The organism is Bradyrhizobium sp. CCBAU 65884, from assembly GCF_028128835.1.
Classification (GTDB): Bacteria; Pseudomonadota; Alphaproteobacteria; order Rhizobiales; family Xanthobacteraceae; genus Bradyrhizobium; species Bradyrhizobium ottawaense.
Window position 1 is genome coordinate 1 of record NZ_LBJU01000130.1, and the last position, 56,588, is coordinate 56,588.

Sequence of the window (56,588 nt, forward strand, 5' to 3'; positions counted from 1 at the left end):
AGATCTCCGATTCTGGAACCCCCAGGGCGAACCCGAGTCAATCCGCCGCACCAGATATGTGCATGCCCTAGTGCGAACGCAGGGACCCATAACCACAGGGAGAAATCGTCGCGCAAAGCTCGCAACTCCGGGTCTTCGTCAAACCACTCCCTGTGGGTATGGGTCCCGGATCGTCGCTCCGCTTCCGACAACGCTGCGCGTTGTCAGGAGCTGCGCTTGTCCGGGACGACAGCGGAGTTTTCCGGAGCGACAGCGGAGCTTGTGGAGGCGGCAACAAAAAAGCCCCGGCTCGCGCCGGGGCTTCGATGTCTGGCGAACCGAAAGGTTCGCTTACTTGCTGTCGCGGTTCTTGAGCGCGGTGCCGAGGATGTCGCCGAGCGTTGCTCCCGAATCGGAGGAGCCGTACTGCGCGATGGCTTCCTTTTCTTCTGCGACTTCGAGCGCCTTGATCGACACCTGGACCTTGCGGGCCTTCTTGTCGAACTGGATCACGCGGGCATCGACCTTCTCACCGACGGCAAAGCGTTCGGCGCGCTGGTCGTTGCGGTCACGGGCGAGCTCGGAGCGCTTGATGAAGGTCGAGAAGTCGGTACCGGTGATCTTCACCTCGATGCCGCTTTCCTTCACTTCGAGCACTTCGCAGGTCACGACCGCGCCCTTCTTGACATCGCCCGGCTCGGCGAAGGGGTCGCCTTCGAGCTGCTTGATGCCGAGCGAGATGCGCTCCTTCTCGACGTCCACATCGAGCACCACGGCCTTCACCATGTCGCCCTTCTTGTAGTTGTCGATCACCTGCTCGCCCGGAAGCTTCCAGTCGAGGTCGGAGAGATGGACCATGCCGTCGACGTCGCCCTCGAGACCCAGGAACAGACCGAACTCGGTCTTGTTCTTGACCTCGCCCTCGACCGTCGAACCGGTCGGGTGACCTTCCACGAAGACCTCCCAGGGGTTGCGCATGGTCTGCTTGAGGCCGAGCGAGATGCGGCGCTTGACGGAATCGACTTCCAGCACCTGCACTTCGACTTCCTGCGAGGTCGAAACGATCTTGCCGGGGTGCATGTTCTTCTTGGTCCACGACATCTCGGAGACGTGGATCAGGCCTTCGATGCCCGGCTCGAGCTCGACGAACGCACCGTAGTCGGTGATGTTGGTGACGCGGCCGGTGAAGCGGGCACCCAGCGGGTACTTGGCTTCGATGCCCTGCCACGGATCGTCCAGGAGCTGCTTCATGCCCAGCGAGATGCGGTGCGTCTCGTGGTTGATCTTGATGATCTTGACCTTCACGGTCTGGCCGATCGAGAGCACCTCGGTCGGGTGGTTGACGCGGCGCCACGCGATGTCGGTGACGTGCAGCAGGCCGTCGATGCCGCCGAGATCAACGAACGCACCGTAATCGGTGATGTTCTTAACCACGCCGTCGATGACCTGACCCTCTTCGAGGTTCTGCACCAGCTCCTGACGCTGCTCGGCGCGGGTCTCTTCGAGAACCGTGCGGCGGGACACGACGATGTTGCCGCGACGGCGATCCATCTTGAGGATCTGGAACGGCTGCGAATTGTTCATCAGCGGCGCAACGTCGCGGATCGGACGGATGTCGACCTGCGAGCGCGGCAGGAAGGCCACGGCACCGTCGAGGTCGACGGTGAAGCCACCCTTGACCTGATTGAAGATGACGCCGTTGACCTTCTCGTTGTTCTGGAACGCCTTCTCGAGCTTGCCCCAGCTCTCTTCGCGGCGCGCCTTGTCGCGCGACAGCACGGCTTCGCCGAGCGCGTTCTCGATGCGATCGAGGAACACTTCAACCTCGTCGCCGACCTTCAGTTCGCTGTCACGGCCGGGGCCGGAAAACTCGCGCAGGGCGACGCGGCCCTCGGTCTTCAGGCCGACGTCGATGACGGCCATGTCCTTTTCAATTGCAACAACCTTGCCCTTGACGACGGAGCTCTCCTGCAGGTTGCCACCTGCGAAGGACTCGTCGAGCATCGCGGCGAAATCGTCGCGCGACGGGCTATAGGTATCAGCAGAAGTCGAAGCCATTTGTTCTCCAGTTGCGGATGTCGTGCCGGCCGTTGGGTTCATGGGCGCATCGCACGCGCAGTGTCGGAAGGTCCGCAAGACCTTCGAGCGACCGCTCGCTGCTCCGGCCTGATAGGCGGAACAGCGGAAGCGGGCCGGCTGAGGCCCGCGCGTTCGATACGTGGAAATCTTGTGTCCGGAGCCTGGATCGCGTCGGCCCCAAACAGGGGACCGAGGTATCGACCTCAAAGAGCGGGAGCGGGCACTTCCTCCAATGACGGCGGCGGCTTAACCCCGCGACCGGCCCGCTCGGACGGCCTCGATAATGTCGATGGCGGCCCGGACGCCGCCTTCTATATCCAGTTGGGAGTTATCTAGCAAGTAAGCATCGGCGGCCGGTTTCAGGGGCGCAATAGGCCGGTTCTTGTCGCGTTCGTCGCGCTGGATGATGTCGGCGAGCACGGCGGCCTCGTCGGCCTCCTCGCCCCTCGCCTTGGCCTCCATGGTCCGGCGGCGCGCTCGGACTTTTGGATCGGCGACGACGAAAATCTTCACGTCCGCATGCGGGCAGATCACGGTTCCAATGTCCCGGCCGTCCAGCACCGCTCCGGGCGGATCGGCGGCGAATTGCCGCTGAAAATTGACCAGGGCCTCGCGCACCCTGGGGATCGCCGAGACGATGGAGGCGCCCTCGCCGGCCTTCTGGGTCTTCAGGGCCGGATTGCCGAACTTTTCGGGATCGAGTTCCAGCGCCGCAGCGACCGCAGCCTCCTCGTCCCGGAGATCGTGACCGGACTGCATCAGGGCATAGGCCACCGCACGGTAGATCACGCCGGTATCGAGGTGACGGTAGCCGTAATGGTGCGCGAGACGCTTGCCGAGCGTCCCTTTGCCCGAGGCCGCGGGTCCGTCGATGGCGATGATCATGAAAACTCGGCCCCTAGCGAACGCATCATCGGAATGAAGTCCGGGAAACTGGTGGCGATGAAAGCGGTGTCGTCCACGGTCACCGGCTGGTCCGAGGCGCAGCCCATCACCAATGCGGACATCGCGATGCGATGGTCCATGTGGGTCGCGACAGTGCCGCCGCCGGGGACGTGACCGCGACCCTCGACGATCAGATCGTCGCCGGAGACCTCGACCTTCACGCCGTTGACGCGGAGCATGGCAGCGGTGGCCTCCAGGCGATCCGATTCCTTGACGCGCAGCTCCTGCAGGCCGCGCATGATCGTGGTGCCCTCGGCGAAAGAGGCTGCCACCGCGAGCACGAGATATTCATCGATCATCGAGGGCGCGCGCTCCGGCGGCACCACGACGCCGCGCAGCTTCGAGGCCCGCACGCGCAGTTTCGCCATCGGCTCGCCGGCGTCGCCGCGGACTTCGCTCTCCTCGATCGATGCGCCCATTTCGCGCAGCGTGGTGAACAGGCCGGTGCGCAGCGGATTGGTCATGACATCCGACAGGACGACATCGGAGCCCTCGACGATCAGCGCCGCGACCACCGGGAAAGCCGCCGAAGAGGGATCGGCCGGCACCACGACATTGGCACCGTGCAGCTCGGGCTGGCCCTTGAGCGTGATACGGCGGCCGTGCACGCCCTCCTGTGCCGAGGTGATGTCGGCACCAAAATGCTTCAGCATCAATTCGGTGTGGTCGCGGCTGGCCTCGGTCTCGATGACGGTCGTGATGCCAGGCGCGGCAAGGCCCGCCAGCAGCACTGCCGATTTGATCTGGGCCGAGGCGACCGGGGTCTTGTAGGTGATCGGCAGCGGATCGCGGGCACCCTGGAGTGTCAGGGGCAGGCGGCCGCCCTCACTGCCGGAGATGACCTTGGCGCCCATCTTTTCCAGGGGATCGAGGATTCGGCGCATGGGGCGGCTGCGCAACGAGGCGTCCCCGTCGAAAACCGCCGAGATCGGGCAGCCGGCGACGGCGCCCATCACCAGCCGGCAGCCGGTGCCGGAGTTCCCGAAATCCAGCGCTTCCTTGGGCTGGGCGAAGCCCGCGACGCCGACGCCCTGCACTTTCCAGGCAAAATCGCCGGTCCGCTCCACGGTGGCGCCCAGCGCCTGCATCGATTTGGCGGTGTTGAGGACGTCTTCGCCCTCCAGCAGACCTGAAATCCTGGTCTCGCCGACCGCGAGCGCGCCCAGGATGAGGGCACGGTGGGAGATCGACTTGTCCCCGGGCACCCGTACTTTCCCGGTCAGCGGCCCGCTGGCGCGAGCCTGGAGCGGCCTCGTTTGGTCGGAATGGGTCACGATTGTGTCCTTGGATGCGCCCTCGAGGGCGCTGGGCGCAGGTACCACATGGTCAGCGCCTCGTCACGGGCATGTCGTTCTCCCGTAATGCGCTATTGACAGCGGGCCGCCAACTAGCCAAGTGAAACACCGCTTTTCAGACATTCCCAGGATTCCTGCCGTGGCCAAGTCCGAACTCGGAACCAAACGTATTTGCCCAACCACGGGCAAGAAGTTCTATGACCTCAACAAGAATCCGGTGATCTCGCCCTATACCGGTGAAGTCGTGCCGATCGCCCCGGTCGCGCCCGCGCGCATGCCCCGCGGCGCCGAGGCACGGCACGCAGCGACGGCCGACGCCACGCCGGAGCCGGCAGAGGTCGAGGAGGTCTCGCTCGAGGAGGCCGACGCCGAGGAGAACACCGGCAAGGTCAAGGCCGCCGTGCCCGAATCCGAGGACGATATCGAGGTCGATGAGACCCTCGATGACGACGATGACGATGATTCGACCTTCATTGCCGACGAAGAAGAGGGCGATGAGGACGTGACCGACATCATTGGTGATGTCGGAGGTGATGAAGAGACTTGAGATCAGCCCTGATCTGTGAAAAAGGGTGCACCGCGCGAGTCACCAGGGCTCGCCGGTACGGGTGATCCACCAGGATCCCCACAAGGACTAAGGGGCCATAGCTCAGCTGGGAGAGCGCTTGCATGGCATGCAAGAGGTCGGCGGTTCGATCCCGCCTGGCTCCACCACGCTTCGCCCTTCGGGCTACGCGTGGCGCAGCCGCGCGGAGCTTGAAGGGTGAAGCGTGGTGTCCGGCGTAGCCCAAAGGGCGAAGACGGACTGGTGAGACCCCCACCTAACGGCTACCCGGGCGATAGCGTCGATGTGGTACGTCTACATCCTCCGCAGCATTGAATTTCCCGAGCAGGAATACGTTGGCGCTACCGAGGATTTGAAGCGACGGATTCCGGAGCACAATGCCGGCAGATCCAGCCATACCGCCAAGTTCAAACCCTGGAAGCTGATCTGGTACTGCGCCTTCCCCGACAAGCATAAAGCGCTCGCGTTCGAGGCGTATCTGAAGTCTCACTCCGGTCGCGCTTTCACGAAGAAGCGGCTGTCGTAAGGGATACACCCCCTACTCCCCGATCACCGCGTTCAGCCGATCCCGCAGCGCGACGATCTCGTCCTTCATCGACACCAGTTCCGACACCGAGCAGTCCGAGGCCGCCAGGATCGACTGCGGCACGCTGCGGGCCTTTTCCTTCAGTGCATGCCCCTGCGCCGTCAGCGCGATCAGGACCTGACGCTCGTCCTCGCTCGAGCGGGTGCGCCGCACGAGATGGGCGGCCTCGAGCCGCTTGAGCAGCGGCGTCAGCGTGCCCGAATCCAGGAACAGCCGCTCGCCGATGTCCTTGACCGGCACGTCGTCGCGCTCCCACAGCACCAGCATCACCAGATATTGCGGATAGGTCAGGCCGAGCCGGTCCAGCAGCGGCTTGTAGACGCGGTTGAAGGCGTGCGCGGCCGAGTAGACCGCGAAGCAGATCTGGTTGTCGAGGCGTTGCGGATCGAGGGTCGATAGCTTCCGGGGCATGGAGAATCTCACGGGATTTCCTCCCATTCTGGGGCCGGCGGGCGGCACATTCAATTGCGAACAATTAAATGTGAGCCCTGCTAATTTCAATTGCGCACAATCTAATTGTTTGCGATACAGAGCGCACCCCAACCGGAAGACACGAGGAGACGACAATGTCCGTGAACGTCCTCTACAAGACCAGCGCCAAGGCCACCGGCGGCCGTGATGGCCATGCTGCAACCCTCGACGGCGCGCTCGACGTCAAGCTCACCACGCCGAAGGAGCTCGGGGGCGGCGGCGGCGCCGGCAACAATCCCGAGCAGCTGTTCGCGGCCGGCTATGCGGCCTGCTTCATCGGCGCGATGAAGTTCGTCTCGTCGCAGGGTGGGCCGAAGGTTCCGGCCGATGCCTCCGTGACCTCGACCGTCGGCATCGGCCCGCGCTCCGAGGGCGGCTTCGGTCTCGACATCGATCTTGCCGTCTCACTGCCGGGCCTCGCCCGCGCGGAAGCCGAGGCGCTGGTCGAGAAGGCGCACCAGGTGTGCCCGTACTCCAATGCCACGCGCGGCAATGTCGATGTTCGCCTGACGGTCGTCTGATCGAAAGTGCTGATTGGCTGGCCCGGGATCCCCCTCGGGCCGGCCGCTTCCGCTGATCTGCCAATCCTGATTTGCCATGCCGCGGCATGCGGCCGGCAGTGCATACGCCCCTACGCAACAGGCCATTGCTGGCTTGTGCGAACCTCGCTAGGCCTGTGGCCAAATATCGACACAGGGGAAGCGAAGGCATGAGTTCTGAAGCCGCCAGTTCTGAAGCCGCATTGGGCGCAATGAGCGGATTGCGCGTCATCGATCTCACGCGCGTGCTCGGCGGTCCCTACTGCACCCAGATCCTCGCCGACCACGGCGCCGACGTGATCAAGGTCGAGCCGCCCGCGGGCGACGAGGTGCGCGAATGGGGCCCTCCCTTCCACGAGGAGGACGCGGCCTATTTCGTCGGAATCAACCGCAACAAGCGCTCGATCGGCCTCGACCTCGCCTCCGAGGGCGGCCGCATCGTGCTGCTCAAGATGCTGGAGACCGCCGACGTCCTGATCGAGAATTTCAAGCCGGGCACGCTGGAGAAATGGGGCATCGGCAACGACGTGCTCAGCAAGAAATTCCCGCGCCTCGTGCATTGCCGGATCTGCGGCTTCGGCGCCGACGGCCCGCGCGGCGGCAATCCCGGCTATGACGCCATCATCCAGGCCATGACCGGCATGATTGCCGCGACCGGCTCGCCCGAGAGCGGACCGATGCGGATCGGCGTGCCCTTGGTCGACATCACCACCGGACTTTATGCGGCGATCGGCATCCTGATGGCGCTGTCGGAGCGGCAGCGTTCCGGCAAGGGCCAATTCCTGGAGACGACGCTGTACGAGACCGGCCTTGCCATCATGCATCCGCACACCGCGAATTATTTCATGCATGGCAAGCCGCCGAGCCTCACCGGCAACGAGCATCCCAACCTCGTGCCTTACGCGATCTTCCCGACCAAGACCGACGACATCTTCATCGGTGTCGGCAATGACGGCACCTTCCGCAAGCTCGCCAAGGAGATCGGCAAGCCCGAGCTCGGCACCGATCCGCGCTTTGCCCGCAACAAGGACCGCATCGCCAATCGCGAGGCGCTGCGCGCCGAGCTTGCTGCCGTGTTCAGCCAGCACGAGGCCGAGCCGCTGTGCAATCGCCTGCTCGCCGCGGGCCTGCCCGCCGGGCCCGTGCAGAAGATCGACCAGGCGTTGACCAACCCGCACACGATCGCGCGCGGCGATATTATCGAGAAGGACTGGTACAAGGGCGTCGCCTCGCCGATCCGGCTCGACCGCAGCAAGCCGAGCCTGCGCCGGCTGCCGCCGAAATTCAGCCAGCACTCCCAGGAGGTGCTGGGCGAGTTTGGCTACTCCAAGGCCGAGATCGACGCGATGGTCGAGAAGGGCACCGTCTGCGGCCCCGAGCGCAAGCGGTAGAGGCTACCACCTCCGTCCAATGAATGATGCCGCAGTGCGGCGCGGGCACGATAGTGCACCGCGAACCAATGCGGCTGCCCGCTCCGTCTTCGCCTATTTGCCGTCTTCCCTTTTCCAGCGCTTGCCGCTTTCGTTTCGGCCGCTTACACAGTCATGTGAACGTCATATGGCGCTGCTAGCGCAAGCGCTTCTTTTGACGGCCAAGGGAGGTTTACTTGATGGCTCTTCGACACTTTGGGGTGGCTGCCGCATTTGCACTCACGGTTGGCATGACGGCGTCGCCGGCGCTGGCCGTGACGGAAATCCAGTGGTGGCACGCGATGACCGGCGCCAACAACGACGTCATCGTCAAGCTAGCCAACGACTTCAACGCGTCGCAGAGCGACTTCAAGGTCGTTCCGACCTACAAGGGCAATTACGCCGACACCATGAACGCGGGCATCGCGGCGTTTCGTGCCGGCAACGCGCCGCACATCATGCAGGTGTTCGAGGTCGGCACCGCCACCATGATGGCTGCGACCGGCGCGGTGAAGCCCGTCTACAAGCTGATGGCCGAGGCCGGCGAGAAGTTCGATCCCAAGATCTACCTGCCCGCCATCACCGGCTACTACTCGACCTCGAAGGGCGAGATGCTGTCGTTCCCCTTCAACTCGTCGTCCACCGTGATGTGGGTCAATCTCGACGAGCTGAAGAAGGCCAATGTCGCGATCCCGAAGACCTGGCCCGAGACGTTCGAGGCCGCCAAGAAGCTGAAGGCTGCCGGTCATGACACCTGCGGCTTCTCCGGCTCCTGGGTCACCTGGGTCAATCTCGAGCAGCTCTCCGCCTGGCACAACGTCCCGCTCGCCAGCAAGGCCAACGGCCTCGACGGCTTCGACACCAAGCTCGAGTTCAACGGGCCGCTCCAGGTCAAGCATCTCGAAAACCTGGTCGAGCTCCAGAAGACCAAGGTCTACGACTATGCCGGCCGTACCAACACCGGCGAAGGCCGCTTCACCTCGGGCGAATGCCCGATCTACCTGACCTCGTCGGCCTTCTTCGGCAACGTCAAGGCCCAGGCCAAGTTCAACTTCACCGCGGTGCCGATGCCGTATTATCCGGAGGCAAAGGGCGCGCCGCAAAACTCGATCATCGGCGGCGCTTCGCTCTGGGTCATGGGCGGCAAGCCGGCCGACGAATACAAGGGCGTCGCAAAATTCCTGACCTTCCTCTCCGACACCGATCGCCAGGTCTACATCCACAAGGCCTCGGGCTATCTGCCGATCACCAAGGCGGCCTATGAGAAAGCCAAGGCCGAGGGCTTCTACAAGGACCAGCCCTATCTCGAGACCCCGCTGCTGGAGCTGACCAACAAGGAGCCGACCGAGAACTCGCGCGGTCTGCGCCTCGGCAACATGGTTCAGCTGCGTGACGTCTGGTCGGAAGAGATCGAGCAGGCGCTGGCCGGCAAGAAGACCGCCAAGCAGGCGCTGGATGCCGCCGTCGAGCGCGGCAACACGATGCTGCGGCAGTTCGAAAAGACCGCCGTCAAGTGAGGCGATGAGCGGCAGGCCGGTCCGCCGGCCTGCCGCTTCGGCGGACACCATGCAGAAGCAAGCCATTTTCCAATCCAGGCTATTGCCTTACGCGCTGGTTGCGCCGCAGCTCGCGATCGTCCTGCTATTCTTCTACTGGCCGGCCCTGCAGGCGGTGATCCAGTCCTTCCTGCTCCAGGACGCCTTCGGTCTGTCGACGAGCTTCGTCTGGTTCGACAACTATCTCGACCTGTTCAGGGAGCCCGCCTATTTCGAGGCGATCCTCCGCACCTTCTTCTTCTCGTTCGCCATCGCGGTCTCGTCGTTGTCCTTTGCGCTGCTGCTCGCCGTCATGGCGGACAAGCCCCTGCGCGGCTCGATGCTGTACCGCACGCTCTTGATCTGGCCCTATGCGGTGGCGCCGCCGGTCGTCGGCGTGCTCTGGATCTTCATGCTGCATCCCTCGCTGGGCATCATCGCGCGCTATTTGCGCGCGATCGGGGTCGACTGGAATCCGCTGCTCGACGGTGACCAGGCGGCAACCCTGATCATCCTCGCCGCCGCCTGGAAGCAGATCTCCTATAATTTCCTGTTCTTCCTCGCCGGCCTGCAGAGCATCCCGCGAAGCGTGCTCGAAGCCGCCGCGATCGACGGCGCACGCCCGATGCGCCGGTTCTGGACCGTGACCTTCCCGCTGCTGTCGCCGACCATCTTCTTCCTGCTGGTCGTCAACGTCGTCTACGCCTTCTTCGACACGTTCGGCATCATCGACACCATGACCCGCGGCGGTCCCGGCAAGTCGACCGAGACGCTGGTCTACAAGGTCTATTCCGACGGCCTGCTCGGCGGCAATCTCGGCAGCTCCGCCGCGCAATCGGTGATCCTGATGGTGATGGTCATCGTGCTGACGGGAATCCAGTTCCGCTTCGTCGAACGCAAGGTGACCTACTGATGGTCGAGGAAGAGGGCTTTCGGCGCTACGTCGCGCACATCATTCTCTGGATCGGAATCGCGATCGTCGCCTTCCCGGTCTACATCGCGTTCGTCGCCTCGACCCAGGACAATGCGCTGATCGCGAACGGGCAGATGTCGCTGCTGCCGGGCGGTCATTTCTTCGAGACCTATTATCAAACCATCTTCGTCGGCACGAGCGGCTCGACCCGCGAGCCTGTCGGCAACATGATGCTGAACTCGCTGGTGATGGCGCTGCTGATCGCGGTCGGCAAGATTGCCATCTCGATCATCTCGGCCTATGCGATCGTGTATTTCCGCTTTCCGTTCCGGATGCCGATCTTCTGGATCATCTTCATCACCCTGATGCTGCCGGTCGAGGTCCGCATCTATCCGACCTACAAGATCGTCGCCGATCTGCACATGCTCGACAGCTATGCGGGCCTCGCGCTGCCGCTGATCGCCTCGGCCACCGCAACGCTGCTGTTCCGACAGTTCTTCATGACGGTGCCGGACGAATTGCTCGAGGCCTCGCGCATCGACGGCGCGGGCCCCTTGCGCTTCTTCTGGGACACGCTGCTGCCGCTGTCGCGCACCAACATGGCGGCGCTGTTCGTGATCCTGTTCATCCTCGGCTGGAATCAATATCTCTGGCCGCTGCTCATCACCACCCGCGACGACATGCAGACCATCCAGGTCGGCATCCGCAAGATGATCACCACCACCGACGCGCTGACCGAATGGCCGATCGTGATGGCGACCGCCATGCTGGCCATGCTGCCGCCGGTGTTCGTCGTCGTCGTCATGCAGAAACTGTTCGTGCGCGGCCTCGTCGAGACGGAAAAGTAAGAAGTGAGTTTTCATGGCTAACGTCACCCTGCGCAACGTCCGCAAGACCTATCTCGGCGGCTTCGAGGCCATCAAGGGCGTCAACGTCGATGTCGGCGACGGACAGTTCTGCGTGCTGGTCGGCCCCTCCGGCTGCGGCAAGTCGACATTGCTGCGCATGGTCGCGGGCCTCGAGACCGTCACCGGCGGCGAGATCGATATCGGCGGACGTGTGGTCAACCAGGTCGAGCCCGCCGATCGCGACATCGCGATGGTGTTCCAGAACTACGCGCTCTATCCGCATATGAGCGTCTACAACAACATGGCCTACGGCCTGCGCAACCGTGGCATGAAGGAAGCCGAGATCAAGTCCCGCGTCGACGAAGCCGCACGCGTGCTCGAGCTCACGCCGATGCTGGAGCGCAAGCCGCGTCAGCTCTCCGGCGGCCAGCGTCAGCGCGTCGCCATGGGCCGCGCCATCGTGCGCCAGCCGAAGGTGTTTCTGTTCGACGAGCCGCTGTCGAACCTCGATGCGAAACTCCGCATCGCGATGCGCGTCGAGATCCGCAAATTGCAGCGCCGGCTCAACACGACGTCGATCTACGTCACCCACGACCAGCTCGAAGCCATGACGCTCGCCGACGTCCTTGTTGTGATGAACGGCGGCCAGGTCGAGCAGGTCGGCAATCCGCTTGCGATCTACGAGAAGCCGGCAACCACCTTCGTCGCCTCCTTCATCGGCGCGCCGCCGATGAATTTGATGTCGACGCGCCCGGAGGAGATCAGGTCGCAGCTTGCGGGCAGCGCGGCGGCCGACGCCGGCATTCTCGGCATCCGCCCGGAAGACTTCGTCATCACCGACCAGACCCCGGGCGGCGGCGTCGCTTTGCCGCTGACGGTGGAGGCGATCGAGCGCGTCGGCGCCGAAACCTTCGTCTACGGCTCGCGCGAGCAGGAAGAGCAGCGTGTCGCCGCCACGCCGGGCGAGCTGCCGCCCGGCGAGATCATCGTCCGCATTCCCGGAACCGAGGCTCCCGCCATCGGCGCGAAAATCCGCGTCGCGGCGCTGCGGGCGAAGCTGCATTTGTTCAGCGGCGACGGGCGGACGCGGCTGGAGGCCTGATCGGTTCCGAAAGGCCGGACAACACAAAACGCGAAAACAACCCCATGCACAGTACAAGGGGGTCTGTTTTTGTTGAGATAAATGGCCCGCCTGATGTCGTCATGCGCGGGCTTGTCCCGGGCATGACGACAGGAAATGGCCAATCCACAGCTTCCCGGCTACCTGCTTGAACCAACACGGGAACATGCCCATATTGCTGATCAAGGGGCGCCTCTCAGGGCCCTGATGCACCAAAGTCGCTTCTGCGAGGACTTTGTAAACTATGTCTCGTGTTCCCACGTTATCCAGTCCGTTCCTTCTGGGCTTCGACGAGATTGAGCGCGTGCTCGATCGCGTCGTCAAAGGCGCCGACGGCTATCCTCCCTACAATATCGAGAGGTGTGGCGGCGCGGACGGCCAGCCCGAGCGCTTACGTATCACGCTGGCGGTCGCCGGATTTACGCGCGACCAACTCGATGTAACCATTGAGGAAAACCAGCTCGTGATCCGCGGGCGGCAGCAGGACGACAAGACCCGGCAATACATCCATCGCGGCATCGCCGCGCGCCACTTCCAGCGCACCTTCGTGCTGGCGGAGGGGATGCTGGTGCTGGGTGCGGATCTGAAGAACGGGTTGTTGTCGATCGATCTGGCCCGGCCCGAACCGGAGAGGATCGTTAAGACAATCGCTATCAATGAGCACGAATAATGGAACGAGTAGCGGACTCGACCGCTTAGTGTTCCAGAGGAGTCGAGACCATGAGTGAAGGTCACGTTGCGTTCGAATACGAAGCCAAGAATGTCTCGCCCGAGACGCTGGCAACCCTTGGCGAAGGCCATATCGCCTATGTGAAGCAGATCCGCTCCGAGGACGTGCCGGGCCTGTTTCCCGAGGCGCCGAAAATCGCGCCGGGCTTAAAGCTCTTCGCGCTCCACGCCGCCGACGGCACGCCGATCATGTTGACCGACAGCCGGGAAGCTGCGATCGCCAACGCTTGGAGCAACGAGCTGCAAGCCGTCAGCGTGCACTGAGCGCACGTCGCACGAATAGAGTTTCCAGCGGGCATGCCTTCTTGCGAAGGCGTGCCCGTTTCCATTTTGACGCGATGACGGTGCTCGAGGCCGCAGCGGGCTCAACTCTCGAATCCCGAACACGCGCTTCAACGCACCGCCGGAATCAGCGCCGGCAGGATGTCCGGCTTCCAGGTTTGACGCGCGCTGTCGAAGGCCGCGAAATCATGGTCGAACTGCCAATAGGCCCATGCCCAGCCAAGCCGATCCGCACTTCGCGCCACGAACGACAGATATCGCGTCCGGGCCTCGGCCGGAGCGCGCTCGTACACGCCGAACTCGCCGAGATAGATCGGGCGCTTTTCCTTTTCGGACCAGCTACGAATCTTTTCGAAGTCGGCGAGAGCCTTCCGTTCGTCCTCCGGACTGCCCCAATCGAGTGGCCCGAGCCGCGAAAACGTTGGGGACCACGGCGCACCCTGATGCGTGAAACGTATCGGCGCGTAATAGTGGAACGTGACGATGAGGTTTCTGTCACCTGATGGCAGGGCCAGCTCCTCGACCGGCATGTCATCGACGTTGAGAACGGCAGCAATGACCGTCCGCCCGGGGTTGCTGGTGCGGATGATGCCGAGACACTCGTTCAGAAGGGCGTTCCAACTGGCCGACGTCATCTGCCCGCCGGGCTCATTGAGGACCTCGAAGACAAGCTTCGGATATTTTCCGGCATAGCGCTCGGCGATTTGCGTCCAGAATGCCTTCAGCTTCTCGGCGCATGCGGACACGTCGCGCTGGCAGGTATCCGTATCGTGCTCGTCGAGAATGGGGATGAGCTTCCGGGCGAGCACCTCCTCGATCACGGCATCAAGCCGCCTCAAGACGATTTCATCCAGCAGATTCCATTCGCCCATGAACTTGAAGCCGAAGAAATTGATCCGAACGTGCGAGAACCCGGCCTTTCGGATGGCCGTGAGGTTGTCCAGACGAAATGGCGCGTTCCGGCCTCCCTCCCAGATGCCGTCGTAGCCGAGGATGTTGATGCCGCGCCCCAACTCTCCTGGGGCGCGCGCGATGCCCTGTTTGGCTGCGTCAGCCCGAGAGCAGATCGCGAGCATGGCTATCGCCAAGGTGAGGCCGAAGGTCACCGACCAGCGGGCGCAGATGGCATTCATGCTGCTTTCTCCATCATGGCAGCAGGGATTGCTGCGGCACCGGCCTGCACACCGCGAAGAAGAACGCGACGAGAAGCACCGACGTGAACATCGTCGAGCGGAGGAACATCGTCTCCGTGAAGTTCGATTGAAAGCTCAGGACGACAAATCCGATGATGAGAGCGCAATGGGAGCGATCGATCGACCGGGTGGCGATCAAGTACAGGACCTTTTCCGAAAACAGATAGACGCTCGCGACGAACAGCAAATATCCCAGAAACCCCGTTTCGATCAGCACCGCGATGTAACCGCTATGATAATTGTCGAGCACCCAGCCATGGTTCTGGTTGAAATAGTCGTAAATCGAAGGGCGCGTCCAGAATCCGTTGATGCCAAAGCCCAGCAGGGGCGCGTCGTTGAAATGGCTGATGGCGTACTGCCAAATGAAGGTCCGCTCGGTCAAGTCGATGGTCGATTCACCGCCGAGATGAAAGGAATCGTACCCCGTCAGATAGAAATACAGGAACAGCAGGGCGGCCAGGATGCACATGATGAATGGCAGCACCGCATAGATTCTCATGCAGCGGATCGACCACATCGAGGTCACCAGCAGTCCACAAGCGGCGACGGCGACGGCGCCGGCACCACGGGATTCCGAGGCGATGACGCACGTCGATGCCAGGAGAAACGTTGCGAGAAAAGCGATCCATCCCTGCCCCGTCATCTTCTGATAGCAGGCAAAGAACATCAGATATGCACTGATGAAGCCGAGCGTCTGCTTCGATTCGTAGATTCCTTGCCACTGGCCGTTGTGCATCCAGCTCTGGTCGACGCCGATCTCGGGCACGAAGATGGCACACAAGGCCGAGGCGGCGACCAGAATGAAGAACCCGAGTGCCGTCGATCCGACGATCTCGTCCACGTCGATACGGATAATGAGGCAGTACGCGCCGAAAGTCGTTATCACGAGAGCCGCACTCTTCATGATCGCTGCAGCGGCGAGGCTGGTCCAGAGAACCGACATGGCGGCAAGGGCGTAGAATGCCACCAGCGCGATGAGGTCAGGATTGGGCTGCACGCGCAGGCAAGGACGCACGAAGGCACTGGCGTAGATCAGGATGACCCACATCAGGAGCGCGACAGCCTGTTGCAGATAGCTCCACTCTGCAGGCAGCAGCGCAGGGTGGAAGACGCCCATCGAGGCGACCACGTTGACGGTGATCGAGCCGCGGATCACGGTTCTGGCAAGCTTCTCGACGCCAGGGCTGGGCGCCTTCCAGATTGCGCTTTCGTGTCCCTCGGAATCTGACGCGGTGCGCAGGCTGGTCATGAGCTGACCACCCCGGCCTGCCCGGCGCAGGCTTCACCACCCATATCGCACGACGCCCTTTCCGGCATAGCTGCGCGTGACGCTCGAGAACTCGCCCTCGAATGTCGCTGCCGCGGACCAGCCGTTCAGCCAAGTCTTCTCCGCCGACGCGGTGACGAGCGCGGCATCGGCGGCTTGCGCTGCGCCGTTGACCACGAAGCTCGGACCGGGCAGCGCCTGGAAGGTCGCGCCGATCGAACGGTCGGGATTGAAATTGTGTGCCCAGGCGAGGCGAACGCGCAGCGTGGCGATGCCGTCGGCCATGGCGAAGGACTTGTCGCTGCGCAGGCCGAATTCGCTGCGGCCGGCGGTGGCGGCGTCCGAAGCGTAGCTGAGAGCGAACGTGTCATTGCCGGTGACCGCCCGCTCGGTATAGGCCGGCAGGTCGAACCTCGTGAACTGGGCCGCCGCATAGGGCGAGATGCCGACACCGCCGATCCACGGCGCCACGAAGCGATAGCCGCCTTCGATCCGAGCGGAATAGGCGTTGGCCTTGAAACGGGCCTGGAGATGATCCGCACCGGCGATGGTGACGGTGCGATCGGTGGTGACGTCCTGCCAGCCATAGGCCAGAGCGGCCGTGACATAGGCGGCGCCGGCATTGTGCCGCACGAAGGCGCCGGCCTGGAACAGGTCGGAGCGGCCGGTGCCGCCATTCGTGACCGAGAAGCTGGTGCCGCCGCCGGCGATCGCAAAGCCGGCCACGGTATTCGGCGAGAGCCAATAGTCCGCACCCGCGACCGCGCCGGCGATGCGGCTGGTGGCGCTGCCGGAGCCGAACGCCGCGTTGCCGTCGGTGGTCTGCGAGCCACCGAAGCCCGCAGCCCAAACGCTCCAGCGGGACTCGAAGGTCAGCGCAGGCGGCGCCTTGCCAGAGATCGCGGCGTAGGCGTCGCGCCGGTCGCGGTTAAGCTTGCGGCCGCCGGCATAAGCCAGCACGTCACCATCGTCGGCTGTGTATCCCGTCGCGCCAGCCGCCGGCGGAGGATTGCTGCGCCCGGCCAGGAAGGGATCGGTCAGCGTGCCTATGAACTGGTTCATGGCGTTGAAGGTCGTCTGCTGCGCGCCGGTCGCAGTCTCGCCCGAGGCTTGCGTCAGGGCGCCCATCAAGGGCGTGCCGGCCAACGCAAACAGCGGGTTGAAGCCCCCCGGCAGCGCCGCGCCTGATATCAGCGGAGCGTCCATCCCCGCCGCCACGTTCCGCACATTGACGCTGGCATTGGCGGGCAGCGTATACGACAGCAGCCCGGGATCGAGCGTCAGCAGCACGTCGTTGCCGGCGTAGCTCAGCCGCGCATTGCGCGCGAAGCTGTTTGCGGTCAGGAAATCCACACCCGTGAAACTGCCGTTCAAATTGCCCGCGCTCGCGATCGTGTAGGTCGTCGTCGTCGCAAGGCGCGCGGTCGGATCCACGACCACCTTGCCGCCGAGGCTCGCCGTGCCCGTGACGTCGAGCCGGTCGGCGGCGTGACCGGCGACGTCCACGACGAACCGGCCGCTCGCGCCCTGGACGAAATCGCCGGTCAGCGTCGTGGTGCCGACCGTGCCGACGCCAAGCGGCGCCAACGTGCCGGCGTTGCTCAGCAGATTGCCGGCGCCAAGGTCCACCGTCGCACCGCTGTCAAACACGCTGCCGGCGAGATTGTTGAAGGCATTGCTGCCGCCGCCGAGCGCGACATTGCCGATGACGATGCCGGAATTGTTCACGGTGTCGTTGCCGGTGGTTGCCAGCACGGCATTGAGCCCGCCGGCGACCTTCGCCGTCGCGCCGATGGTGACGGTGTTGGTTGCGCCGCCGTCCAGCCGGATGCCCGTCAGCGCGCCGGACAAGACGCCTCCGCTGACCGTGACCTGGAGATTACCGCCCCCGCTCGCGTTGATGGCGTTGCCTGAGGCCGACGAGACAGTGCCGATGCTGGTCACCGTGACATCGCCGGGTGCATAGGCGTGAATGCCATCGGCAAATGCGCTGACAGTCCCGCGGCTGATGAGGGAGGCGAAGCCGCCGTGCGATTGAACGCGAATTCCTTCGCCTGCGGTCGAGACAATGTCGCCGGTGCTGTCCACCGTCGCGAAGTATCCGGGCACGTTCGACATGAGCGCGAAGATGCCATAGTCGGTCGCGCTGATGTTTCCCCGGCTGGTGACCCCGACTGCAGCTTGCCCGACGATGTACATGCCGGAGCCGTGGCTCGCGGCGATGTTGCCGACGCTGTTTACCCCGACACCCATTCCGGTCGCGGCGATGCCCGTATCGCGGCCAGTGAGGTCGCCGCGGCTGGTGATGCTGATGCTGTCCCCCGCCGCTATGAACAGTGCGTTGCGTCCAGCCGAGATGTTGCCGTTATTCACGACCGTCGCGGAGGCGCTCGAGTTGTCGATGAAGATTCCGTCGAGTGTCACGGCCATGTCGCCGCGTTGCGAGACAGCGATGTCGCCGAAGACGGAATATGCAGCGATCCCACTGCACCTGTGATGTTTCCCGTGCTGCTGACGGTAACCCCGAAGTCGGCGGCGGCCAGAATTCCGCTGGCAGCGGCGTTGATGTTTCCGAGTGTCGTGACACTTACCGTGGCAGCGCGTGTTTCGGCGAATACCCCGTAGGTCGTCCTGGACGTGATGTCACCCGTGTGCGCGACAACGATGTTGCCGTTGCTTCCTCCAGGCCCTTGGTATCGCGCGTGAATGCCGTCGCTATACGCGTCGATCGTGCCGCTACTGGTGATCCTTATGTCGGTGGTACCGAAGAAACCGCCGGTCGTGGTGACGTAGATGCCGGCGCCGCCGGCCGAGCTGATGTTGCCTGCGTGATTGATCGTCACGTCGCCGTCGGTCGAGGCGGAGACTGCGTCGGTGATGCCTGTCACCCTGATCGTCCGCAGCGAGAGATCACTGTTGATCGTAATGCTGCCACTGCCGCGACTGTAGGAAATGGCGGCGACGCCCGAGGCCGGCGCGATGTCGGTCGTCAGGGCATTGAGGTTGAGCGTGCCGACCGCGGCCTGGTCGAAATCGGCGGCGCCGATGCCGGCCGATTGATCGCCGCTGCAGGTGGCGGTGCCACCGACCGTCGTGCAGCCGCTTGGCCCGGCCAGCGCCGGCCCGGGCTGCGTCAGCCACAATGCACCGCTTGCCACCGTACCGAGCAGCGCCAGGCGCAAGCCGCTGCTCGCATCGGGCCGTTCTCCCGCCGCCGCGCCACGACGCAACGGCGCGCTTCCATTCCGTATCACGTCTGCTCAGTCCCATTGGTCTCGAGCGACTCTTAGCGGACCTTGACGCCGCCCGATGTGCCGTGCGTCTCAAACGGGAAGATTTTGATACCGTCTACCTTGGCTATCCAACGGTGCGCATGCCACGACGCTGCCAACGCCGTGCGATCTGGAAGGCCAACACAGAGCAGGGGAAAGCGACGTCAGGCCGCCGTTGCCGGCGGCAGCGCCAGCACGGAATAGATCGCCTGGGCATCGCGCGAAGCGCGCAGCTTCTTGGCGATGTCCTGGTCGCGCAGCAGGCGGGCGATGCGGGCGAGCGCCTTGAGATGATCGGCGCCGGCGCCTTCGGGGGCGAGCAGCAGGAAGACGAGATCGACCGGCTGGCCGTCCATCGCCTCGAAATCGATCGGGCGGTCGAGGCGTGCGAACAGGCCAAAAATCTTTTCGAGCTTGGGCAGCTTGCCGTGCGGAATGGCAACGCCATAGCCGACCGCCGTGGTGCCGAGCTTCTCCCGCTGCAGCAGCACTTCGAACACGGAGCGTTCGTTCTGCCCGGTCAGCTCGGCGGCCCTGGCCGCGAGCTCCTGCAGGGCCTGCTTCTTGCTGTTGACCTTCAATGCCGGGAGAATCGCCTCGGGTGCGACCAGATCGGTAATCGGCATGGAGGGTTTCCGAGGTGAATTAAACCGTCAGGTTCCGAATTGGCCGGCTTGGAGAGAAACCACGCCGGGCCGGCGTCAAGAAGGTCAAGCAGGAGGAGGACTTAGCCCAAATCCCGTTAAGTCCTGATGTGGGGCGCTTCTACTCCAACGCAATCCCGGTGCCAACTCCCGCGTGCGGCTTTGCCCCGGTCATTGTTAAGGCCTGCGGATGGTACGGGGCCGGTTTTTTGCCTATCCCCCGGCCCTGCTGTTCCCCTTGCCATCCGCGCCGGCATCCGTTTTGGCTCCGGGCGGGTCGATCCAGCCCACATTGCCGTCGGCCCGGCGGTAAATGATGTTCACCCGGCCGCTGGAGCCATGCTGAAAGACCAGGCAGGGAGCCCCGCTCAGGTCGAGTTCCATGACGGCCTCACTGACCGACAGCGGCTTCAGCGAGGTGGTGGCCTCGGCGATGATGACGGGGCTGTAGCCGGTGACCTCGTCCTCGCCCTCCGGGGCCTCGAGCACGTAGCTGGTGGCATCGAGCGCAGCCATCGCTTCGGAGGCGACATGGGCCTTGCGGGCGGAGCGGTCCTTGAGCCGGTTCTTGTAGCGGCGCAGCCGCTTCTCGATCATCAGCAGCGCCTGGTCGGCGCTGGCATAGGCATCCGGCGCGTTCGAATCGGCCTCCAGCGTGATTCCGGAATCCAGGTGCAGGGCGCAATCGGTGCGGAAGCCGAAGCCGTCCTTGCTGAGCGTGATGTGGCCGGAATAATTGCCGTCGAAATATTTGCGCAGCACCTCGTCGGTGCGGTCGGAAACGCGGCCGCGCAGGGCCTCGCCGACGCTGATGCTCTTTCCCGAGATTCTGAGAGTCATGTGATGCCTCGCTTGGTTCACGTGCTCGCGGTGCGATGCCACGTCATCGCACCTCTGGAATATTGCCTGCGCATGATCTCGCCGCAAACGCCTTTGACGCTTGTCGGGAAGCAAAACCGCTGGACACTTTTCCGGATCATGCGCGTGCTTGGATCCGTCTCGACGGGAGGTCGAGAGTAGCGCGATTTCGCGCCAGCGCAATCAGGCCGGTTCGGTGTTGCGGGAACGATCGGACAAGGCGGTAGAGAGGACGTTACCAAGAGCGCTCTGCTTGTCGCGGCGACGTTGCACCGAGGAAGGAATGCGCATGGCTTCGCGGTACTTCGCGACCGTGCGGCGGGCAATATCAATGCCCGAGGCGCGCAAGCGTTCCACGATGGTGTCGTCCGACAGGATCGCCGCGGGCTCCTCCGAATCGATCAGCTGCTTGATGTGGTGGCGCACGGCTTCGGCGGAGTGCGCCTCGCCGCCGTCGGCCGAGGCGATCGAGGCGGTGAAGAAATATTTCAGCTCAAATGTGCCGCGATTTGTCGCCATGTACTTGTTGGCGGTGACGCGCGACACCGTGGATTCATGCATCTGGATGGCGTCGGCGACGGCCTTTAGATTCAGCGGCCGCAAATGCGCGACGCCATGGGTGAAGAAGCCGTCCTGCTGGCGCACGATCTCGGTTGCAACTTTCAGGATGGTGCGGGCGCGCTGGTCGAGCGCGCGCACCAGCCAGGTCGCGTTCTGGAGCGCGTCGGTGAAATAGGACTTGTCGCCGTCCTTGCCGATCTTCTTCGACAGCTCGGAATAGTAGGTCTGGTTGACCAGCACGCGCGGCAAGGTGTCGCTGTTGAGCTCGACATGCCAGCCGCCGTCGGGACCCGGGCGGACATAGACGTCGGGCACCATGGTCTGCAGACGCGCCGAGCCGAACTTCATGCCGGGCTTGGGATTGAGGCGGCGGATCTCGCCGATCATGTCGGCGATGTCCTCGTCGTCGACGCCGCAGATCTTGCGCAGGGCCACGATGTCGCGCTTGGCCAGGAGATCGAGATGCTCGACCAGGGCCTGCATCGCGGGGTCGTAGCGGTCGAGTTCGCGGAGCTGGATCGCCAGGCATTCGCTCAAATTGCGCGCACAGACCCCGGGCGGATCGAATTTTTGCAGCACGGCAAGGACGCCCTCGACGTCGGCTTGCGTCGCGCCAAGGCGCTCGGCGGCCTGGCCGAGATCGCCCGGCAGATAGCCGGCCTCGTCGACGAGGTCGATCAAATACTGGCCGATCATGCGCTGGGCAGGTGCGGTGAAGGCCACCGAGAGCTGCTCGGCCAGATGGTCGCCGAGTGTGGTTTCCGCGGCGACGAAGGCTTCGAGATTGTAGTCCTCGTCGCCGGAGGCACCGCCGCCCCATTCCGTATAGGTGGTCGGCGCTGCATCCTGGGCGTTGCGCGCTGCGGCCTCGGCCGGCTCCTCGGAGAAGACGTTGTCCAGGCCCGTATCCAGGGTCTGCTCGATCTCGGCGCGGGTGCCGAGATCCTTGCTCATCCATTCTTCCTGGCCGGGCTCGAAGGCCTCGCCGCTGCCGCCAAAGCCATCGTCGCCCTGACCATCACCCTGGCCGCCGGACTCCTCGCCATCGCTGTACTGGCCGGCCTCGGCCGGGCCCTCGCCCGCGGGGGCCTCGTCATTGGCCCGTTCCAGCAGGGGATTACGCTCGAGCTCCTCTTCCACGAAGGTCGTGAGATCAAGATTGGACAATTGCAGCAGCTTGATCGCCTGCATCAACTGCGGCGTCATGACCAGCGACTGCGATTGCCGGAACTCTAATCTCTGCGTGAGCGCCATGAAGCAAGAACCGTTCCCAAAAATTGGTCCGATTTTTGCTTATCCTAGTCCGGGCCCGATGTACACGTCTTGACGAAACCCAAAAACGGGCTAGAGGCGGAATTCCTCGCCAAGGTAAAGGCGGCGCACGTCCGGATCGGCGACGATCTCATCCGGGCTCCCCTCGGTCAAGATTTCGCCGGCATAGACGATGTAGGCGCGATCGGTGAGGCCGAGCGTCTCACGGACATTGTGGTCGGTGATGAGCACGCCGATGCCGCGATTGGTGAGATGGCGGACGAGGTCCTGGATGTCGCCGACCGCGATCGGGTCGATGCCGGCGAAGGGCTCGTCGAGCAGCATGTAGTTCGGACGCGTCGCCAGCGCGCGCGCGATCTCGACGCGGCGCCGCTCGCCGCCGGACAGCGCGATCGACGGTGATTTGCGCAGCCGCGTGATGTTGAACTCGTCGAGCAGCGAATCGAGCTGCTGCTCGCGCTTCTTGCGCGAGGGCTCCACCACTTCGAGCACGGCGCGGATGTTCTGCTCGACGGTGAGGCCGCGGAAGATCGAGGCTTCCTGCGGCAGATAGCCGATGCCAAGTCGCGCGCGCTGATACATCGGGAGCTTGGTGACGTCGTGGCCGTCGAGCTCGATGGCGCCGCGATCGGCCTTGATCAGGCCGGTGATCATGTAGAACACGGTGGTCTTGCCTGCGCCGTTCGGACCGAGCAGGCCGACCGCTTCGCCGCGGCGCACATAGATGCTGACACCGCGCACCACCTGGCGGCTGCCGAAGGCCTTTTCCACGCTATGCACAGCCAGGAAGCCCGGCCGCTTCAGGAGCTGCGGCCCACCGCCGTTCGGCTTGGCGGCGGCCCTGACGGGGTGAACTGCCGGCTGGCGCGGCGCCTCGGCTTGATAGTCGCCTTGATAGTCGTCCGGGAACTGATCGGGCGCATGGATCGCCTGGTCGCGGGCCATCGGCGCGTCCCGGATCGGGCTGGTCACAAGCCCGCCGACCCCGTCACCGAGCGCGGTGATGTCCTGACGCGCAAATCCTGGCCGGCCGCGCTTGGCGGGGCGCCGACGGAACATGCTGAAGAGATCGACCATCCCCGCCTTTTAGCCTTTCGCGACGATCCTGCGCGAATTCGCGCGATCTGCCGCACCGGTCGTTCGACTAGCCGGTGCAGCATGAGTGAAGGGATGTCTCATGCCCAGTGAAACACGCCCGAAAAGCGGCGGACCCCGCTTCGAAAGCCCTGCGCGCTAGATACAGTCTCGCCGGCCAAGCTTCAACCTCGGTTCGGCCGCATCCGAACCAAGCTGTTGAATTCATTTCGGTTTAGTTGCGCCGGGCAATTGCAAAGGCGGCGCCCCGCCGGGCTTGCCCGAACCGCAATCATTGCCGCCGCCCTGGGGCAGCAGGGCCTGAACCCGGCCGTTGTCGGATTCCACCCGCGACACGCCCGTCGTCATGTCGACCATCAAACGGTCGCCGCGCAGCACGTTCTTGCACTGCGTCAGGACGACCTGGCCGCCGCCGCCCAGCATGGTGATGAGATTGGTCCTGGTGTCGAACACGGCGGTCTCGCCGGTCACCACCTGGTCCTTCTGGGTGACCACGACATTGCCGCGCGCCTCCAGCCGTTTGATCGAGGAACTGCCGCCGGGGCCCGGCTGCGCCGACTGCATCGGCGCGCCCTTGGCCGCCTTGGCCGCTGGCTGCGGCGTGGCGGGCTTGTCGCCGCCCGACTCGTAGAACACCACCAGGGTTTTCGAGGTCATGGTGGTGTCGCCCTGGACGACCTTCACATTGCCGGCGAAGGTCGCCTCCTTCTTCTTGTCGCGCATCTCGAGCGAGGCGGCCTCGATCTGAATCGGCTGATCACGGTTCTGCGAAAAACCCTGCATCGCGTTCGGCACGCCCTGCATCGTGCTCTGCGCAAAAGCGGTGCCGGTTGCAGCAAGCACGACAATGGCGGCGAGCGCAGCTGCACTGAAGATGGCGCTGCGCTTGTTGTCGTTGCGCGGAAAAGACCTGATCATGAAATCACTTTGAATTGGCAGATTTGTTCTTTGACTTGGCCGGCGGCGCCGCCGGCGCGGGCTCGGCCGGCGCAGGCTGAGCGGCGGCGGGGTCATCCAGCTTGTCCAGATGCATCACCACATTGCCCTCGAAGCGGATGACGTCGCCGCCTTCCGTAATGCGTAAGCGGTCCGCGGTCAGCGTGCCGTTGGTCAGCTTGACGTCGACGCGCTCGTCCGAGGAGACCGTGCCCTTGCCCATGTCCACGAAGGCCGAGTTCAACCGGGCCTCGTAGCCGGTTGAGGTGCGCAGGAAGATGTCCTTGTGCAGATCGAGCTGCTGCTGCTTGTTGTCGAAGCGGCCGGTGCGGGCATCGAGGAACAGGGTGGATTGATCCTCCATCAGCACTTTCGCGCGCAGGTCGGAGAGATCGACATGATCGGGATCGGTGATGTCCTGTGTCGCAGTCTTGGCCCAGAGCTCGTAGGGCCGCTGGTCCGGCGTGTAGCCCGCCAGATGCGGCGATTCCATCGTGATCTTGGTGCCCGACACCACCAGGTTTCCGGAATCGAGCGGCAGCTTCGGCATCAGCATGCGGAACGGATTGAAGACCGAGACGCCGACGATCGCGGCCATCGACAGCAGCACTGCAGCCGGCACCGCGAGGCGCAGAATCCGCACCAGACGGCTGTGGCGCGCCGCGCTGGCAAACTTCGCCGCAAGCGCGGCGTCGTAGGTGGGATTGTGGGCCGAATTCACCTGAGCTCCTGAGGTGCCGCTCGCCAGGCCGGGTTGCAGGCCGCTCCATTGTACCCGTGACCGCCGCAATATGCAGCCTTGTACATATCAGGCTTGGACAGGCCGCATGAAAGTGTCCGAAACGGGGCGCAGCCCGAAGTCTAACCGGCGGGCGAGGGCTCAGGAATGCGCGAAAATGTCCTCCTCCGCCCAGCCCTGGAGGTCGAGCAGGGCGCGGGTCGGCAGGAAGTCGAAACAGGCTTTGGCCAGCGCGGTGCGGCCCTCCCGCACCAGCATGGCGTCGAGCCGTTCGCGCAAGGCATGCAGGTGCAGCACGTCCGAGGCGGCATAGGCGAGCTGCGGCTCGGTCAGGCTGTCGGAACCCCAGTCGCTGGATTGCTGCTGCTTGGAGAGATCGACATTGAGCACCTCGCGCACGAGGTCTTTCAAGCCGTGGCGATCGGTGTAGGTGCGGGTCAGGCGCGAGGCAATCTTGGTGCAATAAATCGGGCCGGTCATGACGCCGAAGGTCTGGTACAGCACCGCGACGTCGAACCGCGCGAAGTGGAAGATCTTGGTGATGGCGGGATTGGCCAGCAGCGCCTTGAGGTTCGGCGCGTCGGTGTGTCCCTTGGGGATCTGCACCACGTCGGCGCTGCCGTCGCCGGGCGAGAGCTGCACCACGCAGAGCCGGTCGCGGTGCGGGTTCAGCCCCATGGTCTCGGTGTCGATCGCCACCGCTCCGGTGTAGCGGGACAGGTCGGGCAGGTCGCCGCGATGCAGGCGTACGGTCATGGCGTTTCAAAACCTCGGGTCTAATCGGTGCGTCGGCAAATAGCGAGTTCGGATTGCCCGCGATGTAGCCATTGCCGGCGGGCCGCGCAAGCACGGGCTTCGCTCAGATCGCCGCCAGCATGATGCAGATCATCGCCGCGACCGCAATGCGGCTGGGGCCGTCGCGGAAGGCGTACAGAATCGGGTCATCGGGCATCTCGCGGCGATGCGCCATCATCAGGGCGCGGCCGAACCAGTACAGCAGCAGCGGATTGAGCAGCCACAGCATCCAGGGACGGCTGTACAGCGGCGTCACCGCGGACGAGGAGACGTAGAGCGAGAACACGGTCACCGCGTTCATCGCGCTCGCCGCCGCCATCGCGGCGATGATTTGCAGATCGGTGACGCGATAGTCGCGATTGGAAGGATCGGAAAGGCCGGCGCTCTCGCGCATGCTGAGCTCGCTGAAGCGCTTGATCAGCGCCAGCGACGTGAACACGAAGAGCGAGAAGATCAGCAGCCATTCCGATAGCACCACGCCGACGCCGACCGCGCCGGCGACGATGCGAAGCGTGTAGAGACCGGCGAGCGTGACGATGTCGACCAGCATCTTGCGCTTGAGCGCGAGCGAATAGGCGATGGTGGTGACAAGATAGGCGCCGAGCACGCCGAGAAACAGAGGCGAGATGCAGAGGCCGGCCACGACCGCGAACAGCCACAACGCAGGGATCGCTGATAGCGCGGACGAGATCGGCAGATCTCCGGCCGCCAGCGCGCGATGGCGCTTGGTCGGATGCTGCCGGTCCGCTGCGAGATCGAGGAGATCATTCATCAGATAGGCGCCAGACGCACAGGCCGAGAACGCCAGGAACGCCAGCAGCGCGGAGCCAAAGCTGGCAAAATTCAGCTGATGCGCGGTGATGACAGGTACGAACACCAGCGTGTTCTTGGCGTATTGATAGACGCGCAGCGCCTTGGCCCAGGTCCTGAGGCTGGTCTTGAGGCTGGCGTTGCGGCTGCCGCGGTTTTCGATGCGCTCGATGGCGCCGCGGTCGAACGGCAGGCTTTCGCCTGCAGCCAGATCAGCCGGCGCAACGACACCGTCAAAGCCGAGATGCGCGGCAATGCCGGCGGCGTGGTGGGCGAAGCGGCCGGCCACCAGATAGATCTTCGCGCCCCGCGCCCGCGCAGCGAGCGCCCGGTTCAACACGTCGGAATCATAGGGCAGATGGGCGTAGTCGATCTCGGCGCGCGCCAGGATATCCGTGAGTGCCGCCATGCCCGGTCGTCCGCCCGCGCCGAAGCGGGCGAGCATGCGGCCGGGGCTGGAGAACAGCGCCTCCATCAGCAGCTCGGACCGCAGCAGGCCGCCTTCGAGATCGATGACGAGCGTCCGCGTGGCCGCCGCCGTGACCAACGGCTCGGGCACGCCAGGATCATACTGCCGGGCAGGCTGCTCCATCCGAAAACGCTCTGACTTGCCGCAAACTGACCGGCATCCGGCCGGGAGCAGGGAAATGGACGGTCAGGACACTAGGGGAGCATTCGCTAAGGGCGGCTTAATCGGGGCTGCCAGGAGCAGCGAGAACAGGGTGGGGCGCGGCCGCCAATCCGGCGACAAACGAAGACTTATCAATGAGATAGTGCTCAGAAACGCTCACGGCGTCTTCTTCTGTGCAGGCACAGCCGGCTTCACGGGCGTCACCTGGGCTTGCGGCTGGGGGGATGCGGCTTCCGGCGTAGAGATCGCGATGGCGATCAGACGCCATTGCCCGGCCACGGTCTGAAACGTGAGATCGAACTGGATCTGGTGCGGCCGGGTCGGGATGTAACCTGCCAAGCGCAGCATTCCGCGCTGATCGAGCGCGGGCGCGTCGCTGAATTGCGGCGCCAGCAATGCCGCACCGTAGAGATCGAAGTTGCGGCGCCGCAGATCGAGAAAATTCAGCGCGAGATCGGCGGCGGTGTTGCGCGCCTGGAAATCGGGCGCAGCAAGGTCGCGCAGCACCGTGTAATTGCCCGTGCGGTTGGCATCGTTGAGCGTGAGCAGCGTCGAGCGGATCAGATAGAGAGCCTGCTCCAGTGTGACGGGCAGCGACGGCAGCGCGGCAGCCGCAGCCTGCGCAGGCGTCTTCTGCTGCGCCATCGCCCCGTCGCTTCCGCAGCACAGCAGCAGCGCCAGTGCCATCACGGCTCGCGCGATCAATTGCATCGAATTGCCAAAGCCTGGCATCACCAGCCGACGCGCATTCCGACGCGGCCGCCCAATCCGCCGCCGTTGGTGCCGTAGGTCAGGCCGCCGCTGGCCTGCACATGCTCGCTGACGCGCAGCGCCGCACTCATGGAGAGCGCATTGGTGTTCTGAAACGTACCCCAGTTCATGCTCATCGCGATCTTCTCGGACGGCATCAGCCAGGGCGAGCCTGACATCGCAAAGGCCATCGCGACGCCGTTGATCGCCTTGCCGGTCCTGCCGTCGAGGTCGTTGAGGCGGGCATTGATGCCTGCGAGCTGGCTGTTGATGCTTGCGATATCCGCGGGGCTCGCAAACCCGAGTGCACTGAGCGAGGTGGAGGCGAGATTGCCGGCCGCGTCCGTGGTGACGAGTTGCACGGGTCCGGACTGCGCGGCCGCGCTCGCAGCCGAGGTGACGCCTGTCATCGTGTAGGTATTGCTCGCGGTGCCGTAGACCTGCTGGTTGGCGCGGGTCGCGGTGGCGCCGTTGCCGATCGCGGTGGAGTTGGCGAAGGTTGCGGAGGCGCCATTGCCGAAGGCCGAGGAATTTGCGCCGGTTGCGTAGGAGCCGTTGCCCACCGCGGTGTTCGCAACACCGTTTCCGCTCGCGTTGGCGCCGTTTCCGACCGCAATGTTGAAGCTGCCGGTGCCGCTGGCATTGGATTGCGTGCCGTTCGCGATATTGCTCGAATTGGCGCCGTTGGCATTCGCCAGATAGCCGGCCGCCGCGTTGGAGCTGTTGGCGCCAAATGCGAGGGCGGCGTTGCCGGTGGCGACGTTATTGCTTCCAGACCCGCTCGCATTGGTGTTCAGGCCGGTCGCGATATTGAAGCTGTTGTCGCCGGTCGCGTTGGAGTTGACGCCGGTCGCGATGTTGGCGCTGCCGTTGCCGAAGGCGTTGGCGTTGCTCCCCGTCGCGGTGTTGGCGCTGGCGTCACCGTAGGCCTTGGCGACAAACCCGTTCGCAACATTTCTGCTGTTGTTGCCGGAGGCATTGGAACTGCGCCCTGTCGCGACGTTCCTGCTGTTGTCTCCGTTGGCCAGGGCGGTCAGCCCGGATGCAAGATTGCCGCTGTTGTTGCCACTGGCATTGGCTCCGGCGCCGGCCGCGATATTGGTGCTGTTGTCACCGCTGGCTTGCGCGTTGTTTCCGGACGCCATGTTTTTGCTGCCATCACCGCTGGCGATGGCTCCCGCTCCGGTCGCGCTGTTGAAGCTGTTGTTGCCGCTGGCGTTGGCATTGTTTCCGGTCGCAATATTGGAGCTGCTGTGGCCGCTGGCGTTGGCGCCGGTCCCGGTCGCGGAGTTGTTGCTGCCGTTGCCGTCAGCGGAAGCGGACGGCCCGCAGGCAAAATTGCTCGCTGAGCCGGCCGCCGTGGCGCCTTGCTCAGACGCGGCACCATCCACGCACACGAACTGGGCCCGGGCTTCCGGCCCGCCGGCGCAGGCCGCGATCACGGCAATGAGCGCCGTTGCAAGAAAAGCGGTGACTGGCGCCCGCAATGAAATGGTCATGTTCGTTCCCCACCCCGTCTTCCAAACCCGCAACCGGCAAGAAGAGGAAGAATGAAGACCGCCGTCACTTCCAGCCCCAATTCACTTCCAGCCCCAAGCCGCCGCCACGCCAACGCGATCGACGTTTGGCGGCTCTCAAAGCATGCGGCCCGTGGCTTTGGGAAGACGCGCGATGCACGAAAGCCTGCGCGGCCTATCGTCCTCCCATGTTCATGGGGGCCGCCCGGTGTCCCGGCTTCTCAATCCGCGCACTCGTTTCGCGAAGAGGCGGACGGTTTGCCGAATGCCCGGCTGTTGCATGGAACCCACAACGGCGCACGAACTGCCCGTTTCGGCAGAGCCTCTGGCGCGCGCGCCGTGGAAATCGTGCGGGCCCACCCCATCTGCCAGTTTCGCTCCCCGCGACCCACGAATCGAGATCCATGACCGAACAGATGCTCGCCGCGCCGATCGACGATCCATCAGGACGCCAGCGCGGCTTCTCGCGCTATCAGGCGCTCCTCATTGCGCTGCTCGCGTTCACGCAGTTCACGATCATCCTCGACTTCATCATCATGTCGCCGCTCGGCGCCATCCTGATGCCCGCGCTCGACATCACGGCCGGGCAATTCGGCGTCGCGGTGTCGGCCTACGCGTTCAGCGCGGGCATTTCGGGCGTGCTGGCCGCCGGCTTTGCCGATCGTTTCGACCGCAAGCGCCTGCTGCTGTTCTTCTATGTCGGCTTCACGCTCGGCACCATGCTCTGCGCCGCCGCGCAGAATTATCACGTGCTGCTGCTCGGCCGGATCGTGACCGGATTGTTCGGGGGCGTGATCGGCTCGGTGGTGCTCGCCATCATCACCGATCTATTCCCGCTGCACCTGCGCGGCCGCGTGATGGGCTTCGTCCAGACGGCGTTCGCCGCGAGCCAGGTGCTGGGTATTCCGGCCGGGCTGTTTCTCGCCAATCACTGGAGCTGGCACGTCTGCTTCATTGCGATCGTGATCGTGTCGATCGCGGCGATCGCCATCATCGCCTTCGCCATGGAGCCGGTCGACGCGCATCTGAAATCGAAGCAGGACAAGAACCCGTTCCACCATCTGATCGCGACGATCGGACAGCCGCGCTATACGCTGGCCTTCGCCGTCACGACGCTGCTGGCGACCGGCGGCTATATGCTGATGCCGTTCTCCAGCGCCTTCACCGTGCACAATCTCGGCATCGACATCACGCACCTGCCGACGATCTATCTCGTCTCCGGCCTGTTCAGCATCGTCACGGGGCCACTGGTCGGCAGGGCAAGCGATGCGTTCGGCAAATATCCGACCTTCGTCTTCGGCAGCGTGGTGTCCGTCATCATGGTGCTGATCTACACCCATCTCGGCCACGTCGCGCTTACGACCGCGATCCTCGTCAACGTGCTGATGTTCGTCGGCATCTTCTCGCGCATGATCCCGTCGCAGGCCCTGATGTCGGCAATCCCCGATCCCGACCAGCGCGGCTCCTTCAGCGCGGTCAGCGCCTCGCTGCAGCAGCTCTCCGGCGGGCTCGGCTCGGTGCTCGCCGGCGCGATCATCGCGCAGGCGCCGGATGGCTCGCTGATCCATTTCGACCGGATCGGCTACGTCGTCGTCGCATCGGCGATCGTCTCGCTGGTAGCGATGTACTTTGTGCAGAGGGCGGTGGCGGAGCGGGCGGGGAAAAGGGTGGTATGAGGGACAGCAAAGGCGACTGAGCCGGCAGACCGTGCATCGCATGCGTGACGATCAGGACGCCGCCCACGGCGCTCTTGCGCGTTGGGACGCGATAGCCAGTGCGTGCCTTAACCGGTCCCGCCGTCATTAGTCGTCAGCGTAGCTCCTGTTCCACATTAAGGTGAACCGACACTGGGCCTTCGATGACCAAAGTTGCATGTATCACGTTTTGGTCGAAAATCTCGTTAGTCAGGTCAAGGCGCATTCAAAGGCATTGATTGGAGAGGGCGTAGCCGAAGCCGCATACCCCCCTCGTTTCCCCCTTCCCACTCGCCGTCCGGCCCTTCCGCCACACCGGCCGGTCGATGCGCGAACGGAGATCTCCAATGAAGCTTAAACTTGCCGCCGCGATGCTCGCCGCTAGCCTCCCGCTCGCATCGATGGCTTTCGCCCAGGGCACCGCGCCAGCCGACCTTGCAGTGATCGATGCCTGCCTGAAGACCGCGGAGAAAACCGGCGGTTTCGGCAGCGCGTGCGTCGGGCTCGTCGCCGACCCCTGCATCAAAGCGGCAGAGGGCGCGAATGACGATGTCGCCAAATGGAAAGCCTGCGCGGCGCGCGAACTCGCCGTTTGGACGCAAAAAACCAGTGAGGCGCTCAAGAAGGTTCAGGCTGGCGGGTTCGCCGACGTGATCAAGGCGGCCAACGACTCGCAGAAAACTTTCGCCGCGTCGCGTGATCGCCTCTGCGCGGCCTTCGACCAGGTCGACCCCGGCATGTACCGGGGCGGCGCGAGCTACTGCCGCCTGCGTGAGACCGCGAACCGCTCGCTGAGCCTGATCAAGCTCGGCGCCGCGGTCAACGAGCACTGAGACCTCTCAGGCCCTTGGGGTCATCAGCTTTGCCGACCTTTTCCCACCTAGCGACGACGGCTTCGGCCGCGAGCGCAGTGGACGTCGTTCGTAGCTCACCTGGCACCCGGGCAACGGCTGTCGGCGCGTAGCGCTTGCCTAAGCGACTGACAAAGCCAGCCGCCTCAAGCTCGCCGGCGATCTGAGTCGACCCGACGATCGATCTAGGCCATTCGGTACGCCATGAGCGCTGTGCCTCGGTTTTGTGTACCGGTCAGCGGCTCAAATTCCCTGCAAATGAGCGATTTCAACCACTTGGGTTGGGGGTGGTGCCCAGGAAAGGATTGGCCTCCATCGCTCACAAGCCCAGCAAAAACAAACGCTTAGTCAACCCATCAGGATGCCCTGTGTATCACTTTGGTGTATTATCGTCTAGCGCTCGGCCGCACACGACGTGGCAACTTATTTGGCGGCGACAGAATTCCAAGCCGATTAACGGTGGACGAAGTAGCCCCAAGAATAACCAGTGAGGGGTTGGAGGAGGGATACAGATTCCTCTGCCCTTCAAAGAACGACGAGTGGCTGCAAAGTGACTAGAGTTCCAAAAACGTCCGCGGAGTACCCCACTTTCCGTCCGCCGCGTACCGCGACCGGCGTTCTTCAGGTGCCGCTCCTCGTGCAATACCGCTACTCAAGTGTGCTGCTACGAGGTAAGTCCGCTCAAAGGGGTCGTTGCCAACTAAATCGAGGTTCGAACTTGAGAACGTCCAAACCACTTCCGCCGCTGCATCCGCCTATTGCCGAAGAAGATGAGGGTTTCTACGCGCCGACATCACCGCCACCTGCCGGACAAATTTCGCTTAGTAGCGTGCTCCGCGACCTCCGATTTCGAAAGTATGGCGCCGACTTAGATAATAAGGATCTCGATCAAGCCGACGAGCCGTTACGTCAACTGCTTCTCAGAGGCGATTCTGTTGCGTCGATCTGGACTGGGAACGAACTCAAATCGGTGCCCGCCGAGAGCTGGGACGACGCCTCGTTTGTGTTTCGCGCCTGCTCCGGCTGGCCTGGTGCCGACGGAGGATTTATCGTCCTCGAGGAGGCGATCGTTAATAAACTGTCGCTGAACGACACTGGTAACGGCAGCGCGTCGACACAATCGGCCCAATCGCTCAAGTCCGGGAGTGAATTGACGCCTGGCGCGGCCAAACTCGACTTCCCCATATCTTTGTACCTTGAAGTCATGCTCGCTTGGTCAAAAGCGGCCGCAGGCCATCACAAAGAGTGGACCAAGAAGGAAATCGACTCTTGGCTTCGAGAGCGATGGCCATGTGCCGACGTCCGCCCTAGCGATAACGCATACGCTCAAATGGCGGGGTTATGTCGCAATGAGGAGTACCGCGGAGGTGGCGTCAAGAAAAACGCCGACGTGAAGCGCCGCAAAAGAGCAACAACTCCAAAGGCTTGAAAAGGTGCGCTGCCTTCGCACCGCGAGGATATTGCCTTTCTACGTTTTTCGCTTCGGTCTTTTCGATCACGTTCTCCGCGATTTATCGCCGGAGAATCCACGTGTCGTCGCCTCAGCAGTTTACCGAACCGACCTTAGATATCGCTCTTAGTAACCTGCCCCGCGTATCTGCGGGGCACTCGTCGCCGTCCAGCATCCTGACTGGAGTTCGCCGCGAGTCCTTCCTCAGGGACTTACTCGCCCCTATCCTTTCCAATGGTTACCGCTGTATTCCCATTCTGCCGGGACAGAAACGTACGTCTCTGCGGGGCTGGTCGAAATTCTGTTCGGAGCAACCCACGATCAAACAGGCCGCCGCCTGGATCGAACGCCATCCGGATTACGGCATTGGGATCGCGTGCGGCTGGTCCTGCGTTGGCATCGACATCGACGAATCCGATCCGAGCAAAGCATCGGAAGTCGAAGATCTCGTCTGCGCACGGTTGGGCGTGACGCCGCTCAAGCGCATTGGCCTCGCCCCCCGCGCAATCCTCGTCTTTCGCGTCGGCGCCGGCGCCATCATCCCCTCTAGACATGTGGGCAAGGTCGACATCATTGGTGATGGTACGTACTTCGTCGGCTACGGCATTCATCCAGGTACCGGCCATCCGTACGCTTGGCCCGTGGATTCGCCTCTTACCACCAAGATCTCCAACCTACCGAGCGTCACGCAAGCCCAAATTGGTCATTTGATCGAGGCGCTGTCCGATTATTACAGGATTGCCGACCACGTTACCGATCATGATCAGCAGACAGGCCATGCGGCCCCTGTCCGGCTTCGTACCATCTCTCGGTCAGACGCTCACTGGATTTACAACAACCGCGGCCAGGTCATCGACGGCCGAGATAGTTTTCTCACTGCAAAAATCTATCAAGCCTACGCAAATGGCGCCTCAACCGCGAATGCGATCGCCGACCAAGCCTGGTCGCTTTTTGTCGCCGGAGCAGATCTGACTCGCCCGAAGCGCGATGGCAAGCGCCCCTGGCAAAAGACGGATGCCCTCGCGAAGGCCGCCTATCTGTTGCGCAGCGGGAAAACTCGCCCCGCTGCCGCCATCGTCTCTACTACAAGCTCTGGCAACATCGTGGCTTGGTCATCCGACGACCTCGAACGTTTCATCCAATCCGTCAATGCCGCCGGCGCTGCCGGTGAACTGTCGCCTACGCAAGTCTCTATCTCACACGCAATGACCGAATTCGCGCGTCACAAGAATGATTGTTTCGCGTCCTGTGAGACAATCGCAAACGCGGTCGGCTGCAAACCGAACACCGTCAAGAAAGCTCGGCGGCGATTGCGGACGCTGGGCTTCTGGACCTCCCAGCAGTGCCGCGGCGGCAAGGGCTTCATCGCTCACTATCGACCGAATCCAGCGTCCGTCGATCGCAGTGATCTCTTTTCAGTTTATCACAACCTCGTTTCCAAGGAGGCTACGTCGTGAGCCGTGTTGTTAAGCCCCCGCTTCTGAATCCCATGACGGATATGCGGCAGCTCGTGCCTTTCGCGAAGTACCCGATTTTTGCTCTCGCGCCTGGTCAACGTCGCGTCGAGTTCAAGGACCGCGTCGGCGATAAGTTCTTTTACTTCTTCGTGACCACCGATGATGCTTCATACATTCCGACGCTCTCGGACTCAGACATTCTTATTTACCTCGTGTCGCTGTTGACCGCGTCTTTCAATCGCGGCGAAATACTGTCTACTGAACTTCCGTTCCGACCGAACGACGCGTTGCGCTTTCTCGGTCGCCATACTGGGGGCCGTCAACGTTCGTTCCTGGCCGCATCACTTCGTCGCCTTGAGCGAGCAAATTTCATCGGCAACATCCCGCTCGGGTCTACCGTCAGCCTGCCCCCCGGCACTTTGATCGAGCGCTTCGACTGGCCTGAGGGTGATGATCTGCCCCGAACAATCCACGTCCCGTCGTGGATGCTTCATCAGGTCCAACAAAAGCAGATTCTGCGGATCGACCCCGCATCGCTGCGGCTTCGTGGTCTCGAACGCTGCATCAACGAATGGGCGCGCGTCCATGCCTCGAGAGCGGTGACGTCACCCTGGACTATAAAAATCAGCTATGCCTGGTTCAAAGCGGGGGGCCTTCGCGAACCACGCTCGGAAGGCGGCTTCCGCAAATTCCGGTTTGCGCTCCGACGCGTGGTCGAGCGCAACGCACTGCCGGGCTACCACCTTAGCCTTTGTGGTACCGGGAAGGACGCTAGCCTTGCCATTCAACGGCTAGCGGTGGCCCAAAAGGCGTCCCTTGCGGCATCTGTTCCCGAGTTCGACGTCCGCGAAACACTTGTCCTCATTCTTGATAACTCTCAAACCTCGGAGTGCGATGCATGACGATCCAACTCAATCCTTTTGCCTTCTGTCACACGATTGGCAGCCTCGCCCGTCAAGAAAAGGTCGCTCGTTATCGCAAACATCTCTACATGTGCGCCGCTCATCACGCCGGCCATAGCGAGCCTTCGCTTTCGGGAAAGACGTCTGATCAGGTCGTCGCCTTGTTCTGGCAGGAATGTGCTGCGCTAAGCATGCTTAACGCCGGCCCCGCAGAGGAGGATCGCCTGGAATCTGCTGTCGCGGCTATTCGCTTCAGCTGCGCCGTCGGCGCTGATTGCACGAAAGTGCAGCGCTCATTTCACCAAGCGTTGCTAGAGATTGCCGACCATTCATTTTCGGCCAGCTTTCGTCAGATCTGGTCGTTCCACGCGCCACTCATTGTCTTTCCCACGCGGAAGATGGCCCAGGGTCGAGCCATCGTGGCGATCCGTCATCTGCATTTCTACGCGAACCACGGCAATGATGATGCCGGCGCTCGCGCCATGACTCGGTACCTCGATTTAGTACTAAAGGCTTCCCCGACCACTAGGTCGTCAGAGTCGGTCTAAACCGACGAGCCATTCAGCGCCTTCACGGCCTCCTGCGCATCATCGCAGTAGGCCGCGATTGCCCGGTCGTTGCCTCGAGTCATCGGGGCGGCCTCTGTCGCATTCATTAGCGTTGGTCCTACTTTGTTCAAATCAGATGCTCGATCCGGATTCCGCTGGCGCGGGAATGCACGGTAAGGCCGAGCTGTTGACGGTCGCGGGCGGCGTCGGAACTTGCCCGCCTTCGTTCGTCTTGAATCTGAGTCACCCATCGCCACGCGCATCGCGGTGCTGGTCGCCGTCCCACCAGCACCGGACTTGAAGGGGGAGTGGCTGCCTCCGATGAGACAAGCAGCCGCTTCAAACCGCTCCAGAAGCTGTCGATGAGTATGCTTGCGGTCCTCAGACCCGCCAACTCCACACTTGCAGCTGGGTCCCGACCGGATGCGCTAAGGTAAACTTCCGAGTTGAAGGCCGGCCGTCGTTAACAAGGCTAGCTTCGTATCGAGCGCTCGGAGCCTCGAAAGGCTTAGAAGATTTAGGTGCACCTACCGCAAGTAGAAGGCGTGGTTCATGAGCTAGATATTGCGGCGGTCTTCGGCTTCGTGAGTTTGACTCGAAACTTTCCAAGGATTTCGGTCAGGAAGGCCTGTGCCCGCGTGTCCCATGCGCGCAAATAGCGCCTTCCCGCTGAGCAAGCTCTTGCCAGTCTCACGCTACCTGTACGGTTCGCGGACACATCTCTGAATATCCGTTGCACATACCGTGCGATCGGAGTTCCTTATGTCGTCCATTTTCAATGCGCTGACACTGCCGCGGATACCCTTGGTACCGCAAAGCCTCCTCAAGGCTCATGGCGTAGACTGCATCATCGACACGCGCTTTCGCAGCGCCGCTCGGCTTCTTCAGCGCTTGTGGCTGCAAGACAATGGCATCCCCACCGGCTTCCACGTTCGGCCGACCGACGATGGAGATGTCGTTTTGCCGCTTGAGTCGCTGCTCTCACCCGAAGCGGCCTGCGCTGGACGCAACTTTATCTCGCCCGCTGTCCATTGCTTCACGCGCCGCGAGTTGATTATGCGTGAGGACGGCGCTTGTTACGACGAAGACCGTTTGTTCGGCAATGCGCTTTCATCAATGCCGCTCTGCTTCAATGTCTTCGCGCCTTTGGCAATGGATCTTGCACTCGCCACGACTACGTTCAAGCTGTTACTGCCGGACTTCGTCAAGCAGGTTCATGGGATCCGCTTCGAGACCTCGCCAGGTCGTCGTGAGACGCGCTTCTTACACGACGGAACCGCGTTCGATCTCGCGCTCGACGTCGTCACGCCCGACAACGTGCGGGGCACGGTCTTCGTCGAAGTCAAGTATTCAGAGACGATGGACGGACCAGCTGCGCGTCATCGCGAGCGATATGACGAGGCCTCGCGGCAGGTCCAGCTCTTTGTTGACCCGGACAGTGCAATCCTCCGCTCGCTTGCGCTCGAACAGCTCTGGCGCGAACACATGCTTGCTCAACTTGCCGTCGACGAAGGCATCACGCCCCGCGCAATGTTCGTCACTATCGGCCCTCGCCTCAATCGTCGAGTCCAGGCTGCACTTCGCGTCTACGCGAACGAACTCATTCCTGGTGATGATCTCGGCGACGATCGCGTCCGCTTCCGCGCTAACACGCTCGAAGACGTGATTGATGCCATTCGTCAGGCGGGATCTGCTGAGCTCGCGAAAGCGCTATGGAGCCGATACTGCGACTTCGAGCGCATCTTTCATCTCGCGATGGCCGAGTATGCTCAGCCCGAGCCCGCCAGAGAACCCGTGGCCACAACGCCGCCGGTTTCCTCAGCCGCAAGGTCGAGAGTGCGTCGTCAGCGAACGGAGGTCGTCGATGCTGAATGAATCGCCGCTGACTGTCGAAGACCGCGTGGCTCTGTTGGTCAATGGGCTTTCAGCGGAAAAAGATCACCGGCCCGTCGTTAAGCTGTTCACGCCCGACGGCGCGGCAACTTGGCTGCTCACCGAGGCCGATCCGGATGAGCCCGATCGTCTTTTCGGGCTTGCCGATCTTGGTCTCGGCTGCCCGGAACTTGGCTACGTCGATCTCAACGAACTTATCGCTCTCCGCGGTCGTCTCGGTCTTCCGGTGGAGAGAGATCGGTACTTCGTCGCTGATAAGACGCTATCAGCCTACGCTGAAGAGGCGCGGCGAGCCGGCAGGATCATCGCCTAACCGATTAGAAAGAAGCCGCCAAGCGGCGGCTTCTTTCCAAGTACGGCGCAAGGATCTAGAACCCAATGCAGTCCAACGCTCTACCTCTAGCCTTGTTTTTGCAGCCAGACAGCTGTGGGACCGCTTGCGATCAGGGTATATTCAAATACCCCCACCGCCATACGGCGGCGACGATCACTACGCGCTTCCTAGCGCGCCTTACCTGGATTTAGGCGGGCCCCTCTACATCCTAATTCCCTCTCGCCGGTCGCACATCCGCAAGGCATCTGAATCTGTTGGGTCTCATTCCTTCTCGCGCCATCGCCGCTATACGAAGAGGCTCATCATGGATTCTTTCGAACGCTTGGTTGGGTTCCCGAGAGTTACCCTTAAGCAATGGACGTGCACCGCTGAGAAAGACGGGTCCAATGCTGCCCTCCGATTCGTTGAACCTGTTTGCCAGGGAAACTACGGCCTTCAACTGCGCTGCCGTCCCGCATGCCGCAGAAATACGGGGCTCTTTCGGGTGCATGTTGCTCCCAGCAAGCCGGCGTTAAGAACGTGCCGCGTTTGTCTCGAATGCGAATGGCCGGTTTAGGACTCGGGAAGGGCAAAACGGCGATCGTCTTCCCGCCCCGAACCCGAGTGTCCAGATGCCGATTTCCGCCTCGCCGCGCCGCCCGACGGTTTTGATCAGCGCCTTCGTGGCTCTGACCGTCGGCTGCGTCCTTGGCCTGGTAGCCTGGAAATCGATCAGTTCGCGCGACGCGACCCTGAGCCGGAACGAGGCCGACATTCAGAATCTGGCGCATTCGCTCGCACAGCACGCGACGCACACCTTCAAGGCGCCCGACGTCGCCATGACGGGCATGGCGGACCTGCTCAAGTTCCAGAATCCGCTGCCCGCGAGGTTCAACACCTATCTCGCCAACACCGTGCGCTCCCTGCCGCAGCTGCGCGAGATGGGGGTTCTGAATGCCGCGGGAAACTGGCGGTATTCGTCGCTGGATCAACTGCCAACGCACAACAACGCGGACCGGGACTACTTCGTGCGTCATCGGGACAACGCGGATCCCAAGCTGCTCATCAGCGGACCGATGACATCGCGGCTGACGGGCCGGCCGACCCTACTCCTCTCCAAACGGATCAGCGATCCGAAGGGAGAATTCGCCGGCGTGCTGGTCGCCGCCATCGACTACGAATCGTTCTCCAAATTCTACTCCTCGTTCGATATCGGCGCGCAGGGCAGCATCTGCCTCATCTCGGCGACCGGCACGATCCTGGTCCGTTGGCCGTCCGGGACAGGCAAGAACGTGTCGGACACGGACCTCTTTCAGAAGCGTCTGAAGGCAAGCCCCGTCGGCTTCTACCGGATCGTATCGCCGTTCGACGGCGTCGCGAAATACTTCGGCTACGAAGTCACGCCGGAATACTCGATGGTCGTCACGGTGGCGCGGTCGGAAGCGGAGGTGCTCCACGGCTGGCGTTCCGATCTGAAGCGGGATCTTGTGGTCGCGGCGCTTCTCATGACGGTCATCGCCGGCATGGCCTGGCTGCTGGCGAGCCAATTCGGCGTCCGGATGCGTCTGGCGCGTCGCTACCGCCTGCTGGCCGAGAACAGCGCCGACATCGTCATCCTGCTCGACCGTCAGGGGCGCCTGCAATATGTCTCGCAATCCGTGAAGGCGTCGCTCGGATATGCCGAGAAGGAGCTCGTCGGCCGTTCCTGCCTCGACGTCGTGCACGCAGAAGACCGTGAGAAAGTGGTGGGGGCCAGCGTCGGGCTCACGGATCCCGCCGTGTCGCGCTCGGTGGTGTTCCGGACAAAATGCAAGGATGGCAAGCTCGTCTGGCTGGAAGCGAATTTCAAGCTGGCGGGCGAATCCCCTGACGGCAGCCGCGAGATCGTCGGCGTGTTGCGGGATATCACCAAGCGCAAGGAGCTCGAGGACGAGTTGTCGGAAGCCAATTTGCGCCTTTCGCGGCTCGCGACCACCGACGGACTGACGCGGCTGGCCAACCGCCGGCACTTCGACATTTTCATGCGCGCCGCCTACGCCGAGCACGCCGTACTAGCGGCGCTCCTGATCGACATCGACCATTTCAAGGGCTTCAACGACGCTCTCGGTCACCAGGCGGGCGACGCCTGCCTGCAGCGCATCGCGCAAGTGATCGACAGCAGCACGACCGGCACCAGCGGCCTGTCGGCCAGGTACGGCGGCGAGGAGTTCGCCGTCGTCCTGCCGGGCGTCTCCGAGGAGCAGGCTCTGGTGGTGGCCAATGCGTTGCGGCTGATGGTGCGGCAACTCGGGATTCAACATCCCCGCGCGTCCCGGGGCCATGTGACCGTGAGCATCGGCGTCGCGGCCAAGACCGCGACGACGATCGATGAAGTGGCACTCATCCGGGACGCCGACATAGCGCTATACAATGCGAAGGAGCTGGGCCGAAACTGCGCGGTCGCGAGTTCGTCCCTTTCGGGGACGCACGGCAAAGCCGCCCCCCTTGTACCGGCCTCCTGAAGCACCGCCGAGAACCAACTGACGGGATCGAGGCCAGCGATGCTCACGTCCGATGTCTCGGCGCGAGAAATTCTGGGTCGGACGAGCCGAGTTCGGTGCGTCGCTTATCGCTGCTCCGCCCGTAGAATTACGGAAGTCGACGCCATTGGCGCCAAATCGCTTGCCTTTCCGGAGTGCGTACGACCGAATGCTCGGCGGCCGCATCGGCACCGCCTGGGGGATTGGTGGACAAGGGGAACATTAAAAGTGCCTCGGATTTCGAGGCCTTAAGATTGCTGCGCGCGTTCGCGAAGATCGGCGACGCCAAACGGCGACAGGAAGTCATCGATTTGGCGGAGAAACTCGCCGCACCGCCGATCACGGAGATCGCTCTCCGTCCGGACGAACCTCCGACCGAAGCAGACCAATAGGGTCCGCAGCGGCGGCCTGATCGCAACGCGAACTCCGCGCTTATCAGCGGACTGCGCTCTGGTCGGCGAAGAGGCTCTCCAGATCCAGCAAGGGATAGCATTCGCGACCCCGCTCCTACTCAGGCGACCTCTTCCCGACCAGAGCCGCATCATCCGGGCGGCTGGGAAATGGCAGCAGCCCGTCAGGGCCGCAGCGGACTATCCGTGAAGTCCAGGCGGCCGGGGACGGGACGACGGAACAGGTGGAAAACCGCCAGCCCGCGCAAATTCGAATCCCAGCTGTGTGTTAGCAGCCCGGAACGACAAACGGGCCGCAAGGATTCGTCCCGGGCAGGAGCGATTTCGATGCTGATGACGAAGGAACGACGGCCGGCGATCCGGACGCTACGCGGCTGGGCGATCTCCGTGCTGCATGAGGCCGGCGCCATCTGCGAGTGCGAGCAGCACGGGTGGATGCAGGACCGCACCGATCCTCATGCCCACGCCCGTGCCTTCGCTATCGCGCGTCAGAATCCGCCGGCCGGCGTCTCTCCGGACGACGCGGTCGCCGCCGTGCGCGACTTCCTGGACTCGATCGGAGATACCTGCCCCGAGTGTCTACCGGAGTAGACCGGCACCGACGCTCAGCGGCCGAGCCGCTTCTCCACCCGCTTGCGGGCGTTGCCGACCTTCTTGACGGCCTTCTTTACCGCAGACGCCGACTTCCGCGTCTTCTTCACCTCGTACCTCACCTCGTAGTCCTGCCCGCTGGCCACGCGGGCCCGATCCTGCTTGCGCCCGCGCCCCGTCTTCTTTTTCGGTACCGCCATCGGCTCCTCCTGTTTGAATCGACGCCGGCGCAACGCCGCGAAGGATTCCCTGGTTCCTCGCCGGAACGATTCGAGCAGTGTCAGTTTGAATCATCCAGTTGCGTACGGAGCCCTCGAGTGGCGTTTCAGCGTCGAAAACCGGCGACCATCGGCGTCAAGACGCCCTTTCCCGGCTTTATCGAACCGGCGTTGGCCACCTCCATCGAGAAGGTGCCGTCCGGAGAACGATGGATTCACGAGATCAAGTTCGACGGCTACCGCGTCCAGGTCCACCTGGCCAATGAGGCAATCAAGATCTTCACTCGCCGCGGACACGACTGGACCCATCGCTTCAAGAAGGTCGCCAACAACGCCTGGCACATTAAGGCCGGCTCAGCCATCGTGGACGGCGAGATCGTCGTGCCGGCCGCCGACGGCTCCACCGATTTTTCGGTGCTGCAGAACGAGTTGAAGGGCCGGTCAACCAGCATAGTCCTGATCGCCTTCGACCTGCTGTACCTGAACGGGCGCGACCTCAGGAAGCTGCCGCTTTTCCAGCGCAAGAACGAGCTCAAGCAAATCATCATGGGCACCGACGTCCAGTTCAGCGAGAGCTTCGAGATCGAAGGTCGGGAGATGTTCGCGCACACCTGCAAGCTCGGCCTTGAGGGCGTCGTGTCGAAGGTGCGCGACAGCGCCTACGCCAGCGGTCGCGGCAATAACTGGGTGAAGAAGACGTGCGCGCAGCGGGAGACGCTGACCATCGCCGGCTTCGCGCTCGACGGAAGCAAGTGGGACGGCATCTATGTCGGCCGGCGCAAGGGCGACGACCTGGTCTACGCCGGCAAGGTCGACCACGGTTTCGACAAGGCCTCCGCGGCCGACCTGCAGAAGCGCCTGAAGCCGCTGATCCGCAAGACGCAGCCGTACACGAAACGGATCACGCATAAGGGTATCTGGGTCGAGCCGAAGCTCCTGGCCGAGATCGAGTACCGGGCTAAGTCGGCGGAGGGAAAGGTCCGACATCCCTTCTTCAAGGGCCTCCGGGAAGACCTGTGATGGACGCCTTCGACTGGCTCCCGCGCGGGCGAAGTACCAATCGATAGACCAAGTTGGAACCGAGGCCGCTAGGCAGATCGCGTCCAGCCAAGCTCCGGAAGCGGACAGCTCGGCAGGCCGTTACGCCCCATCAGTGGGCTGTCCGTTCCTAAGCCTCCGGAAGCGCAACGCCCGTCAGTTCGCGCAAACTAGCGACGAGGCGATCCTGGAAGTCTGGATCGGTGGCCTCACTGGCCGACTGCTCCTGCCGGAGGTGATGCCAGTAGCGACCGCTGACCAAGGCACCGGGCTCATCGCTTACGGCCAGCCAGGTCTGCGTCCGCTGTCCCGTGTCAATGTCCACCGGGGCTCCGGGGCCACCCATCTTCGTGCGCGCCCAGCCGGGATCGACGGCGTTGCTCAAGACCTGCGACCAGCGTCGAGCCAGAGCGAAGGCGAGCGCGACGACGTGCAGCTTGCTTTCGGCGTAGGCCCGGGCCGGGTCCCAAGGTCGCTTCGTCCAGTCGATATCATCCACTGAACCCTCCCCGCCCCGGTGCAGGCCGCTGCTGAGATAGACCAGCCGACCGGGCCGCTCGATCAGCGCCGTCAGCATGTACGGAGCAAGGGTGTTTACCGCCAGGATGCCGGCATGGCCCTCGGCTGTCGAGCCGCGGCTTCGCTCCGTATAGACGCCGGCGTTGTGGATGACCGCATCCATGCGCCCGATCGCGTTGACCTGATCTGCAATGCTCTTGGTTTCGGCGGCGGCGCGCAGATCGCCGACCACAACTCCGGCAGAACGCGACGCAAGCTCGGCCAACGCCTCGGCCCGCTCCGCCGATCGGGCGTGCAGCACCACCCGATGGCCATCATCCAGAAGCCACTGCGCGGCCGCGCGGCCGAGCCCATCCGCGCTGCCCGTGACGAACACGATTGCCATGGTCGTTCCTTTCGATGTCGATTGCCTCTCACGAACCGACAGGGCCGTCGGGCTGACCGGATAGCGCCCGTTCCAGCTCCGTAGCGAGAATTTTGAAGTGTTCAGCCAGCCGCGTGAACAGCTCGCGCTTCTTCGGCTCGGTCGCCAGATCGCGGATCAGTTCGCACTCGGCGATCTGTACGCGGAGCTTCTCCAAATGCGACTGGATATCCTTCATCGGACATCACCGCGGCTGCTGCAGGCCGGGCGAGGACAGCCACTTGTCTATGCGTGAGGCCGTTTCGATTTGATCGATCTTTTGAAGCAATTGGTCCTTGGCAGGTCCGGGCGGCAGCTTCTCCGCCTGTTGCTCCAGCCGCTCCTTTTCCGCCACAAGGCGTTCTTCGAATGAATGCGGTACCGAGCGTCGCCGCTGCATGGCGCTTCTCGCAAGTCACCGATACGGGATGTAAGTAGATGCCCGTTTGGTTCCGCTGTCGAGTCGAATTGGAACTAATCTGCCTGCCCCCTACGCCGACTTCCGCTGCGGCTTTGGCATCGGCTTCTTCGCCGCCCCGTCCTTCTGCTTCTTGCCTTCGATCGGCATCAGCATTTCACGCTGTCCGCTCGAGGCTTTCTTCGGCTTCTTGGCGGACTTGGACGCCTTCGCCGGAGCGGCTTCCCCGCCGACAGACCGCCGGAGCGCCTCCATCAGGTCGACGACGTTGCCGGTGGGCCGCTCCTTCGGCGTGATCGGCTTGCCGGCGCGCTTCTGGTTGATCAGGTCGATCAGCGCCTGCTCGTACTGGTCCTCGAACTTGTCCGGCTCGAACCGCCCCGACTTCTGGTTCACGATGTGCTTGGCGAGGTCGAGCATGTCCTTCGTGACTTTGACGTCCTGGATCTCGTCGAAATACTCGTCGGCGGACCGGACCTCGTAGGGGTAGCGCAGCAGCGTGCCCATCAAGCCCTTGTCGAGCGGCTCGAGCGCGATGATGTGCTCGCGGTTGGTCAGCACGACCCGCCCGATCGCCACCTTGTCCATCTCGCGGATGGTCTCGCGGATTACGGCGAACGCGTCGTGCCCGACCTTGCCGTCGGGCCTGAGATAGTAGGGGCGGATCAGGTAGCGCGGATCGATCTCGCTGCGGTCGACGAATTCGTCGATCTCGATCGTGCGCGTGGATTCCAGCGCGACGTTCTCGAGCTCCTCCTTTGACACCTCGATGAAGGTGTCGGTGTCGATCTTGTAGCCCTTGACTATGTCCTCGCTGTCGACTTCCTCGCCGGTGTCGGCGTCGACCTTGGTGTACTTGATGCGGTGGCCGGTCTTCCGGTTGAGCTGGTTGAACGAGATCTTCTCGGACTCGGACGTGGCCGGGTAGAGCGCGACCGGGCAGGTGACGAGGGACAGACGGAGGAAGCCTTTCCAGTTGGCGCGCGGGGCCATGGTACGCAAAACTCCCTTGTGGCGGCTCGGATTCAAGACGATTCACCTGCTCTGGTTCCGACACGCCGGCCGTCTAGCCCGCGATTCATCGTTAACGTTCGCCCTGCGTCCGCTGAAGTCGCGGTCGGCTTGACTCGCGACGAACAAAGCAGGAACATAGGGAGTGTCAGCCGCAGCCGAGACGCCCGCTCCCGACGACCTGGAGGCCGCTGCCGACCAGGCGATCGTGGCCTGCGGCGGCGACGCCCGCCAGGCCGTCAAGGCGCTGCTCGTGGCGAACGGCTTCCTCGAGGCGCAAGTCGAGGATCTTCGGGCTTCGGTGTCTGCCGGCTACTCGCGCGGCCGGTTCGACGTCCCGCGCGATCGCAAGGACTGGTACGACTGAGATGAGCGAGGTCACCTACTACGTCGCCCTGCCCTTCGTCGCCGCCGACGACGGCATCGCCGCGGGCGAAGCGGTCGAGTGCTTCAATCCGAGCGCCGCCGTGATGCGTGCCGAGGCGCTTTCGCGGAAGCCCGGCATCGTCGGCGCCGTCGCCTTCAGCCGCAGCGGGGATCCCGCGACCGGCGAATTCGGTGACGCCACCGTGATCCGGAAGTTCGGTGACGTGCCCGAGGACCTGAGCGCGCTCTGAAATGCCGAGGAAGCAGCCATGAAGGTTGCGGAACTGATCGAACTTCTGAAGCAGCAGCCGCCTGAGCGCAGGGTCGTGCTGCGCGGGTATGAAGAGGCTACGCCGACGTTTCGGGGCTGCGAGAGCGGCCGATCAGGCTGAACGCCAACCCCGACTCGCGAAACGGACCGCACGAAGCATCCAAAACGGACGCGGACGAACTGGCCATCGAGATCGTGAGAATAGACCGGCATCCGAATTAAGTGCGACGATCTCTCTCGCGAGCGGGACACGTTACGGGAATCGAATGACGAGAGTCGATGGCGGCCGATGGAGGCCGGGATCGGCGGTTAAGCTTTCAGGTCAAACTGGCTGCGCAGCCTGTCGGCAATGGCTTCGATCATCTCGCAACGATCCGCGTCCGGCTGCGGACCGTCCCTCATGATTTCGACTTTCCATGAATCTTCGTGCGGCACGACCGAGATGGCCAGGTCCGTCGGGCAATCGCTGATGTCTTCCATCTCCAAGCGGATGGCGGACTCCAGTTCTTCGCGGGTTTTCGCCGGCTTCTTCAAGCTGAATCCTTCGCCGCGCGGAACGGGACCACCGCCTTTGGCTCTCCGCGCGAGCGCATGTTTTTGAACAGCGGGCGTTACGCCTTTTGGTTATTCGCTACAGGCGCCGTACTCAAACGGCGCGCGATGGTCCAACGAGTCAAAGACGTCGTCGCGATAATGTTCCCCCGGCCGCTAGTCCGTGGGCGGCTCCTGGTCGTCCGTCGAAGCGGACGCCGGCGCTGGCGCGTCCTAGCCGCCGGCGGAGATCAGCGACGAGCCGAGACAGCCCAGGCGGTTGGATATGGGGCTCCGGGACGCTCGTCAGTCGTCGACCAGCGTTCCGATTAACGCGAGTAGAGCTTGATGTTCGGGACCCCGACTGTCTGCTCGCAGGAATTGGCCTAGGTCGGTTAGAGACGTCCGTCCGCCGAGCCGATGTTGGGCTGGCGCTCGACCAGCGCGCCGTCGGATTGCGGATCGCGAACCAGCCGCCAGTTGTCACCGTTGGCGCTTTCGTAAAGAACCTCATGCAGTTCAGGGCCGGGCACCGGGGCCAAGTCCGGTGGCGCAACTGCATCGATGCGGAGCCACCGGCTAGGCTTTTTTGACCACCACCCGGATGATACCTCGAGAAGGCGGCGATGATCACCATCGCGATCGTTGCCTGGCCGTCTGTCCCGACGTTTTCAGCATCATTCCCAACGCTTTCAGCCACTGCATCGGAAGAGAACGTGGCCGGTCCGAATAAATTAGTGCCGAGAGCTGCTTTTGATTTTTCGGCTTAGTTCGGGGCGACCCACAACTTGAGCGTCGTCAGCCTGAATAACGTTAAAAGGCTGGATGCGTACATGGATTTCACCGCTGTTTTTTTGTCCATTAAGGAAACCGTCTCGAAGAGGCTGGCAGGACACTCAATCGACCTCACCGGCGCTCTAAAAACAGGCCTAATTAGAGGCTTGATCGCCGTCGTTCTTGCGGTTCTGCTCTTCACTGGCTCTACGTTCATCCGAGGCGGAAGTGGAATCAAGCCAAGCCACTTGCCTCAGTGCGACAGCCCCTTCACGCGAGACCTCCTCACAAAGGTTGTCAACGAGTCGGTTGCTGGCCAGCTAGGCATCAAGCTTCTCAAGGTGGACGAAATCGGTGACTTCGCGGCTGGGGCACCTGGAGCGTCCGCTGACCCTCAGGCCAACTCAAGAAATTGCAGCGCTTTTGTCCGTACCAGCGCTGGTAAGGTAATCCTATTTTTCCAGCTCACTTGGGGCAGTCCCAAGAAGGATGAAATCTGGCTGGAGATTACTCAATCGTCCCTCTAGGCGTCGATGGCGCCTACATCAATCGCAGTGGCTCGATGCCGATCGGACAGAACAAGGGAATATCGAATTGCACCGCAAGACAACCTTGCGAGATGTTCGAAGCTTTCGTGTTCGCTAAGAAATCCCGAGCAGAAGGCAAAATATAAATTCGAACCGGACCAACTACCTGAGCGCCGTGAAGTTACGACAACATTCGTGACGCGCGGTCGAACGAGCAGACATTGTCTCATCGCTAATACCAAGTACAGGATGATCGTTATGACCGGTTCGGTAGGAATCTTTTGGGGCATTCCAAAGCCCGATCATTCGTGGACAATACTGATCGATTCAACCTCTCTTTCGGAAGCCGAAGCCTATGGCGATTTTCTGACACATCCCCGGGGGCATTACGAGGTATGGAGTCAATGGCAACAGCGACGTGCAGCCCCGCTGGCAGGACAATCTATTCTTCAAGCGATTACCTATCACGAGTATGAGGATTTCCCGCGTGGACGCATCGTCCATGAAATCAAAACCGGTCGCTTTATCATCTATGCTGATCGACGGTTGCAGCAAGCGCCTGTGATGGCGAGCATCGCCGAGAAGTTTGGGTTAACTCCAGGCACATATTCCGTTCGATCCGACGCACATTACCGGAGCTGACGCGCGGTCTGTCGGGATTGTGGCCGGCATCGACAGACGAGCCCGGCTAAACCGGGCACGCGCGTCTGTCACGCTGAAAACGCTATGAACAACCTCTTGCGCTTGTTGCGAGCTGATCAGCGGAGGGAGGTTCATAGCCAGCCCCCTACGGGCACCGGTCCTTGACGTTAGCCAGACGACATCGGGGGTAGCCGGTCAACTGCCGAATGGCATCGGCAAAAGCGCAACTCTGTTGCAGCAGGAGTGGGCTACGGGACGCCCCGACCCACAGATGACGACTTCGCAGATCGATTGTGCGAAGTTATCCATCCGCGTCAGAAATGAAGCAGCGCATAAAGGCCGACCGCCTGACCCCGGCCTCCCCGTAAAGGGTTGCGTCCAATCAAACAGCTTACCGACGGCGTGGCTCCGAGGTTCGGGTTCATCAGGTAAGAAGGCTTCGCCCCAGCAGGCGAAGCCTTGCCCTTCGGTCAAGGAACAGCCCCTCAAGCGTTCACCAAGGTTCGATTGGTTGCTCGGGACCTCTCAATCGAGAGAGGTCCCCTTGCATTGGTGACACCCGCACATCGGAAGAACGGGGCGGTCCCACGCTAGCACGGCCCAGAAAACTGTTTCACTCCCCTGGGTGGGAGTCACCTTCCCGGTGGGATTTGACGTAGCGGCGTCGTAGTTCCCAAGCCCTCGATCATATAGGCGCATCCCCCCACGGCAGGGTTCGCCTGGTTTGTACTGTCTGGCGCCAGCCTGACCTCCCTTGACGTTCTATTAATAGTTGTGAAATTCTCGCGCCTATGGGGCGGGGGCGGCTTCGATGATCTTCCGAAATCTGGTCGCAGCGTTGAGTTGCGCTGCACTGTGTGCCTGCGCGATCGTGCCGCCGACAGAGCAGAACGACGGCATTTCAATCAAGCGCGTCGTTGAGCGCGTGAAGTGTGAGCTTGGTGCGGCACTACAGGACAACCCGTCTCTAGGGTCTTGGGCTGGGGTCATTACCCTTACGCTTGAAGTAGACCAAACCGGGTCAGTGGTCCCTAGCGCCAGCCTCGTCGGCCCATTCAATGCGGGCGCCTATGGATTGGACATCGGTGGGGGCGTAACTGGCAAGTCGGTCCAGACCTCACTCGTGAATGTTTATTTTCCGGTCTATGAGCTGCTTGCCTTTGCGAACGCATGTCCGATTGCGCCGAAGAATCAGCTGGAGGATTCGCTTGGACTTCGTGAATGGGTTGACCGAACGCTTTCGCTCAAAGCGGACGAGGGTGCAGTCTTCAAAGATAAAGACAAGGCAATTGGTTACACGCTGGAATTTGATCTGGATCTCACGGCGGGAATAACGCCTGGATTCACCTTTACCAGGGTCTCTGGCAAGACCGGCTTCTCCGTAGACCGTAAGACAGTCAATACACTTGAAATCGCTCTTGCCGACGCCGGAATTCAGCCGCCAAGGCGCGTGCCCGAGATTGTACGCGTCCCGGTCAAGCCAACACCGGGCACGATGAAGCCAGCTCAGGAAGGTGCGGCTACGGACGATACGAAAAAGCAAGATGAGCAAAAATTCAGATACGAGAAGCGGTATGTTGTTCGACCTGGGGCCGGCGTAAGTGACGACACAAAGAAGCGTCTAGATGTCATCATCCAACAACTCCAACTGAAGAATCTTCGGATCAGAGGCTTTTGAGCTTTCCTCAGCTGCTGTCACGAGACCATCAATTCCTCTGTCAAGACTATTATCTACTCGTTATGCGTCCCCGATCCGGTCGGGCTATGGCCGAGCAGGACAGCGTTCAACCCTCTATTTGCCTGATGCACCCGCACGAGAGGGATAGCCGGAGGCGTGGTGGTGAAGGATATATTTTGACGGCAGCAATCTTGCTCTTCTTGGCTTGGCAGCCGAAACACTTGCCGAAGGTGACGGCCAACGCGTCCCAAGGTTTGTTCTAGTGAAGTTTAAGATCAAGTTGTGTGATGGAGGCTTTCGATGGTGCACCCAATCAATCAAACGGTAATTTGCCCCACGTGCAGGGGGCTTAAGGTTTCGATTTGTTCGAGTTGCGAAGGAAGCGGCAAGGATCCCAAGGGCAGCGTCTGCGAGAAATGTGCAGGACGCAAGGAGACCAAATGCTGGAATTGCGACGGCCTCGGCTTTATTAGCATCTAAGAATGCTGGGCCGACAGTCCCGCAAACTCTTCAGTCTTGGCCCGGCTGGCCTTTAGGATAGTTTGGGTGCGCCAGCCAGGACGCCGCTCACCTGTTTCAGCGCTCATTCGAGTGCCGGCCAGACCGCGCTTACGCCGTCTCCCACGGTAGGGCAAACCAGGATCTGGTCGGCGTCTTCAGCGACCGCAACGCGATCCGGGGAGATCTTTTGAAGCTTCAGGCGGATTTCGCAGCAAAGCGCCCAGCACAGGCCAGGGAGGATCGGAAGCAGAAGGCGGCGCACTAAACCATAAGTGTGCCGCAGCCAGGTTTCGATCTATCTCTCGGCCAGCGTGACCTAGTACTGCGGAGGGCTGGCGCGCTCGTGAACGCGGCACTTGCCATGCCCACAGCAGCCGCAGCCCGCGCTTCAGCCCGCCCATGCCGCCAGTGAATTGGCCCATGGCACTGAGTGCATTAGGGCACCATAAGCCCCGTCTGACCATGCTCGCTCCGTCCGACGGGGATGGTGAAATTCCATTCGGCGCCGGGTCGAGCCTCTCGATGACGATCCTCATCACACGCATTCCCTGAATTGCGCGGGCAGATTTATGTTCGCTCGTATGCGTGCGCGGAAATCCGGATCGTCGATCTCGGTCAGAGGCGGCAGCACGGACCTCTTCATGAGTGTCGGATCGATCTCCACGGCCTTCTCCATGACGGCCGCCAAGGTTCGCAGCTCCGGTTCGAACTCAAGCTCCAACCCCCAGTTCGATCGTTCAACGAAGCCCCGGTCGGGCGCGCGTTCGATCATGAAGGATGTCTGCTTTGGGAAGTCGCGCGCGAGTTCGGGCAAGTGCCAGAGTCCGTACGCAAGTTTCGCCGATGCCGTGGCGAGCGACATGCCGCCCAGCGTCTGTCCGGTATCCTCCGCCAGGTCGAGAATGTACCGCCAGCCTCCGATACGGACCGTCTCCTGCTCATCGGGGGCGAAGTCCAGCAGACCCTGCCGCCCGAGGCGCGGACGGCCGTCAACCATTACGCAGATCACTTGATTTTCGAAGGCGTCGATAAGTTGCGAGTAGGGGTGCTGCACGTTGTCCGCCAGCACCAGAAGGTCGGCCCGTTTGCCGGGTTCGATCGAGCCGACGTAAGCATCCCAACGCAACATCTTCGCCGGCACCGTGGTGACCATCCGAACCAACTCCTCGTTCGTGAACAGGCCACCCAGATGGTCGCTGACGATGCGCGCGAACTTGAGTTCTCCCAATAGGTTCTTGCTTCCGCTCGGGCCCCAGTCCGAACCGAGCGATATCCTCACGCCGAGCTTCTTCGCGGTCTCTATGTCCGCGGTTTTCCCATAGAGGAGCATGTTGCTGAGAGGCGACCACACTATGCCCGCCGCGTTGTTCATGCGCTGTAGATGCTCGCTATCTAGCGCTGTACAGTGGATCGCGATGAGATTTTCGTTTATCGCCCAACCTTTCTCCCCGCAGTCCAGATCGAGAAAGCGTTGCCTCGCATCCTCGTCCGTGCCTTCGCTAAGGTGGTAGAAAAACGGCCTGGGTTGCTGCAGTGCAGGCAGGAGTTTTGCGACCACGTCTTCGGGGCGATAGTCGAGCGTCTGACCTGAGCTCTTGGGCCATCCTGTGTCTAGTGGCTGCTCGACGTTTCTGATGAGCCCTTTGTAGTAGTCGCCGTTGCCCGACATACCTTGCGCGGTCGTCACGCCTCCGAATAGCGATCTACACTCGACATAGCGCACGATCGCCTTCTGGTATTCGACGTCCGGATTCTTTCCAAGGATCGTTGAAGGCCAACTGACCTCAGGCAGATAGTGCACGAAGTCGTTTCGCCAGACGTTACGGTTTCGGTACCGCTGCGGTACGTTCCAGAGCGGGAGGAAATTGTAGGGCAGATGGTTATGCAGTTCGATCAGGCCTGGGTAGATCGTCCCTTGTGTCTGGACTGGTGTGAGCCTCGCAAACTCCGCGGGGGCCTTAGCTATGTCTTCGACCACCGCAGCGATCGTATTGCCGTCGATGCACACATATCCCGACGGCAGGACCGAGCTCTTCGCGTCCATCGTTACCACGCGACCCGCGAGGATTCGCTTGATCGGCGCCGGCGGGCCGTCTGCGAAACGAATGCGTTCCGACGAGATCTCTCCCCTGAAGAATGCCATACGTCCCTTCCATTTGATTGCCGCGTCGCTTGAGTGTTTGACTCAGCCGATTCGTCAGGCTGAGCGCAGACCGACGTTATTTCCCTTTGTTCCGACGAAGATCATGATATCCAACGGAGCCGTGCTGCCCGTCCAATCGAAGGGGACGAGCTTCGTGAGCAAATCCAACGTCACATTTCCTATCGGAATTCGACCCAGGCTTCCTTGGGAGACGAGTGATTGCGACCCGACCTTCAGGCCCGCGAGCCCATCTTTAGCTGATACTCCCACCAGCACCTCGGTTGGCGCTCCCAGCTTCTGTTGAAGGAGTGGCAATATGTTGCTCGGGAGTTGGAGGTCACACTTGCCGGTGGTCGACAGTTTGTAGAACAGATCCGGAAGATCATTGCGCAGGCTTACCATTGTCCAGACGCCGCTTTGATTCGCCGCAAGTGTCATGGACTTCAATTTCCCACTGAGTTTCCCAATCACATCCTTCCGAGTCTTGTCAGCACAGCTGACGGCCGTATACCTCAGATGCAAGACGGCGTCGCTGATGCTCTCATAGTCGAACTGTCGGATGTCTTCCCCCTTATCATCATCGGTGCCGGGCAGGTCCAATTCCCACCAGCTGATCGCGCCAGCACCCTCGAACGGCAAGTAGCGTTCGTCACGAAGGTTGAGTTCGAACAAGCCAGAGTCATTTTGACCGGAACTCGTTGCGATCTGCGTGACCGGAACCGTATCCTCGACAAGATGGTCGGCGTCGTCTCCTTCCCTACTTTCGACATTTCGGATTTGACTGCGAACTAGCTTCAGACGGCAGCTGATGGTGGTGTAAGGACCTGCGAGACAAGGCAATGATAGGCCGACCGTCTTGATCCGCCTCCGATACTGGCCGGGGTGGTCCAGGTCGAACAGTTCTTCCGGAATGGCAATTTGGCACTTGCCGGAGGTTCGTAGTTTTGCAAGCTGCATTGGATCAAGCGTAGCGAGGGAGGCATGTTTAGTCAGCTCCGGACCGCGAGCGTTCCGCTCGATATACCCGGCTTCCATGCGCTTCAGATCGAGCAGCAACCCGTTGGCCGCCAGCAAGCCCTTGCGCAAGCTATCCCAATACCCGGGCTGCACATACGTGACAGCCGGGCTCGCCGGCAATTCGCGCTGGAGGCACTGCTCAGCCTTCATGGCAAAGTCGAGCGCAAGTTGGTAGGTCCGGTAATAAACGGCCGACACCTGCCGGATCATCCAGTCGTACAGTTCGCGATTGGTGAACTTGGCACGCAATGCCTCGTCGATTTTCTCCGCATTGTCGATCTGAAGTTCATGGTTGCGCAGCTCCCTTTCGGCGATGGACACGCGAATCTCGGCAGCGGCCCGCTGTTTTGCCAGCTGCTGGAGCTCCCGGTCCGCCAGACTTGCTTGGAAGTCCCAATCGTCCTTGCGACGCTCGTAACCCGCCAACGTAGCCGTAACCCCTGCCTGAGTCTGCGCGATATCGCTTAGTGCGGTCACGGCAGCCGAAAAGGCCGAACTCGAGCTGGCAATTTCATTCCCGCCGAATTGCATGACCACGTGCGGCGAGCCGCCAAATCCGGATGCGCCAAACGTGACCTGCGGAATGAGGTGAGCTCCTCCTGCGAAAGCCTGGAGTGCCTGGGAGGCAACACGGAAGACGAGCGCCGCCTGAGTCAGGTCGAGGGCGTTTTGCTCTTTGCCTGAGACCACCTGTCGCGAGCGGTACCACTCTGCACGTGCAGTTACCGTATCGATATTCTTGTCGATTGCTTCCAGCTGCCGTGTTGCCTCGTCAAGCTGGTATTTTCGTACATCCGAAGCAGCGCGCAACAACTTCAGTTCAAGATTGGAACGTAGCGTCGACAGGGCCTCGGCGTCGCGCTTCTCCATCACCTGAAGTAGCTCGTTTCCGAGTGTGCGCACCTCCTGGGTGAATTCCGTCGCCTTCTGATGCAAAAAGGTAAATCTGTAATGAGGCGGAGGTCCGCTCAGACTGGTGAGGAGTTGCTCCACGGATAGGCCCGCAGCGGCAGCGCGCACGAGCATTCCCGGGTCTATTGGCGGAGAGAACAGCGCCAGTACCCGCTCGACACCGTCGATATCCTGACAATGTCGTATCTTGTACAGGCGATCCTCAACGCGATCCCACAACTTCAACAGCTTTTCATTCTGGGGAACGCAGAAATAGCCACTAAAGAAATTGAGATGTGGCGCGCCTTCGCCCGCCGAAGAGACCGACGACAGCGGCTCCACTTCACTCAAGAAGACGTAGAGCCACTGATCATAATAATTGATGCAAGGGCTGAGCTGGGCGTAGTTCTCGGGCGTCCATTTCTCAAACGGTGCCTCGTCTCGAGGCGGCGGGCCGGGCGTCCACTTCTCACGCGGCACGTCGCCTCGTGGCCGCGGGCCGAGAAGCTTGCTCGCGAGCACGTAAAGTTGCGTGGCCTCCACGATTGTCTCGCGCTGGAACAGGCGAAACTTGGCATCGCCCCAATCGAGCAGGGTTTCGATGTAACGATAGACAACTGCCTTTTGAAACGCGACCCAGCGATGGCGAGCAACGACAAACGGTACGCCAGGCTTATCACGCCAATCCATAATCGATTTGGCAAGTTCCGCCAGGTCGTGATCGGTCGCCTGACTCCACTTGTTTGGATCGAGCAAGGCCTCGATGCGTTCCCACTCATAGGTCGTATTGCTGGTTTGATAGAATGGTTTTGTGATCCAGTAGATCGAGGACTCACTGAGCGGCTCCCCAGGTCGGTCGGACTGGTCACAATCCTTGCTGATGCTCGCCACCCCGGCCGGATCAAAAATGTAGTGGAACCAGCGAAGCGAATCCTCGTAGTTCCCCTGCTGAGCGAGCCGTACCGCGATCAGGAACGGAATGTGAAAGAACGTTTCCCAGTTGTAGCTCGAATAGGCATCTGACAGATCGAACGAAACGGCATCTTGCCACGGCGGCCCCTCGAAATCCTTGATGCTAAACTCCGGCGCGGGAACGCCGGACTGTCGCACCGGCGCACACTGGACGGAACGCTCATAAAGCCGGTCCACCCCTCGGGCAAAGACGAGTTGCACCAGATCGCAGCCCGGCGGGTGATAGAAGCGTGAAGCCGGTTCATACCTCTTGCGATACTGACCTGCGTTATCCAGAAGAGTGATCAGATCCACGATCTCCTGAAGCACCGGCGTTCCGCCGGGAAGGTCCGGTTCATGCAGATCATCCCAGAGTGCCTGTAGCGCTTTCTCTTTTTCTCCTTTGTGCTGATTGCGATCCGGCCT

57 protein-coding genes and 1 tRNA gene (1 of these 58 running past the window's edge) are annotated in these 56,588 nt (G+C 62.3%); 31 read left to right on the forward strand and 27 right to left on the reverse strand.

Going from position 1 to position 56,588, the window contains the following annotated elements; genetic code table 11:
• Positions 1–330 precede the first annotated feature (330 nt).
• The 3 genes from rpsA to aroA all read right to left on the reverse strand — a co-directional run bounded on the left by rpsA (position 331) and on the right by aroA (position 4,277).
• On the reverse strand, positions 331–2,037 hold the full coding sequence (gene rpsA / locus XI03_RS31925; RefSeq protein WP_028139473.1) for a 30S ribosomal protein S1: 1,707 nt from the start codon (positions 2,035–2,037) through the stop codon (positions 331–333).
• Between the two features lie 267 nt (positions 2,038–2,304).
• Positions 2,305–2,943, reverse strand: coding sequence for a (d)CMP kinase (cmk, locus tag XI03_RS31930; RefSeq protein ID WP_028139472.1), 639 nt, complete (start codon positions 2,941–2,943; stop codon positions 2,305–2,307).
• The gene (gene aroA / locus XI03_RS31935; RefSeq protein ID WP_038972341.1) at positions 2,940–4,277 is read right to left on the reverse strand and encodes a 3-phosphoshikimate 1-carboxyvinyltransferase; all 1,338 of its coding nucleotides are present in this window, start codon (positions 4,275–4,277) and stop codon (positions 2,940–2,942) included. The genes cmk and aroA overlap by 4 nt, the downstream gene beginning before the upstream one ends.
• A 160-nt stretch (positions 4,278–4,437) precedes the next feature.
• On the opposite strand from aroA, the gene XI03_RS31940 reads away from it, so the two are divergent.
• From XI03_RS31940 to XI03_RS31950, 3 genes are all read left to right on the forward strand, one after another.
• Positions 4,438–4,845 (forward strand): TIGR02300 family protein, encoded by a 408-nt coding sequence (locus tag XI03_RS31940; protein ID WP_018323433.1) that lies wholly within the window; start codon positions 4,438–4,440, stop codon positions 4,843–4,845.
• Between the two features lie 91 nt (positions 4,846–4,936).
• A tRNA-Ala gene (locus tag XI03_RS31945) sits at positions 4,937–5,012 on the forward strand.
• 134 nt (positions 5,013–5,146) lie between these two features.
• The gene (locus XI03_RS31950) at positions 5,147–5,389 is read left to right on the forward strand and encodes a GIY-YIG nuclease family protein (RefSeq protein WP_038950989.1); all 243 of its coding nucleotides are present in this window, start codon (positions 5,147–5,149) and stop codon (positions 5,387–5,389) included.
• Between the two features lie 12 nt (positions 5,390–5,401).
• On the opposite strand, the gene XI03_RS31955 is transcribed toward XI03_RS31950, so the two are convergent.
• On the reverse strand, positions 5,402–5,860 hold the full coding sequence (locus XI03_RS31955) for a MarR family winged helix-turn-helix transcriptional regulator (RefSeq protein WP_028139469.1): 459 nt from the start codon (positions 5,858–5,860) through the stop codon (positions 5,402–5,404).
• A 155-nt stretch (positions 5,861–6,015) separates the two neighbouring features.
• Between XI03_RS31955 and XI03_RS31960 the strand changes: the two genes are divergently transcribed.
• The 8 genes from XI03_RS31960 (at position 6,016) to XI03_RS31995 (ending at position 13,277) form a co-directional block, all read left to right on the forward strand.
• Entirely contained in the window at positions 6,016–6,441 is a 426-nt protein-coding gene (locus tag XI03_RS31960) for an organic hydroperoxide resistance protein (RefSeq protein ID WP_018323436.1), read from the forward strand.
• Positions 6,442–6,629: 188 nt separating this feature from the next.
• Positions 6,630–7,850: a CaiB/BaiF CoA transferase family protein gene (locus XI03_RS31965; RefSeq protein WP_038972336.1), complete on the forward strand. Its 1,221-nt coding sequence runs from the start codon at positions 6,630–6,632 to the stop codon at positions 7,848–7,850.
• Between the two features lie 218 nt (positions 7,851–8,068).
• A complete protein-coding gene (ugpB, locus tag XI03_RS31970) occupies positions 8,069–9,385 on the forward strand; it encodes a sn-glycerol-3-phosphate ABC transporter substrate-binding protein UgpB (RefSeq protein ID WP_212428951.1) in 1,317 nt (438 codons plus the stop codon).
• A gap of 49 nt (positions 9,386–9,434) precedes the next feature.
• A complete protein-coding gene (gene ugpA, locus XI03_RS31975) occupies positions 9,435–10,316 on the forward strand; it encodes a sn-glycerol-3-phosphate ABC transporter permease UgpA (RefSeq protein WP_271594321.1) in 882 nt (293 codons plus the stop codon).
• Positions 10,316–11,164, forward strand: coding sequence for a sn-glycerol-3-phosphate ABC transporter permease UgpE (ugpE, locus tag XI03_RS31980; protein WP_028139465.1), 849 nt, complete (start codon positions 10,316–10,318; stop codon positions 11,162–11,164). The genes ugpA and ugpE overlap by 1 nt, the downstream gene beginning before the upstream one ends.
• Before the next feature lie 13 nt (positions 11,165–11,177).
• On the forward strand, positions 11,178–12,266 hold the full coding sequence (locus XI03_RS31985) for a sn-glycerol-3-phosphate import ATP-binding protein UgpC (protein ID WP_028139464.1): 1,089 nt from the start codon (positions 11,178–11,180) through the stop codon (positions 12,264–12,266).
• 262 nt (positions 12,267–12,528) lie between these two features.
• Positions 12,529–12,954, forward strand: coding sequence for an Hsp20 family protein (locus XI03_RS31990; RefSeq protein ID WP_028139463.1), 426 nt, complete (start codon positions 12,529–12,531; stop codon positions 12,952–12,954).
• Positions 12,955–13,004: 50 nt separating this feature from the next.
• Complete coding sequence (locus XI03_RS31995) at positions 13,005–13,277, forward strand: DUF1150 family protein (protein ID WP_007598581.1); 273 nt, start codon at positions 13,005–13,007, stop codon at positions 13,275–13,277.
• Between the two features lie 128 nt (positions 13,278–13,405).
• On the opposite strand, the gene XI03_RS32000 is transcribed toward XI03_RS31995, so the two are convergent.
• The 14 genes from XI03_RS32000 to XI03_RS32065 form a co-directional block, all read right to left on the reverse strand.
• Positions 13,406–14,428 carry a glycoside hydrolase family 5 protein gene (locus tag XI03_RS32000; RefSeq protein WP_271594322.1) on the reverse strand — a complete coding sequence of 341 codons (1,023 nt, stop codon included), beginning with the start codon at positions 14,426–14,428 and terminating at the stop codon, positions 13,406–13,408.
• A gap of 13 nt (positions 14,429–14,441) precedes the next feature.
• Entirely contained in the window at positions 14,442–15,737 is a 1,296-nt protein-coding gene (locus tag XI03_RS32005; RefSeq protein ID WP_212428949.1) for an O-antigen ligase family protein, read from the reverse strand.
• 33 nt (positions 15,738–15,770) lie between these two features.
• A complete protein-coding gene (locus XI03_RS32010; RefSeq protein WP_271594323.1) occupies positions 15,771–18,185 on the reverse strand; it encodes an autotransporter outer membrane beta-barrel domain-containing protein in 2,415 nt (804 codons plus the stop codon).
• Positions 18,176–18,985: a hypothetical protein gene (locus XI03_RS32015; protein ID WP_271594324.1), complete on the reverse strand. Its 810-nt coding sequence runs from the start codon at positions 18,983–18,985 to the stop codon at positions 18,176–18,178. The genes XI03_RS32010 and XI03_RS32015 overlap by 10 nt, the downstream gene beginning before the upstream one ends.
• Positions 18,986–19,191: 206 nt before the next feature.
• Positions 19,192–19,653, reverse strand: coding sequence for a PTS IIA-like nitrogen regulatory protein PtsN (ptsN, locus tag XI03_RS32020; RefSeq protein ID WP_014438750.1), 462 nt, complete (start codon positions 19,651–19,653; stop codon positions 19,192–19,194).
• 231 nt (positions 19,654–19,884) lie between these two features.
• Entirely contained in the window at positions 19,885–20,511 is a 627-nt protein-coding gene (gene hpf, locus XI03_RS32025; protein ID WP_028139460.1) for a ribosome hibernation-promoting factor, HPF/YfiA family, read from the reverse strand.
• A gap of 201 nt (positions 20,512–20,712) precedes the next feature.
• A complete protein-coding gene (rpoN, locus tag XI03_RS32030; RefSeq protein WP_271594325.1) occupies positions 20,713–22,344 on the reverse strand; it encodes an RNA polymerase factor sigma-54 in 1,632 nt (543 codons plus the stop codon).
• Positions 22,345–22,434: 90 nt separating this feature from the next.
• The gene (gene lptB / locus XI03_RS32035; protein ID WP_028139458.1) at positions 22,435–23,439 is read right to left on the reverse strand and encodes an LPS export ABC transporter ATP-binding protein; all 1,005 of its coding nucleotides are present in this window, start codon (positions 23,437–23,439) and stop codon (positions 22,435–22,437) included.
• A 222-nt stretch (positions 23,440–23,661) separates the two neighbouring features.
• Positions 23,662–24,375, reverse strand: coding sequence for an LptA/OstA family protein (locus XI03_RS32040; RefSeq protein ID WP_038950979.1), 714 nt, complete (start codon positions 24,373–24,375; stop codon positions 23,662–23,664).
• 4 nt (positions 24,376–24,379) lie between these two features.
• Positions 24,380–25,114: an LPS export ABC transporter periplasmic protein LptC gene (gene lptC / locus XI03_RS32045; protein ID WP_028139456.1), complete on the reverse strand. Its 735-nt coding sequence runs from the start codon at positions 25,112–25,114 to the stop codon at positions 24,380–24,382.
• A 159-nt stretch (positions 25,115–25,273) separates the two neighbouring features.
• Positions 25,274–25,888: a ribonuclease D gene (locus XI03_RS32050; protein WP_018323452.1), complete on the reverse strand. Its 615-nt coding sequence runs from the start codon at positions 25,886–25,888 to the stop codon at positions 25,274–25,276.
• Positions 25,889–25,991: 103 nt separating this feature from the next.
• On the reverse strand, positions 25,992–27,296 hold the full coding sequence (locus XI03_RS32055) for a UbiA family prenyltransferase (RefSeq protein WP_063615298.1): 1,305 nt from the start codon (positions 27,294–27,296) through the stop codon (positions 25,992–25,994).
• A gap of 228 nt (positions 27,297–27,524) precedes the next feature.
• Positions 27,525–28,079, reverse strand: a complete 555-nt coding sequence (locus XI03_RS32060) for a hypothetical protein (protein WP_271594326.1) — start codon at positions 28,077–28,079, stop codon at positions 27,525–27,527.
• 20 nt (positions 28,080–28,099) lie between these two features.
• Positions 28,100–29,263: a hypothetical protein gene (locus tag XI03_RS32065; protein ID WP_271594327.1), complete on the reverse strand. Its 1,164-nt coding sequence runs from the start codon at positions 29,261–29,263 to the stop codon at positions 28,100–28,102.
• Between XI03_RS32065 and XI03_RS32070 the strand changes: the two genes are divergently transcribed.
• The 12 genes from XI03_RS32070 to XI03_RS32125 all read left to right on the forward strand — a co-directional run bounded on the left by XI03_RS32070 (position 29,262) and on the right by XI03_RS32125 (position 42,263).
• Positions 29,262–29,672 carry a hypothetical protein gene (locus XI03_RS32070; RefSeq protein WP_131233042.1) on the forward strand — a complete coding sequence of 137 codons (411 nt, stop codon included), beginning with the start codon at positions 29,262–29,264 and terminating at the stop codon, positions 29,670–29,672. The two genes, XI03_RS32065 and XI03_RS32070, sit on opposite strands and share 2 nt — an antisense overlap.
• Before the next feature lie 367 nt (positions 29,673–30,039).
• The gene (locus tag XI03_RS32075; RefSeq protein ID WP_038950974.1) at positions 30,040–31,311 is read left to right on the forward strand and encodes an MFS transporter; all 1,272 of its coding nucleotides are present in this window, start codon (positions 30,040–30,042) and stop codon (positions 31,309–31,311) included.
• A gap of 419 nt (positions 31,312–31,730) precedes the next feature.
• Complete coding sequence (locus tag XI03_RS32080; protein ID WP_271594328.1) at positions 31,731–32,162, forward strand: lysozyme inhibitor LprI family protein; 432 nt, start codon at positions 31,731–31,733, stop codon at positions 32,160–32,162.
• 736 nt (positions 32,163–32,898) lie between these two features.
• On the forward strand, positions 32,899–33,609 hold the full coding sequence (locus XI03_RS32085; protein ID WP_271594329.1) for a hypothetical protein: 711 nt from the start codon (positions 32,899–32,901) through the stop codon (positions 33,607–33,609).
• A 101-nt stretch (positions 33,610–33,710) separates the two neighbouring features.
• The gene (locus XI03_RS32090; protein ID WP_271594330.1) at positions 33,711–35,087 is read left to right on the forward strand and encodes a bifunctional DNA primase/polymerase; all 1,377 of its coding nucleotides are present in this window, start codon (positions 33,711–33,713) and stop codon (positions 35,085–35,087) included.
• A complete protein-coding gene (locus XI03_RS32095; RefSeq protein WP_271594331.1) occupies positions 35,084–35,989 on the forward strand; it encodes a replication initiator protein A in 906 nt (301 codons plus the stop codon). Before XI03_RS32090 ends, XI03_RS32095 begins: the two co-directional genes overlap by 4 nt.
• Positions 35,986–36,537, forward strand: coding sequence for an FCD domain-containing protein (locus tag XI03_RS32100; RefSeq protein ID WP_271594332.1), 552 nt, complete (start codon positions 35,986–35,988; stop codon positions 36,535–36,537). The genes XI03_RS32095 and XI03_RS32100 overlap by 4 nt, the downstream gene beginning before the upstream one ends.
• Positions 36,538–37,299: 762 nt before the next feature.
• Positions 37,300–38,412, forward strand: a complete 1,113-nt coding sequence (locus XI03_RS32105; RefSeq protein ID WP_271594333.1) for a PGN_0703 family putative restriction endonuclease — start codon at positions 37,300–37,302, stop codon at positions 38,410–38,412.
• Positions 38,402–38,743, forward strand: coding sequence for a DUF2958 domain-containing protein (locus tag XI03_RS32110; RefSeq protein ID WP_442869760.1), 342 nt, complete (start codon positions 38,402–38,404; stop codon positions 38,741–38,743). Before XI03_RS32105 ends, XI03_RS32110 begins: the two co-directional genes overlap by 11 nt.
• Positions 38,744–39,375: 632 nt before the next feature.
• Positions 39,376–41,244 carry a diguanylate cyclase gene (locus XI03_RS32115; RefSeq protein WP_271594334.1) on the forward strand — a complete coding sequence of 623 codons (1,869 nt, stop codon included), beginning with the start codon at positions 39,376–39,378 and terminating at the stop codon, positions 41,242–41,244.
• Between the two features lie 224 nt (positions 41,245–41,468).
• On the forward strand, positions 41,469–41,654 hold the full coding sequence (locus XI03_RS32120; protein WP_271594335.1) for a hypothetical protein: 186 nt from the start codon (positions 41,469–41,471) through the stop codon (positions 41,652–41,654).
• Between the two features lie 345 nt (positions 41,655–41,999).
• Entirely contained in the window at positions 42,000–42,263 is a 264-nt protein-coding gene (locus tag XI03_RS32125; RefSeq protein WP_271594336.1) for a hypothetical protein, read from the forward strand.
• Between the two features lie 14 nt (positions 42,264–42,277).
• Here the strand turns inward: XI03_RS32125 and XI03_RS32130 are convergent, their stop codons facing one another.
• Complete coding sequence (locus XI03_RS32130) at positions 42,278–42,463, reverse strand: DUF3606 domain-containing protein (protein WP_271594337.1); 186 nt, start codon at positions 42,461–42,463, stop codon at positions 42,278–42,280.
• 117 nt (positions 42,464–42,580) lie between these two features.
• On the opposite strand from XI03_RS32130, the gene ligD reads away from it, so the two are divergent.
• Positions 42,581–43,501, forward strand: a complete 921-nt coding sequence (ligD, locus tag XI03_RS32135; RefSeq protein ID WP_271594338.1) for a non-homologous end-joining DNA ligase — start codon at positions 42,581–42,583, stop codon at positions 43,499–43,501.
• Between the two features lie 148 nt (positions 43,502–43,649).
• Here the strand turns inward: ligD and XI03_RS32140 are convergent, their stop codons facing one another.
• The 4 genes from XI03_RS32140 to ku form a co-directional block, all read right to left on the reverse strand.
• On the reverse strand, positions 43,650–44,423 hold the full coding sequence (locus XI03_RS32140; protein ID WP_271594339.1) for an SDR family NAD(P)-dependent oxidoreductase: 774 nt from the start codon (positions 44,421–44,423) through the stop codon (positions 43,650–43,652).
• A gap of 28 nt (positions 44,424–44,451) precedes the next feature.
• On the reverse strand, positions 44,452–44,640 hold the full coding sequence (locus XI03_RS32145) for a hypothetical protein (protein ID WP_271594340.1): 189 nt from the start codon (positions 44,638–44,640) through the stop codon (positions 44,452–44,454).
• A 6-nt stretch (positions 44,641–44,646) separates the two neighbouring features.
• Positions 44,647–44,841 carry a hypothetical protein gene (locus tag XI03_RS32150; RefSeq protein WP_271594341.1) on the reverse strand — a complete coding sequence of 65 codons (195 nt, stop codon included), beginning with the start codon at positions 44,839–44,841 and terminating at the stop codon, positions 44,647–44,649.
• 90 nt (positions 44,842–44,931) lie between these two features.
• Entirely contained in the window at positions 44,932–45,852 is a 921-nt protein-coding gene (gene ku, locus XI03_RS32155; protein ID WP_271594342.1) for a non-homologous end joining protein Ku, read from the reverse strand.
• Positions 45,853–46,015: 163 nt separating this feature from the next.
• On the opposite strand from ku, the gene XI03_RS32160 reads away from it, so the two are divergent.
• The 3 genes from XI03_RS32160 to XI03_RS32170 are packed head-to-tail and all read left to right on the forward strand — an operon-like array spanning position 46,016 to position 46,628.
• Complete coding sequence (locus XI03_RS32160) at positions 46,016–46,237, forward strand: hypothetical protein (protein WP_271594343.1); 222 nt, start codon at positions 46,016–46,018, stop codon at positions 46,235–46,237.
• Between the two features lies 1 nt (position 46,238).
• Positions 46,239–46,487 carry a hypothetical protein gene (locus XI03_RS32165; RefSeq protein WP_271594344.1) on the forward strand — a complete coding sequence of 83 codons (249 nt, stop codon included), beginning with the start codon at positions 46,239–46,241 and terminating at the stop codon, positions 46,485–46,487.
• Positions 46,488–46,505: 18 nt separating this feature from the next.
• Positions 46,506–46,628 carry a hypothetical protein gene (locus tag XI03_RS32170; protein WP_271594345.1) on the forward strand — a complete coding sequence of 41 codons (123 nt, stop codon included), beginning with the start codon at positions 46,506–46,508 and terminating at the stop codon, positions 46,626–46,628.
• A gap of 188 nt (positions 46,629–46,816) precedes the next feature.
• Here the strand turns inward: XI03_RS32170 and XI03_RS32175 are convergent, their stop codons facing one another.
• Together XI03_RS32175 and XI03_RS32180 are read right to left on the reverse strand one after the other, a co-directional pair.
• Positions 46,817–47,041, reverse strand: a complete 225-nt coding sequence (locus XI03_RS32175; protein ID WP_271594346.1) for a hypothetical protein — start codon at positions 47,039–47,041, stop codon at positions 46,817–46,819.
• A gap of 392 nt (positions 47,042–47,433) precedes the next feature.
• Entirely contained in the window at positions 47,434–47,571 is a 138-nt protein-coding gene (locus XI03_RS32180; RefSeq protein WP_271594347.1) for a hypothetical protein, read from the reverse strand.
• 93 nt (positions 47,572–47,664) lie between these two features.
• Between XI03_RS32180 and XI03_RS32185 the strand changes: the two genes are divergently transcribed.
• The 4 genes from XI03_RS32185 to XI03_RS32200 all read left to right on the forward strand — a co-directional run bounded on the left by XI03_RS32185 (position 47,665) and on the right by XI03_RS32200 (position 50,659).
• Positions 47,665–47,808 carry a hypothetical protein gene (locus XI03_RS32185; RefSeq protein WP_271594348.1) on the forward strand — a complete coding sequence of 48 codons (144 nt, stop codon included), beginning with the start codon at positions 47,665–47,667 and terminating at the stop codon, positions 47,806–47,808.
• A gap of 18 nt (positions 47,809–47,826) precedes the next feature.
• Complete coding sequence (locus tag XI03_RS32190) at positions 47,827–48,339, forward strand: hypothetical protein (protein ID WP_271594349.1); 513 nt, start codon at positions 47,827–47,829, stop codon at positions 48,337–48,339.
• 258 nt (positions 48,340–48,597) lie between these two features.
• Positions 48,598–48,981, forward strand: a complete 384-nt coding sequence (locus XI03_RS32195; RefSeq protein ID WP_271594350.1) for a hypothetical protein — start codon at positions 48,598–48,600, stop codon at positions 48,979–48,981.
• Positions 48,982–49,792: 811 nt separating this feature from the next.
• Positions 49,793–50,659, forward strand: a complete 867-nt coding sequence (locus XI03_RS32200; protein WP_271594351.1) for a hypothetical protein — start codon at positions 49,793–49,795, stop codon at positions 50,657–50,659.
• A gap of 1,036 nt (positions 50,660–51,695) precedes the next feature.
• Here the strand turns inward: XI03_RS32200 and XI03_RS32205 are convergent.
• Entirely contained in the window at positions 51,696–53,303 is a 1,608-nt protein-coding gene (locus tag XI03_RS32205; protein WP_271594352.1) for an amidohydrolase family protein, read from the reverse strand.
• 54 nt (positions 53,304–53,357) lie between these two features.
• A protein-coding gene (locus tag XI03_RS32210; RefSeq protein WP_271594353.1) for a neuraminidase-like domain-containing protein crosses the window boundary here: on the reverse strand, positions 53,358–56,588 show its end. The gene runs 6,921 nt beyond the window's last position; only the last 3,231 of its 10,152 coding nucleotides appear in the window; its start codon lies off the right edge, out of view; it ends in the stop codon at positions 53,358–53,360.

Bases quoted from the DNA above. Each gene is read 5' to 3' on its own strand.
- ugpA (WP_271594321.1), top strand. From the start codon at position 9,435: ATGCAGAAGCAAGCCATTTTCCAATCCAGGCTATTGCCTTACGCGCTG.
- XI03_RS31960 (WP_018323436.1), top strand. From the start codon at position 6,016: ATGTCCGTGAACGTCCTCTACAAGACCAGCGCCAAGGCCACCGGCGGC.
- XI03_RS32200 (WP_271594351.1), top strand. From the start codon at position 49,793: ATGATCTTCCGAAATCTGGTCGCAGCGTTGAGTTGCGCTGCACTGTGT.
- XI03_RS31995 (WP_007598581.1), top strand. From the start codon at position 13,005: ATGAGTGAAGGTCACGTTGCGTTCGAATACGAAGCCAAGAATGTCTCG.
- cmk (WP_028139472.1), bottom strand. From the start codon at position 2,943: ATGATCATCGCCATCGACGGACCCGCGGCCTCGGGCAAAGGGACGCTC.
- ugpE (WP_028139465.1), top strand. From the start codon at position 10,316: ATGGTCGAGGAAGAGGGCTTTCGGCGCTACGTCGCGCACATCATTCTC.
- XI03_RS31965 (WP_038972336.1), top strand. From the start codon at position 6,630: ATGAGTTCTGAAGCCGCCAGTTCTGAAGCCGCATTGGGCGCAATGAGC.
- ugpB (WP_212428951.1), top strand. From the start codon at position 8,069: ATGGCTCTTCGACACTTTGGGGTGGCTGCCGCATTTGCACTCACGGTT.
- XI03_RS32150 (WP_271594341.1), bottom strand. From the start codon at position 44,841: ATGCAGCGGCGACGCTCGGTACCGCATTCATTCGAAGAACGCCTTGTG.
- XI03_RS32130 (WP_271594337.1), bottom strand. From the start codon at position 42,463: ATGGCGGTACCGAAAAAGAAGACGGGGCGCGGGCGCAAGCAGGATCGG.
- XI03_RS32070 (WP_131233042.1), top strand. From the start codon at position 29,262: ATGTTTTTGCTGCCATCACCGCTGGCGATGGCTCCCGCTCCGGTCGCG.
- XI03_RS32075 (WP_038950974.1), top strand. From the start codon at position 30,040: ATGACCGAACAGATGCTCGCCGCGCCGATCGACGATCCATCAGGACGC.
- XI03_RS32115 (WP_271594334.1), top strand. From the start codon at position 39,376: ATGCCGATTTCCGCCTCGCCGCGCCGCCCGACGGTTTTGATCAGCGCC.
- XI03_RS31990 (WP_028139463.1), top strand. From the start codon at position 12,529: ATGTCTCGTGTTCCCACGTTATCCAGTCCGTTCCTTCTGGGCTTCGAC.
- XI03_RS31950 (WP_038950989.1), top strand. From the start codon at position 5,147: ATGTGGTACGTCTACATCCTCCGCAGCATTGAATTTCCCGAGCAGGAA.
- XI03_RS32185 (WP_271594348.1), top strand. From the start codon at position 47,665: ATGATCACCATCGCGATCGTTGCCTGGCCGTCTGTCCCGACGTTTTCA.
- rpsA (WP_028139473.1), bottom strand. From the start codon at position 2,037: ATGGCTTCGACTTCTGCTGATACCTATAGCCCGTCGCGCGACGATTTC.
- XI03_RS32140 (WP_271594339.1), bottom strand. From the start codon at position 44,423: ATGGCAATCGTGTTCGTCACGGGCAGCGCGGATGGGCTCGGCCGCGCG.
- XI03_RS32005 (WP_212428949.1), bottom strand. From the start codon at position 15,737: ATGACCAGCCTGCGCACCGCGTCAGATTCCGAGGGACACGAAAGCGCA.
- XI03_RS32060 (WP_271594326.1), bottom strand. From the start codon at position 28,079: ATGCAATTGATCGCGCGAGCCGTGATGGCACTGGCGCTGCTGCTGTGC.
- rpoN (WP_271594325.1), bottom strand. From the start codon at position 22,344: ATGGCGCTCACGCAGAGATTAGAGTTCCGGCAATCGCAGTCGCTGGTC.
- hpf (WP_028139460.1), bottom strand. From the start codon at position 20,511: ATGACTCTCAGAATCTCGGGAAAGAGCATCAGCGTCGGCGAGGCCCTG.
- XI03_RS32205 (WP_271594352.1), bottom strand. From the start codon at position 53,303: ATGGCATTCTTCAGGGGAGAGATCTCGTCGGAACGCATTCGTTTCGCA.
- XI03_RS32110 (WP_442869760.1), top strand. From the start codon at position 38,402: ATGCTGAATGAATCGCCGCTGACTGTCGAAGACCGCGTGGCTCTGTTG.
- XI03_RS32040 (WP_038950979.1), bottom strand. From the start codon at position 24,375: ATGATCAGGTCTTTTCCGCGCAACGACAACAAGCGCAGCGCCATCTTC.
- XI03_RS31985 (WP_028139464.1), top strand. From the start codon at position 11,178: ATGGCTAACGTCACCCTGCGCAACGTCCGCAAGACCTATCTCGGCGGC.
- XI03_RS32105 (WP_271594333.1), top strand. From the start codon at position 37,300: ATGTCGTCCATTTTCAATGCGCTGACACTGCCGCGGATACCCTTGGTA.
- lptB (WP_028139458.1), bottom strand. From the start codon at position 23,439: ATGGTCGATCTCTTCAGCATGTTCCGTCGGCGCCCCGCCAAGCGCGGC.
- XI03_RS32065 (WP_271594327.1), bottom strand. From the start codon at position 29,263: ATGGCGTCCGGAAACAACGCGCAAGCCAGCGGTGACAACAGCACCAAT.
- ptsN (WP_014438750.1), bottom strand. From the start codon at position 19,653: ATGCCGATTACCGATCTGGTCGCACCCGAGGCGATTCTCCCGGCATTG.
- ku (WP_271594342.1), bottom strand. From the start codon at position 45,852: ATGGCCCCGCGCGCCAACTGGAAAGGCTTCCTCCGTCTGTCCCTCGTC.
- XI03_RS31955 (WP_028139469.1), bottom strand. From the start codon at position 5,860: ATGCCCCGGAAGCTATCGACCCTCGATCCGCAACGCCTCGACAACCAG.
- XI03_RS32050 (WP_018323452.1), bottom strand. From the start codon at position 25,888: ATGACCGTACGCCTGCATCGCGGCGACCTGCCCGACCTGTCCCGCTAC.
- XI03_RS32165 (WP_271594344.1), top strand. From the start codon at position 46,239: ATGAGCGAGGTCACCTACTACGTCGCCCTGCCCTTCGTCGCCGCCGAC.
- XI03_RS32125 (WP_271594336.1), top strand. From the start codon at position 42,000: ATGCTGATGACGAAGGAACGACGGCCGGCGATCCGGACGCTACGCGGC.
- XI03_RS32080 (WP_271594328.1), top strand. From the start codon at position 31,731: ATGGCTTTCGCCCAGGGCACCGCGCCAGCCGACCTTGCAGTGATCGAT.
- XI03_RS32145 (WP_271594340.1), bottom strand. From the start codon at position 44,640: ATGAAGGATATCCAGTCGCATTTGGAGAAGCTCCGCGTACAGATCGCC.
- XI03_RS32010 (WP_271594323.1), bottom strand. From the start codon at position 18,185: ATGGCCGTGACACTCGACGGAATCTTCATCGACAACTCGAGCGCCTCC.
- XI03_RS32100 (WP_271594332.1), top strand. From the start codon at position 35,986: ATGACGATCCAACTCAATCCTTTTGCCTTCTGTCACACGATTGGCAGC.
- XI03_RS32000 (WP_271594322.1), bottom strand. From the start codon at position 14,428: ATGAATGCCATCTGCGCCCGCTGGTCGGTGACCTTCGGCCTCACCTTG.
- XI03_RS32170 (WP_271594345.1), top strand. From the start codon at position 46,506: ATGAAGGTTGCGGAACTGATCGAACTTCTGAAGCAGCAGCCGCCTGAG.
- XI03_RS32195 (WP_271594350.1), top strand. From the start codon at position 48,598: ATGACCGGTTCGGTAGGAATCTTTTGGGGCATTCCAAAGCCCGATCAT.